Annotated in this window: 51 protein-coding genes (2 of these 51 cut by a window edge); 17 read left to right on the top strand and 34 right to left on the bottom strand. The window is 73.6% G+C overall.

The genetic code is table 11. The features are described 5' to 3' along the window. Positions 1-748, bottom strand: the 5' portion of a protein-coding gene (locus CXY01_RS15855) for a purine-nucleoside phosphorylase (protein ID WP_146928975.1). Its footprint begins 92 nt before the window's first position; the window shows 748 of its 840 coding nt (coding positions 1-748); the start codon lies at positions 746-748; its stop codon lies off the left edge, out of view. Positions 749-802: 54 nt separating this feature from the next. Between CXY01_RS15855 and CXY01_RS15850 the strand changes: the two genes are divergently transcribed. Both CXY01_RS15850 and CXY01_RS15845 read left to right on the top strand, forming a co-directional pair. Further along, on the top strand, positions 803-2251 hold the full coding sequence (locus CXY01_RS15850) for an NAD(P)H-quinone dehydrogenase (RefSeq protein ID WP_146928972.1): 1449 nt from the start codon (positions 803-805) through the stop codon (positions 2249-2251). A gap of 12 nt (positions 2252-2263) precedes the next feature. Further along, the gene (locus CXY01_RS15845; RefSeq protein WP_146928969.1) at positions 2264-3283 is read left to right on the top strand and encodes a S66 family peptidase; all 1020 of its coding nucleotides are present in this window, start codon (positions 2264-2266) and stop codon (positions 3281-3283) included. 64 nt (positions 3284-3347) lie between these two features. Here CXY01_RS15845 and CXY01_RS15840 read toward each other — a convergent pair whose 3' ends face one another. From CXY01_RS15840 to CXY01_RS15800, 9 genes are all read right to left on the bottom strand, one after another. Continuing rightward, positions 3348-5684 (bottom strand): glycoside hydrolase family 31 protein, encoded by a 2337-nt coding sequence (locus CXY01_RS15840; RefSeq protein ID WP_146928964.1) that lies wholly within the window; start codon positions 5682-5684, stop codon positions 3348-3350. Positions 5685-5725: 41 nt separating this feature from the next. Beyond that, positions 5726-7684 (bottom strand): endonuclease/exonuclease/phosphatase family protein, encoded by a 1959-nt coding sequence (locus CXY01_RS15835; RefSeq protein WP_246125424.1) that lies wholly within the window; start codon positions 7682-7684, stop codon positions 5726-5728. A 22-nt stretch (positions 7685-7706) separates the two neighbouring features. Next, complete coding sequence (gene efeB, locus CXY01_RS15830; protein ID WP_186813432.1) at positions 7707-9050, bottom strand: iron uptake transporter deferrochelatase/peroxidase subunit; 1344 nt, start codon at positions 9048-9050, stop codon at positions 7707-7709. Between the two features lie 14 nt (positions 9051-9064). Next, positions 9065-10267 (bottom strand): iron uptake system protein EfeO, encoded by a 1203-nt coding sequence (gene efeO, locus CXY01_RS15825; protein ID WP_146928957.1) that lies wholly within the window; start codon positions 10265-10267, stop codon positions 9065-9067. Between the two features lie 29 nt (positions 10268-10296). Beyond that, positions 10297-11157, bottom strand: coding sequence for an iron uptake transporter permease EfeU (gene efeU / locus CXY01_RS15820; protein WP_146928954.1), 861 nt, complete (start codon positions 11155-11157; stop codon positions 10297-10299). A gap of 113 nt (positions 11158-11270) precedes the next feature. Next, the gene (locus tag CXY01_RS15815; protein ID WP_146928951.1) at positions 11271-11777 is read right to left on the bottom strand and encodes an NUDIX domain-containing protein; all 507 of its coding nucleotides are present in this window, start codon (positions 11775-11777) and stop codon (positions 11271-11273) included. Between the two features lie 7 nt (positions 11778-11784). Then, positions 11785-13584 (bottom strand): acetyl/propionyl/methylcrotonyl-CoA carboxylase subunit alpha, encoded by a 1800-nt coding sequence (locus CXY01_RS15810; RefSeq protein WP_146928948.1) that lies wholly within the window; start codon positions 13582-13584, stop codon positions 11785-11787. Between the two features lie 209 nt (positions 13585-13793). Next, a complete protein-coding gene (locus CXY01_RS15805) occupies positions 13794-14273 on the bottom strand; it encodes an aromatic ring-opening dioxygenase LigA (protein WP_146928945.1) in 480 nt (159 codons plus the stop codon). A 116-nt stretch (positions 14274-14389) separates the two neighbouring features. Beyond that, positions 14390-15031: a Maf family protein gene (locus CXY01_RS15800; RefSeq protein ID WP_146928942.1), complete on the bottom strand. Its 642-nt coding sequence runs from the start codon at positions 15029-15031 to the stop codon at positions 14390-14392. Between the two features lie 146 nt (positions 15032-15177). On the opposite strand from CXY01_RS15800, the gene CXY01_RS15795 reads away from it, so the two are divergent. Next, positions 15178-15873 (top strand): vitamin K epoxide reductase family protein, encoded by a 696-nt coding sequence (locus CXY01_RS15795; RefSeq protein WP_246125422.1) that lies wholly within the window; start codon positions 15178-15180, stop codon positions 15871-15873. Positions 15874-15929: 56 nt separating this feature from the next. Here CXY01_RS15795 and CXY01_RS15790 read toward each other — a convergent pair whose 3' ends face one another. The 4 genes from CXY01_RS15790 to CXY01_RS15775 all read right to left on the bottom strand — a co-directional run bounded on the left by CXY01_RS15790 (position 15930) and on the right by CXY01_RS15775 (position 20147). After that, the gene (locus tag CXY01_RS15790; protein WP_146929191.1) at positions 15930-17582 is read right to left on the bottom strand and encodes a DUF885 domain-containing protein; all 1653 of its coding nucleotides are present in this window, start codon (positions 17580-17582) and stop codon (positions 15930-15932) included. 128 nt (positions 17583-17710) lie between these two features. Next, on the bottom strand, positions 17711-17941 hold the full coding sequence (locus tag CXY01_RS15785) for an acyl-CoA carboxylase subunit epsilon (protein ID WP_146928936.1): 231 nt from the start codon (positions 17939-17941) through the stop codon (positions 17711-17713). Then, positions 17938-18528 carry a hypothetical protein gene (locus CXY01_RS15780; protein WP_146928933.1) on the bottom strand — a complete coding sequence of 197 codons (591 nt, stop codon included), beginning with the start codon at positions 18526-18528 and terminating at the stop codon, positions 17938-17940. Before CXY01_RS15780 ends, CXY01_RS15785 begins: the two co-directional genes overlap by 4 nt. Then, the gene (locus CXY01_RS15775; RefSeq protein ID WP_146928930.1) at positions 18525-20147 is read right to left on the bottom strand and encodes an acyl-CoA carboxylase subunit beta; all 1623 of its coding nucleotides are present in this window, start codon (positions 20145-20147) and stop codon (positions 18525-18527) included. Before CXY01_RS15775 ends, CXY01_RS15780 begins: the two co-directional genes overlap by 4 nt. Before the next feature lie 96 nt (positions 20148-20243). Here CXY01_RS15775 and CXY01_RS15770 point away from each other — a divergent pair, with 96 nt between their 5' ends. Next, the gene (locus tag CXY01_RS15770; RefSeq protein WP_146928928.1) at positions 20244-21104 is read left to right on the top strand and encodes a biotin--[acetyl-CoA-carboxylase] ligase; all 861 of its coding nucleotides are present in this window, start codon (positions 20244-20246) and stop codon (positions 21102-21104) included. 14 nt (positions 21105-21118) lie between these two features. Further along, entirely contained in the window at positions 21119-22195 is a 1077-nt protein-coding gene (locus CXY01_RS15765) for an adenylate/guanylate cyclase domain-containing protein (protein WP_246125420.1), read from the top strand. Here the strand turns inward: CXY01_RS15765 and CXY01_RS15760 are convergent. After that, entirely contained in the window at positions 22192-22926 is a 735-nt protein-coding gene (locus tag CXY01_RS15760) for an SOS response-associated peptidase (RefSeq protein ID WP_146928922.1), read from the bottom strand. The two genes, CXY01_RS15765 and CXY01_RS15760, sit on opposite strands and share 4 nt — an antisense overlap. An 80-nt stretch (positions 22927-23006) precedes the next feature. On the opposite strand from CXY01_RS15760, the gene CXY01_RS15755 reads away from it, so the two are divergent. After that, positions 23007-24308, top strand: a complete 1302-nt coding sequence (locus CXY01_RS15755) for a multidrug effflux MFS transporter (RefSeq protein WP_146928919.1) — start codon at positions 23007-23009, stop codon at positions 24306-24308. 6 nt (positions 24309-24314) lie between these two features. Here CXY01_RS15755 and CXY01_RS15750 read toward each other — a convergent pair whose 3' ends face one another. The 10 genes from CXY01_RS15750 to CXY01_RS15705 form a co-directional block, all read right to left on the bottom strand. Further along, positions 24315-25541, bottom strand: coding sequence for a pyridoxal phosphate-dependent aminotransferase (locus tag CXY01_RS15750; protein ID WP_146928916.1), 1227 nt, complete (start codon positions 25539-25541; stop codon positions 24315-24317). A 62-nt stretch (positions 25542-25603) separates the two neighbouring features. Then, a complete protein-coding gene (locus CXY01_RS15745; protein WP_146928913.1) occupies positions 25604-25732 on the bottom strand; it encodes a molybdopterin oxidoreductase in 129 nt (42 codons plus the stop codon). A gap of 132 nt (positions 25733-25864) precedes the next feature. Beyond that, on the bottom strand, positions 25865-26392 hold the full coding sequence (locus CXY01_RS15740) for a hypothetical protein (RefSeq protein ID WP_146928910.1): 528 nt from the start codon (positions 26390-26392) through the stop codon (positions 25865-25867). 131 nt (positions 26393-26523) lie between these two features. Further along, positions 26524-29205, bottom strand: a complete 2682-nt coding sequence (gene adhE / locus CXY01_RS15735; protein ID WP_186813431.1) for a bifunctional acetaldehyde-CoA/alcohol dehydrogenase — start codon at positions 29203-29205, stop codon at positions 26524-26526. Between the two features lie 96 nt (positions 29206-29301). Continuing rightward, positions 29302-31020, bottom strand: coding sequence for a cation:proton antiporter (locus CXY01_RS15730; protein WP_146928907.1), 1719 nt, complete (start codon positions 31018-31020; stop codon positions 29302-29304). A 60-nt stretch (positions 31021-31080) separates the two neighbouring features. Beyond that, entirely contained in the window at positions 31081-34086 is a 3006-nt protein-coding gene (locus tag CXY01_RS15725; RefSeq protein ID WP_222594567.1) for a hypothetical protein, read from the bottom strand. 116 nt (positions 34087-34202) lie between these two features. Then, positions 34203-34778 carry a GNAT family N-acetyltransferase gene (locus CXY01_RS15720; protein WP_146928901.1) on the bottom strand — a complete coding sequence of 192 codons (576 nt, stop codon included), beginning with the start codon at positions 34776-34778 and terminating at the stop codon, positions 34203-34205. Positions 34779-34831: 53 nt separating this feature from the next. Next, positions 34832-35701, bottom strand: coding sequence for an NAD(P)H-binding protein (locus CXY01_RS15715; RefSeq protein ID WP_146928898.1), 870 nt, complete (start codon positions 35699-35701; stop codon positions 34832-34834). 45 nt (positions 35702-35746) lie between these two features. Further along, positions 35747-37009, bottom strand: a complete 1263-nt coding sequence (locus CXY01_RS15710; protein WP_146928895.1) for a serpin family protein — start codon at positions 37007-37009, stop codon at positions 35747-35749. Between the two features lie 97 nt (positions 37010-37106). Next, positions 37107-38033, bottom strand: coding sequence for a Ppx/GppA phosphatase family protein (locus CXY01_RS15705; RefSeq protein ID WP_146928891.1), 927 nt, complete (start codon positions 38031-38033; stop codon positions 37107-37109). Between the two features lie 98 nt (positions 38034-38131). Between CXY01_RS15705 and CXY01_RS15700 the strand changes: the two genes are divergently transcribed. Further along, positions 38132-40348 (top strand): esterase-like activity of phytase family protein, encoded by a 2217-nt coding sequence (locus tag CXY01_RS15700; RefSeq protein WP_146928888.1) that lies wholly within the window; start codon positions 38132-38134, stop codon positions 40346-40348. A gap of 53 nt (positions 40349-40401) precedes the next feature. Here the strand turns inward: CXY01_RS15700 and CXY01_RS15695 are convergent, their stop codons facing one another. The 3 genes from CXY01_RS15695 to CXY01_RS15685 form a co-directional block, all read right to left on the bottom strand. Beyond that, a complete protein-coding gene (locus CXY01_RS15695; protein WP_146928885.1) occupies positions 40402-40785 on the bottom strand; it encodes a hypothetical protein in 384 nt (127 codons plus the stop codon). Positions 40786-40845: 60 nt separating this feature from the next. Then, positions 40846-41544: a hypothetical protein gene (locus tag CXY01_RS15690; protein WP_146928881.1), complete on the bottom strand. Its 699-nt coding sequence runs from the start codon at positions 41542-41544 to the stop codon at positions 40846-40848. A gap of 129 nt (positions 41545-41673) precedes the next feature. Beyond that, positions 41674-43755 (bottom strand): PhoX family protein, encoded by a 2082-nt coding sequence (locus tag CXY01_RS15685; RefSeq protein ID WP_146928878.1) that lies wholly within the window; start codon positions 43753-43755, stop codon positions 41674-41676. A gap of 161 nt (positions 43756-43916) precedes the next feature. Between CXY01_RS15685 and CXY01_RS15680 the strand changes: the two genes are divergently transcribed. Continuing rightward, the gene (locus CXY01_RS15680; protein WP_146928875.1) at positions 43917-44186 is read left to right on the top strand and encodes a hypothetical protein; all 270 of its coding nucleotides are present in this window, start codon (positions 43917-43919) and stop codon (positions 44184-44186) included. A gap of 97 nt (positions 44187-44283) precedes the next feature. Continuing rightward, on the top strand, positions 44284-44802 hold the full coding sequence (locus CXY01_RS15675) for a hypothetical protein (protein ID WP_146928872.1): 519 nt from the start codon (positions 44284-44286) through the stop codon (positions 44800-44802). Between the two features lie 4 nt (positions 44803-44806). On the opposite strand, the gene CXY01_RS20910 is transcribed toward CXY01_RS15675, so the two are convergent. Further along, on the bottom strand, positions 44807-44950 hold the full coding sequence (locus tag CXY01_RS20910) for a hypothetical protein (RefSeq protein WP_186813430.1): 144 nt from the start codon (positions 44948-44950) through the stop codon (positions 44807-44809). Between the two features lie 158 nt (positions 44951-45108). Here CXY01_RS20910 and CXY01_RS15670 point away from each other — a divergent pair, with 158 nt between their 5' ends. Beyond that, positions 45109-45291 (top strand): Rv0909 family putative TA system antitoxin, encoded by a 183-nt coding sequence (locus CXY01_RS15670; protein WP_146928869.1) that lies wholly within the window; start codon positions 45109-45111, stop codon positions 45289-45291. A gap of 30 nt (positions 45292-45321) precedes the next feature. On the opposite strand, the gene surE is transcribed toward CXY01_RS15670, so the two are convergent. Then, positions 45322-46143: a 5'/3'-nucleotidase SurE gene (gene surE / locus CXY01_RS15665; RefSeq protein WP_146928866.1), complete on the bottom strand. Its 822-nt coding sequence runs from the start codon at positions 46141-46143 to the stop codon at positions 45322-45324. A 22-nt stretch (positions 46144-46165) separates the two neighbouring features. After that, the gene (locus tag CXY01_RS15660) at positions 46166-47134 is read right to left on the bottom strand and encodes a 1-phosphofructokinase family hexose kinase (RefSeq protein ID WP_146928863.1); all 969 of its coding nucleotides are present in this window, start codon (positions 47132-47134) and stop codon (positions 46166-46168) included. A gap of 134 nt (positions 47135-47268) precedes the next feature. Here CXY01_RS15660 and CXY01_RS15655 point away from each other — a divergent pair, with 134 nt between their 5' ends. Next, positions 47269-48858 carry an MFS transporter gene (locus CXY01_RS15655; RefSeq protein ID WP_146928860.1) on the top strand — a complete coding sequence of 530 codons (1590 nt, stop codon included), beginning with the start codon at positions 47269-47271 and terminating at the stop codon, positions 48856-48858. Here the strand turns inward: CXY01_RS15655 and pdxR are convergent. Then, positions 48855-50273, bottom strand: a complete 1419-nt coding sequence (pdxR, locus tag CXY01_RS15650; protein WP_146928857.1) for a MocR-like pyridoxine biosynthesis transcription factor PdxR — start codon at positions 50271-50273, stop codon at positions 48855-48857. The genes CXY01_RS15655 and pdxR overlap by 4 nt on opposite strands. 69 nt (positions 50274-50342) lie before the next feature. Here pdxR and CXY01_RS15645 point away from each other — a divergent pair, with 69 nt between their 5' ends. After that, positions 50343-51329: an aldo/keto reductase gene (locus tag CXY01_RS15645; RefSeq protein ID WP_146928854.1), complete on the top strand. Its 987-nt coding sequence runs from the start codon at positions 50343-50345 to the stop codon at positions 51327-51329. Positions 51330-51338: 9 nt separating this feature from the next. On the opposite strand, the gene CXY01_RS15640 is transcribed toward CXY01_RS15645, so the two are convergent. Beyond that, positions 51339-51848: a GNAT family N-acetyltransferase gene (locus CXY01_RS15640; RefSeq protein WP_146928851.1), complete on the bottom strand. Its 510-nt coding sequence runs from the start codon at positions 51846-51848 to the stop codon at positions 51339-51341. Continuing rightward, a complete protein-coding gene (locus CXY01_RS15635) occupies positions 51845-52210 on the bottom strand; it encodes an ArsR/SmtB family transcription factor (protein WP_146928848.1) in 366 nt (121 codons plus the stop codon). Before CXY01_RS15635 ends, CXY01_RS15640 begins: the two co-directional genes overlap by 4 nt. Positions 52211-52320: 110 nt before the next feature. Here CXY01_RS15635 and arsM point away from each other — a divergent pair, with 110 nt between their 5' ends. The 5 genes from arsM to CXY01_RS15610 all read left to right on the top strand — a co-directional run. Continuing rightward, positions 52321-53061 (top strand): arsenite methyltransferase, encoded by a 741-nt coding sequence (gene arsM / locus CXY01_RS15630; protein WP_146928845.1) that lies wholly within the window; start codon positions 52321-52323, stop codon positions 53059-53061. Positions 53062-53528: 467 nt separating this feature from the next. After that, positions 53529-54308: a helix-turn-helix transcriptional regulator gene (locus CXY01_RS21230; protein ID WP_246125419.1), complete on the top strand. Its 780-nt coding sequence runs from the start codon at positions 53529-53531 to the stop codon at positions 54306-54308. 65 nt (positions 54309-54373) lie between these two features. Then, entirely contained in the window at positions 54374-55426 is a 1053-nt protein-coding gene (locus CXY01_RS15620; RefSeq protein ID WP_146928839.1) for an alpha/beta fold hydrolase, read from the top strand. Positions 55427-55637: 211 nt separating this feature from the next. Continuing rightward, the gene (locus tag CXY01_RS15615; protein WP_146928836.1) at positions 55638-56261 is read left to right on the top strand and encodes a hypothetical protein; all 624 of its coding nucleotides are present in this window, start codon (positions 55638-55640) and stop codon (positions 56259-56261) included. Then, positions 56258-56585 carry the start of an ice-binding family protein gene (locus tag CXY01_RS15610; protein WP_146928833.1) on the top strand. It continues 1079 nt past the right edge of the window, so only the first 328 of its 1407 coding nucleotides appear in the window; it begins with the start codon at positions 56258-56260; its stop codon lies off the right edge, out of view. The genes CXY01_RS15615 and CXY01_RS15610 overlap by 4 nt, the downstream gene beginning before the upstream one ends.

The raw sequence follows: 56585 nt of genomic DNA, 5'->3' as shown, positions 1-56585 counted from the left end.
CGGGGCTGATGCCTGCGGCGAGGTTGGTGACGAGCGAGATCCCGAGCACCTCGATGCCGGCCTGGCGAGCGGCGATGGCCTCGAGCGTCGTCGACATGCCGACGAGGTCGCCGCCGAGCGTGCCGGCCATCCGGACCTCGGCGGGCGTCTCGTAGTGCGGGCCGCGGAACTGCACGTAGACGCCCTCGTCGAGCGTCGGGTCCACCTCGCGCGCGACCGCGCGCAGGCGGCTCGAGTACAGGTCCGTGAGGTCGACGAAAGTGGCGCCCTCGAGCGGGGAGGTGGCCGTGAGGTTGAGGTGGTCGTTGATGAGCACCGGCGTGCCCGGACCCCACAGCGGGTTGAGACCGCCGCAGCCGTTGGTCAGCACGACGGTCGACGCGCCCGTCGCGGCCGCCGTCCGCACACCGTGGACCACCCGGCGCACGCCCCGGCCCTCGTAGAGGTGGGTGCGCGAGCCCAGCACGAGCGCGTGCCGGTCGGTGCCCTCGATCCGGATGGACCGGATGGTGCCGACGTGCCCGACGACGGCCGGCGCGGCGAACCCCGGGACGTCGTGGCTGGGCAGTTCCGCGACCGTCTCGCCCAGCAGCTCCGCGGCCCCGCCCCAGCCGGACCCGAGCACCAGGGCGACGTGATGACGCGCCACGCCGGTCGCCTGCGCGATGTATGCGGCGGCCTCCCGGGCGATGTCGAACGGGTCGGTCGTGGGGTCGTCGAGGTCGGGGGCAGGTGTGACGTCGCTCATGGACCGAGGCTAACGCGCTGGCCGCACGGCGTCGGACGGGCAGAATGGGTGCTCGTGAGCACCGCTGAGCCGAGATCGCCCGAGTCGCCCGCCGTCCGCGTCGTCATCGTCGGCGGTGGACCCGGTGGCTACGAGGCGGCCCTCGTCGGCAGGCGGCTCGGGGCGGACGTCACCGTCGTCGAGGCGGCAGGCATGGGCGGGGCGGCCGTGCTGACCGACGTGGTGCCCTCCAAGACGCTCATCGCGACCGCCGAGTGGATGACCATCGCCGACCGTGCACCCGAGCTGGGCATCCGGCTCGACGGCACGCCCTTGTCGGGCGCCCTGGAGGAGCTGCGGCACCGCATCGACCTCGCCGCCGTGAACACGCGCGTCAAGGCGCTCGCGGCCGCGCAGTCGGCGGACATCCGGGCGCGGCTCGAGCGCGAGGGCGTGACGATCCTGCTCGGGCACGCGCGGCTCGACGGCCCGTCGCGCGTCGTCGTGACCCGGCAGGAGGGCGTCGAGGACCTCACGCTCGAGGCCGACGTCGTGCTCATCGCCACCGGCGCCACCCCGCGCACGCTCGACTCGGCACGGCCCGACGGCGAGCGCATCCTCACCTGGACCCAGCTCTACGACCTGGACGCCCTGCCGAAGCGGCTGATCGTGGTCGGCTCCGGCGTGACCGGTGCCGAGTTCGCCGGTGCCTACACCTCGCTCGGCGCCGACGTCGTCCTGGTCTCCAGCCGCGAGCGGGTGCTGCCGGGCGAGGACGCCGACGCCGCCCAGCTGCTCGAGGACGTGTTCAAGACCCGCGGCATGACGGTCATGTCGCAGTCGCGCGCCGCGGGTGCCCGCCGGACCGCCGACGGGGTCGAGGTCACCCTCGCCGACGGCCGTGTGATCGAGGGGTCCCACGTCCTGTTCGCGGTCGGCTCGATCCCGACCACCGCCGGGCTGGGCCTCGAGGAGGCCGGGGTGCGGCTCACGCCGTCCGGGCACATCGAGGTGGACAAGGTGTCCCGCACCAACGTCCGGGGCGTGTACGCCGCCGGTGACGTGACCGGGGTGCTGCCCCTGGCGTCCGTCGCGGCCGTGCAGGGCCGGCTGGCGATGGCCCACGCGCTGGGCGACGCCGTGAAGCCGCTGTCCCTGCGCGGGGTGTCCGCGAACATCTTCACGTCGCCCGAGATCGCCACCGTCGGGTCGTCCGAGGCGCAGCTGCACGAGCAGGGCGTGAAGTACTCGGTGAGCATGCTGCCGCTGGCGCGCAACCCGCGCGCCAAGATGCTCGGCGTGCGCGACGGGTTCATCAAGATCTTCGCCCACGCCGGTACGGGCACGGTGCTCGGCGCGGTGGTGGTCGGGCCCCGTGCCAGCGAGTCGATCTACCCGCTGACCCTCGCCGTGACGCACCGCCTCACCACCGACCAGCTGGCCGAGACCGCGACGGTGTACCCGTCGATGTCCGGCACGATGGCCGAGGTCGCCCGCATCCTGCACCACCGCATCGACGACTGATCAAGGAGCGACATGCGCTACCCCGCCCCGCTGCGACCCGGTGACGTCATCGGCGTCACGTCGCCGTCGACGGGTGTCTCGGACGCCCTCCGGCCGCGGCTCGACTTCTGCGTCGCGGACCTGCGCAGCCGCGGGTTCGAGGTGGAGGTCGGGCGCTGCATGGACGGGACCGGCGCGACGAGCGCACCGGCAGCCGAGCGTGCCGCGGAGCTGACCCGGATGCTCACCGACCCGCGGGTCCGGGCGGTCGTGCCGCCGTGGGGCGGTGAGCTGGCGATCGACCTGCTGCCGCTGCTGGACATCGACGCGATCGCGCAGGCGGAGCCGACCTGGCTCGTCGGCTACTCCGACATCAGCACGCTCCTGCTCCCGCTGACGCTGCTCACCGGGATCGCGACCCTGCACGGGCCCCCGCTGATGGACACCCCGTTCCGTGTCCCGGCACCTCTCCTGCACTGGCTCGACGTGGCGACCGCGCCTGCCGGCGCGACCGTGACACAGGGCCCCGCGAGCCACCACCAGAAGGCGTGGGCCGACTTCGAGGCACAGCCCGAGGTGAGCGAGATGGTGCTCACGGAGCCGTCGCGCTGGCGCTCCCTCGGGGGCCGGGAGGTGGGCACGCTGCGGGGACGGCTCCTGGGCGGCTGCCTGGAGACCGTGTCGATGCTGCCGGGCACGCCGTTCGGAAGGATCGACGGGTTCCACGGGTCGCACGACGACGGTCTGCTCGTCTACCTCGAGGTGGCGGAGGTGGACGCGTTCGCGGCCGCGCGCATGCTGCACCATCTCCGCCTCGCCGGCTGGTTCGACCGCGCGACCGGCGTCCTGCTGGGGCGGACGAGCGCTCCGGGCTCACGCGTCTTCTCGCAGCTGGACGCGGTGCAGGACGCGCTCGGCATGCTCGAGGTCCCGGTCCTCTACGACCTGGACATCGGGCACGTGCCGCCTCAGCTCGCACTGGTCAACGGGGCGATCGCCGAGGTGTCGCTCGCCGCGTCGGGCGCCGGCACGATCGTGCAGCACCTGCGCTAGCCCGCTCGTCGAACCCGACACCAGTGACGGCACAGGCACCTGACCGGCACCCAGGTCGGCTTCGTCAGGTGCGGGCCAGGAGCAGCTCGCCGACCGCGGTGGCCACAGGGGCGTCCAGGTCCAGGGACTGCAGGTGCGACGCGCGGACCGACAGCGGGGCGTCCGACGTGGCGATGCCGTGGATGCGGGTCTTCAGGTCGTAGCTGATCCGCGCGCGGTCCAGGAGCGTGAACAGGCGGCCGGCGACGTCGTTCGGGGCGAGCCGCGGGTCCGGGCCCAGGTCGATGGTGAGCGTGGCGTCGACCGGGACGTCCTCGACGGTCACCGAGACGCGGTCGCTCTGCCGCTCCACGTGGCCGGCCAGCCCGCGGACGACCGGGGTGCCGTCGAACGCCAGGAACGTGACCGTCCAGGTGCGCGTGGTGGGCAGGCAGCCGACGAGCCCCTCGGCGGGGTGCACCGTGAACGTGCCGGCGGCGGACGTGAGCCGGGTGCGGGCGATCCCGTCGGCGGTGCCGTCGTCCTCGACCAGCGTGAACGACCCGTCGGCACCGACGACGACCAGCACCTCGAGCGACGCCGGGTTCGCGGGGTCGTTGCCGGGGACCGCGGCGCCGTCGAGCGGGACGATCGCGCCGGCCGGGGCGAGCACGGGGATGCTCGTCAGGTCGCGGTGGAGCAGCAGCTCGCGGCCGCCGTCGTAGACCAGCCCGGTGAACACGTCGACCCACGTGCCCTCCGGCAGCCACGCGCGCACGGAGGCGAGCCGGGTGTGCGGGTCCGCGGGGCTGGTCAGGGGCGCGACCACCAGCTCGGTGCCGAACAGGAACTGGTTCGGCTGGTCGTAGGCCTCGTCCGACGACGGCCACCGGTGGTACAGCGGCTCCACCAGCGGGCGGCCGTGCGCGGCGCGGTGGTTCATCGTGTGCAGGTACGGCAGCAGGCGGTGCCGCAGCCGCAGGTGCTCGGTCATGACCGCGTGCGCGGCCGGCTCGAACGTCCACGGCTCCTTGGCGGTGAACGGGTTGGCGCCCGAGTGCAGGCGCAGGATCGGGGAGAACACCCCCAGCTGCAGCCAGCGCGTGGCCAGCTCGTCGTCCTTGCCGCCGAACATGTGGCCGCCGATGTCGTGGCTCCACCAGCCGTAGCCGATGTTCGACGCGGTCGCCGTGAAGTACGGCTGGAACGCCAGCGACGCCCACGAGATGACGGTGTCGCCGCTGAACCCGACCGGGTACCGGTGGCTGCCGGGCCCGGCGTAGCGGGAGAACGTCAGCGGCGTGCGGCCGTCGCGCGCGCTGTCGAGGAAGTGGAAGTGGTTGAGCATCCAGAGCGGGTCGATGCCGGCGACGCGCGAGTGCGGGCCGGACTGCCAGTCGAGCCACCAGAAGTCGACCCCGTCGTCCTCCAGCCCTCGGTGCAGCACGTCGAAGTAGGCGTCGAGGAACGCGCGGTCGGTCACGTCGAACGGGATGGCGTCGTCGGTGTCCCGGCCCAGCGCGGCCTTCATCGCGGGGAACGCGTCCTCGTGCGGCCGGACGCCGTCGGCGGGGTGCACGTTGAGGGTGACCCGCAGGCCGCGCTCGTGCAGGGACGCCAGGAACGCCGCCGGGTCGGGGAACAGGGACCGGTTCCACGTGTAGCCGGTCCAGCCGCTGCCGAGGGCCGGGTCGACGTCGGTGACGTGCCAGTCCATGTCGAGCACGGCCACGCTGAACGGCAGGCCCTCGTCGGCGAACCGGTCGAGGAGGGCCGCGTAGCTGTCGGCGGAGTACCGGTGGAACCGGCTCCACCAGTTGCCGAGCGCGAACCGGGGCAGCAGCGGCGTCGGACCGGAGACCGCGTAGAACGCCTCGACGGCCGCGCGATGGTCGAGGCCGTACGCGAAGACGTACAGGTCGGTGCGCGTCCCGTCACGAGGGGCCACCCAGCCCTCGTCGTCGAACACCATCGACCGCGAGTCGTCGAGGACCGCGAAGCCCTGTCGCGACACGACACCGGGCTCGAGCGGGATGGCGCCGTCGGCCAGGTCGAGCGTGCGGGCGGTGCCGCCGAGCCCCGTCGGCTCCTCGCCGTAGCGCCACACCGAGTGGTAGGAGCTGATGCCGCCGAGCACCGCCACGCTCAGGCCGCTCGTGCTGAACGGCCTGCGGTCGTAGACGAGGTGGAAGCGGGCGGTGAGGACCTCGACGTGGGTCGGCGACTCGATCACCCGGAAGTCCGGCACGGGGAGCCCGCGGTTCAGGGCGAACGTGGACGCGCGGTCCTCGAAGACGCCGTCGGGGGAGTGCTCGAGCCGGACCAGCCCGTCCGTCAGGACCGTCAGCCGGTACGTCGGTCCGAGGACGACCGCGCGGGGGTCGGCGACCGGACGGGAGGGCAGGGGCGTGCGGGACGTCATGGGTCGAGTCTGCCCTGGGGTGCGGCAGGCGTCGTCCGGGCTCAGTCGTCGACGGTGAACGTCGCCACCAGCGGCCGGTGGTCGGACAGGTCGGTGGACGCGGCCGTGGCCTGGTCGAACGTCACCCCCTGGCCGAGCACCCAGTCGATCTTGTACGCCGGGTCGAGTGCCGGTGACGTGAGCGAGTCGTCGTCCGGCGCGACCCACCCGGCGGCCTCCAGCAGGTCGATCTCCGGCCAGCCGGGCTCGGCGTTGAGGTCGCCGGCGAGGATCGCGGGCGGTGTGACCGGCTCCGCGTCGGCCAGGGCCTCGAGCTGCTCCAGCCGGGTCGGGGTGTTCGACTCCCGGTGCTGCGTGTGGATCGACGTCACACGCAGCGGCGTGCCGTCGGCGGTGGTCAGCGTGGTCGACAGCGCCGAGCGGCTCTGCGGCCCGGCGCCGTAGGGCAGCGCGTGCACGACGGAGTCGGTCAGCTCCGAGCGGGCCAGCACCGCGTTGCCGAACTGGTGGTCCGCCGCGGGCGCGAAGTGGATGGTCATGCCCAGCCGGTGCGCGAGCCACGTGGCCATGTCGGAGCCGCCGCCGAACACCCAGCCGCGCTGGACCTCCTGGAGCGTGACGACGTCGGGGTCCTGGGCCTCGATGGTCGCCGCGATGCCCTCCAGGTCCACGGCGGTCAGCGGAGAGACCCCGTAGTGCAGGTTCCAGTCGACCAGCGTGAGGGGCTCGTCGGCCGCCCGCGCGGGCACCGCGGCGCCGGTGGTGCTCGTCGTGGACGGCACCAGCCCGACGACGGCGAGGACCACCGCCGGCAGGACCAGCAGCCGCACGGAGCTGGTGCGGGCGGGCAGCCGGTCGGGGCTCGTGATCGCCGGGACGGCGCCGGGGGTGCGCCGGCGCAGCCCGGACAACGCGAGGCCGACCGCCGCCAGGACGATCACCCAGACGTTGTCGACCGGCAGGGGGACGTCGTAGTCGAGCATGTACAGCAGCAGCGGTCCGATGGTGCCGAGGCCCACGACCAGGGTGGCCGCACCGGTCCGAGGGATCCCGCGCGGGGCCGGCCGGTGGGCGCTCAGGGCGGTGGCGAGCACGATGCCGAGCGTGAGCTGCAGGACGACCACCGCGACCAGTGCCCCGATGCCGGTGAGCCACAGCGCGCACGCCACCCCGGCGACGAGCAGCACCGCGGCGGTGACGCGCACGGCGGCCGGCCACGGGTCGGGTCGTAGGAGGGTCCAGACGCCGAGGGTGTTGGCGACGACGACCACCAGTCCCGCCCAGCCGAGCGCGACCCCGGACTGCGAGGCCACGAACGCCGGGTTGGCAACGATCATCGCGGCGAGCGCCAGGAACAGCCCGAGCACCCACAGGCGGCGGGGCCGGCCGGTCGCCTCCGCCGACGACGCGGCCGTGAACGCGACGAGCCCGCGGGCGGTCACCACGACGCCGACCGCGAGGACGACGGCGACCACCCAGCCGGTCCACCCGTCGCGCCAGACCGCGTCCCACGTCCCCAGCACGAGCTGCAGCCCGACGGACAGGCCGCACCCGAGCATCAGGCCGATGGCCGCCTGACGACCCCCGGCGGGCCGGCCGGCGACGAACGCGACCGCCAGGGTGAGCACCCCGACGGCCACCGCGACCGTGACCAGGCCGACCACGAACAGCGCACCGCCGCCGAGCGCCTGGACCACCAGGCGCAGCACACCGAGCACCCCGGCACCGACCAGCAGGGTGCGGGCGTCCGGCGTCCCCGACGTCCGCCCGACGGCCAGTAGCAGGAGCGCGGCGACCAGGCCCGCGCCGGCGTAGGTGCCCAGCGCCGTCAGTGCGGCCTCGACCACGCCGGCCGCGAACGCCCGGTCCAGCAGCGGGCCGCTCGCGCGGATCATCTCGACGGCCAGCACGGTCAGCAGCGCCACCAGCCAGGCCCGCGTCGGGGTGCCGGCGTCGGGGGGCGTCCGGACGGCAGGGTCGGCGGGCGGGGTGGACGTCACGCGCGCGACAGTACCCCGCTGGTCAGGCGAACAGCTGCTGCCCCACGAACGGGCTGTCGGCCGTGGTGACCGGGGTGCCGTCCGCCCCGGTGACCAGCGACCCGTCCGGGACGCCTGGTGGGACGGCGAACAGCCCGGAGCCGGTGTGCGTCAGGTACTCCATGAGCACGTCGTCGCGGGACAGCGCCGCCTGCACGGGGATGTAGTGGGTGCGCGGGTCGCGGACGAACGCGACGAAGAACAGTCCGGCGTCGAGCCGGCCGAGCGCGTCGTTGCCGTCGGTGAAGTTGTAGCCGCGGCGCAGCATCCGGGCGCCGTCGTGGCTCGACGGGTGCGCCAGCCGGACGTGCGAGTCGACCGCGATGAGCGGGGCCCCACCGCGCCCCTGCGCCGTGAAGTCCGGCTCGGTGAACTCGGTCCCGCCCGACAGCGGCGCGCCCTCGCCCTTGGTGCGGCCGACGAGGTTCTCCTGCTCGCGCAGGGAGGTCCGGTCCCACGTCTCGATGCGCATCCGGATGCGGCGGGCGACGAGGTACGAGCCGCCCGCGAGCCAGCCCGCCGAGGCCGGCACCCAGACGTGCTCGTCGAGCGCGTCGGTCTCCTCGGCCTTGACGTTCGCCGTGCCGTCCTTGAACCCGAACAGGTTGCGCGGTGTCCGCTGGGCGGTGCTCGTCGACGACGTGCGCCCGTACCCGAGCTGCGTCCACCGGATGGTCGCGGACCCGAACGCGGCCCGGGACAGGTTCCGGATGGCGTGCACCGCGACCTGCGGGTCGTCCGCGCACGCCTGGACGACCAGGTCGCCGTCGCTGCGGGCGGGGTCGAGGTCGTCCGCGGCGAAGTGCGGGAGCGCGACGAGCCCGTCGGGCAGGCGGTCCGCGAGCCCGAACCGGTCCTCGCCGGGCGTCCCGTCGGGTCCAGGGGTGCCCACGAACATCGACCGGCCGAGACCGAACGTGATGGTCAGCCCTGCCGGGGGCAGGTCCGCGGCCTCGCCGGTGTCGTCCGGAGGAGCGTCGTACGGTCCCGACGCGGGTCCGAACGGCCCGGCCGACAGCCCCTGGGTGAGCCGCGCGGCGATCGTGGTCCAGCGGCGGAGCAGCTCGACCAGCTCGTCGCGGGACGTCGTGGTGAGGTCGAACGCAGCGAGGTAGAGCCGGTCCTGCGCGGGCGTGACGATGCCCGCCTGGTGCACCCCCGTGAACGGGTACGTGCCGGTGCCCGTGCTTGCGACGGCCGGCCCGGGCGCTGTCGCAGTCGCGCGGCCGACGCCGAGACCGGCGACGACCCCGGCGGCCGCGAGGCCGCCGCCGAGGCCGAGGACGGCGCGCCGGGAGAGCCGCGGGCCGTCGGTCTCGTCGTGCACGTGTGCTCCTTCGGTCAGGCGCCCGTCACCGTGGCGGTGAGGCGGGACAGGGGCTCGGACAGGGCGTCGACCGCGGCGGCGAGGTCCTTGACCTGCTCCTCCGTGAGCTGGTCGTAGTACGTGAAGCCGGCCTCCAGGGAACCCTGCTCCGCGAGCAGCGCGTCGATCTCCTCGAACCGGGTGGCCAGCGTGTCAGCCAGCTCGGGGTCCTCGGCCTCGACCACGTCCGCGAGGACCTCGTAGCCCACGCGCGCGCCGTCGACGTTGGCCTGGAAGTCCCACAGGTCGGTGTGCGACCAGATCTCCTCCTCGCCGGTGACCTTGCCGGTGGCGACCTCGTCGAGCAGCTCCTTGGCGCCGTTGGCGATCTGGAACGCCTCGAACGTGAAGTCGGGGGAGTTCACCTCGTCGACCAGCTGCTGGGTGTACGTCACCAGGTCGGCCGCGGCGGCGTCCCGCTGCTCGGGTGTCAGCGGCACGTACGTGACCCCGCCGTTGGCGTCCGGCGCCGGCTGCCAGAGGTCCTTCTCGATGAGGTGCCAGCCGCTCCACGTGGCGCCCTCCTCGACGTCCGCCTCCCGCAGGTCGAGCAGCGGGTCCAGGTCGCCGAACGACTCGGCGACGGGCTCGACGCGCTCCCAGTGCGCGCGGGTGTCGGCATAGAGGGACTTCGCGGTCTCGTCGTCCCTCGCGGTGTACGCGGCGGCGAACGCCTCCGTGCCGGCGATGAGCGAGCCCACCTGGTCCTTCACGTACGCGACGTAGGACGCCTCGGCGGCGGCGAGCTGGTCGGCGGTGTCGCCCGTGGGTCCCACCTCGACGCCGGTGTCGTTCACCGTGAACTCCGCACGGATGCCGTCGCCGACCATGCCCGGCTTGCACGCCGTGTAGTACGTGCCGGGCTTCACCTGGACGACGAGGTCACGGGTCAGTCCGGGGCCGACGTTCTCGACCTCGGAGATCACGCGCAGGCCGTCGTCGCCGAGCAGGTAGAACTCGGTGACGTCGTCGCCCTCGTTGGTGACCGCGAACCGCACGGTGCCCGAGTCCGCCTCGGCGGCCGACACGTCGCACGCGTCGGCGGTGGAGGTCACCGTCAGCACGCCGGCACCGGCGGACGCCCCGGGCTGCGCGGGGTCGTTGGGCACGCACGCCGCGACGAGCGGCAGGACGAGCGCGGCTGTGACGGCAGCGACGAGCGTGGGACGGCGGGACATGGGTCTCCTCGGAGAGCGCGTCGGGTGGGTCAGGCGGCGGAGGTGCGCACGGCGGGAGCGACGGCGGGAGCCGACGGACGGGCGGGTGCGGAGCCCCACGTGGTGCGGACGAAGAAGTACAGCGTCGGGAGGATGTAGGCGGTCCAGGCGATCGCCTGGAGCCACGTCGTGGCCGGCGAGAAGTTGACGGTGCCCTTGAGCACGGAGCCGTACCAGCTGCTGGGCGGCACAGCGGCCGAGACGTCGAAGACGAGGTTGTTCAGGCCCGGCAGGATGCCGGCCTCCTGCAGGTCGTGGACGCCGTAGGCCAGCACGCCGGCCGCGACGACCACGAGGAAGAGCCCCGTCCAGGCGAAGAAGAGGCGCAGGTCGAGACGGATCGCTCCGCGGTACACGAGCCAGCCGAGCAGCACCGCGGTGGCCAGCCCGAGGGCGGCCCCGACCAGCGGTGCCGCGTTCCCGCCCGTCGCCTGCGCACCGGCCCAGAGGAACAGCGCGGTCTCCAGCCCTTCGCGTCCGACCGCGAGCAGTGCCACCACCAGGACGGCGCGCTTCCCGTGGCCGACGGTGTCGTCGAGCCGGTGGTGCAGGTCGCCCTTGAGGTGGCGGGCCGTGCGGGCCATCCAGAAGATCATCCAGGTGATGAGCCCGACCGCGACGATCGAGAGCGTGCCGCCGATGGCCTCCTGGGCCTCGAACGACAGGCCCGAGGGACCGAACGTCAGGACCGCGCCGAACCCGAGCGAGACGAGAGCAGCGATCCCGACACCGGCCCACAGGGCGGGCAACTGGTCGCGGCGACCGGTCTTGACCAGGTAGGCGACGAGGATGCTGACGACCAGCGCGGCCTCGAGGCCTTCGCGCAGGCCGATCAGGTAGTTGGCGACCATGGGAGGCTTTCGGCTGGGAAGCGATGAGGCGAGCCTTACCTCACGTCGCGGACACTACTCCCGCCGACGAGCCCCGCGCGACACCGTCCGTCCGCGGCTTCCTGTGAGGCCGGTCACCCGTGGCCGAGGCCGACCAGGCGCTCGCGGAGGTGGGGCCAGGCGGCGGCGAACGCGGGGAGCAGCGGCAGGGCGGCCACCTCGTCGACCGGCACCCAGCGCAGCTCGACGCTCTCGGCGTCGGTGACGGTCGGCTGCACCGGACCCACCTCGTCGGCGATCACCGTGGTGTAGGACCAGTCGTCGTGCTGCAGCACGCGCGACTCGCGCAGCCGGACGCTCACGCGGTCGATGCCCGCCTCCTCCTCGGCCTCGCGCAGCGCGGCGTGCTCCGGGGACTCGCCCGGCATCCGCGCGCCGCCCGGGACGCCCCAGGTACCGCCCTGGTCGCTCCACAGGGCGCGGTGCTGGAGCACGACGGCGAGCGGGGTGCCGTCGGCGTCACGACGGACCAGCAGCAGCCCGGCGGCGCCGTGCAGCCCCCAGTGCCGGCGACCGCACGCGCACTCGACCCAGCCGTCGCCGGGCTGGCGCGGGTGGTGGGCCGGTGGCGCGTCGCTCACGCCCGCGTCAGCCGACGATCTCGCAGATGGCCGTGCCGGCGCTCACGCTGGAACCGACGCCCGCCGACAGCGCGGTCACGGTGCCGGCGCGGTGCGCCACGAGCGGCTGCTCCATCTTCATGGCCTCGAGCACGACGACCAGGTCGCCCTCGGCGACCGTGGCGCCCTCGGCGACGGCGACCTTGACGATCGTGCCCTGCATGGGCGAGCTCAGCGTCGTGCCGTTCCCGCTGCTCGTCGCGCGCGCCACCCGGCGGACGGGCCGGCGCGCCGACGGGCCCGACGACCCGCGTCCGGCGTTGCCCGGTCCGCGGCCCAGGGCCAGCGCCGCGGGCAGCACGACCTCGAGCCGCTTGCCGCCGACCTCGACGACCACGCGCTCGAGGGCGGCGGGCTCCTCGTCCTCGTCCTGCGCCTGCTCGGGCGCGGCGCTGAGGGCGGCGACGGTCTCGGCGAACTCGGTCTCGATCCAGCGGGTGTGCACCGAGAACGGCTCGGCGGGGTCGGTCGGGGCGAAGGCCTCGGCGTCCAGCACCGCGCGGTGGAACGGGACGACCGTCGGGATGCCGACCACCTCGAGCTCCGCCAGCGCGCGGCGCGCCCGGGCGAGCGCCTGGGGCCGGTCGGCGCCCGTCACGATCACCTTGGCGATCATCGAGTCGAACAGCCCGGAGACGCTGTCGCCCTCGACGACGCCCGAGTCCACCCGGACCCCGGGGCCCGACGGGAAGCGGAGCTTCGTGATGCGTCCGGGGGCCGGCAGGAAGCCCTTGCCCGGGTCCTCGCCGTTGATGCGGAACTCGATCGAGTGACCGCGGGACTCCACGTGGTCGTAGCCGAGCGGCTCGCCCGACGCGATGCGCAGCTGCTCGCGGACCAGGTCCACGCCGCTGATCTCCTCGGTGACCGGGTGCTCGACCTGCAGACGCGTGTTGACCTCGAGGAACGAGATGATGCCGTCGGCGGAGACCAGGAACTCGCACGTGCCTGCCCCGACGTAGCCCGCCTCGCGCAGGATCGCCTTCGACGACTCGACTAGCTGGGCGTTCTGCGCGTCGGTGAGGAACGGCGCGGGCGCCTCCTCGACCAGCTTCTGGTGCCGGCGCTGGAGCGAGCAGTCGCGGGTGGACACCACGACGACCGTGCCGTGCTGGTCCGCCAGGCACTGCGTCTCGACGTGCCGCGGGCGGTCGAGGTACCGCTCGACGAAGCACTCGCCGCGCCCGAACGCCGCCACGGCCTCGCGCGTGGCCGACTCGAACATCTCGTCGATCTCGCTCGACTCGCGAGCGACCTTCAGCCCGCGACCGCCGCCGCCGAACGCGGCCTTGATGGCGACGGGGAGGCCGTGCTCCGCGACGAACGCGTGGATCTCCTCCACCCCCGCCACGGGGTCGGGAGTCCCGGCGACGAGCGGGGCGCCGGCGCGCTGGGCGATGTGCCGCGCGCTGACCTTGTCCCCGAGGGCGTCGATGGCGGCCGGCGGGGGACCGATCCAGACGAGGCCGGCGTCGAGGACGGCCTGCGCGAAGCCGGCGTTCTCGGCCAGGAACCCGTAGCCGGGGTGCACGGCGTCGGCCCCCGAGCGCCGCGCGACGTCGAGCAGCTTGGGGATGTCGAGGTACGTCTCGGCCGCGCGGGCGCCGTTCAGGGCGAACGCCTCGTCGGCGACGCGCACGTGCAGCGCCTCACGGTCGGTGTCGGCGTAGACGGCGACGGAGCCGATCCCGGCGTCGCGACAGGCGCGGGCGATGCGGACGGCGATCTCACCGCGGTTGGCGACGAGGACCTTGGAGATGGCGGGCACGGCTCACCGTAACGCCCTCGACGATCCGCGCCGACGCGGGCGCGGCGTGCCCGGACAAGATTGTCGATCCGGCCAAGCCCGTCGGGGCCTCCTTGTAGGGATCCTCAGGCGACCTGCCCGTGATGCCCGCTCTGCGCCGACGCGATTGTCCGGACACCACAAGAGCGACGAGCCCGGCCCCGTGCGGGACCGGGCTCGCGCGGTCGGCGTCAGACGCTGGCGAGACGGTTCTCGTCGGTCCGCGCGGGGGCGACCGGTGCCGCGGGCGCGAGGCGCCGCAGGGCGAGGCCGACGAGCCCGAAGAGGACGCCGACGCCCACGACGAGGGCAGCGACACCGAAGGCGACGACCGACGTGAACAGCGAGGCCCGCAGGAAGGAGCCGTTCATCGCGACGGCACGCAGCGGGTCCTCCTTGTCGAGCTCGGCGTACGTCTTGCCGCCTGTCGCCTCCAGGGCGTGGTCGTTGATGATCTCGGCCTGCGCGAACGCCTCCCACGGGGTGTCGACCGTCTGCCCGCCGAAGGCGGCGGCGTCGTCGGAGACCGTGATGTTCTCGGCGGCGAGGTGGGACGCGACGGCGCTCCAGGTGACGCCTCCCGCGATGACGAGCGCGACCCCGGCGATGATCACCAGGAGGCCGGAGATGCGGACGAAGCGGTGGCTCGGTGCTACCGGCTGAACAGACATGTGGTGTCCTCGGGCGCCCTGCGCGGGCCCGGCCTGCCCGGGCTCCGATGGGCCTCTCGGGCTGGCCCACGCGTCGATCGTTCCGCGCCGACCGGTGCTGCCGTCAGGGACCTAGGTCACCTTGTTCGCCACAGGTCCGAGATGCGTACACCTACCTCGCCGAGGAGCTCGCGCAGCAGCGGCAGGCTCAGGCCGACGACCCCGTGGTGATCGCCCTCGATGCGCTCGACGAACGGGCCGCCCAGGCCGTCGATCGTGAACGCGCCGGCCACCGCGAGCGGCTCGCCCGTCGCGACGTACGCGTCGATCTCCGCGTCGGACAGGTCCGCGAACCGGACGGTCGTGGACGAGGTCGCCCCGAGCATCGCCGGCACGTCGCGCTCGTCCATCAGCCAGTGCCCGGTGTGCAGCACGCCCGACCGGCCGCGCATCAGCCGCCACCGCTCGGTCGCCTGCGCCGCGTCCGCGGGCTTGCCGTAGATCTCGCCGTCCAGCTCCAGCATCGAGTCGCAGCCCAGCAGGAGCAGGTCGTCGGCGTCGTCCAGGTCCTCGGGCAGGTTCCGGGACACGTCCTCGACCTTCGCCTGGGCGAGCAGCAGCACCGCGTCCGCGGGGTCGAGCACCCCGAACCGCTCGCGCGCGGCCGCCAGGACCGCCTCCTCGTCGACGGCCGACACGGCGACGAGGGGCTCGATCCCCGCGGCGAGCAGGGTGGCGCGGCGGGCGGGCGAGGCGGAGGCGAGCAGCAGACGGGTCACGGGTGGGGAGCCTAGTTCGTCGGCGTTGATCGGGACTCTCGACCCGTGCACCCGGCACAGGGCGTCAGGGCACAATGGGCGCGCTGTGGTCGGGTGCGGCGGGCGGTACCGCCGGTCCGAGGTCACGAGGGACGCGAGGAGACGCCGTGGGTGACGCGACGAGGTCGTCGGCGAACGAGCTGGACGGGGACGACCTGGACGACTTCGACGAGCTCGACGTCGACCCGGATCCGGACCTGCTGGAGCCTCCGTCGCAGGCGTGGCGGGCGCGGACCGCGATCGAGATGGTCGTCTCGGGCGCGCTCGGCCTGCTGGCGTCCTTCGTGCTCTCGATCGACGCGCTCAAGCTCGCGGCGGACCCGAACGCCGACCTGGGGTGCAACGTCAACGCGGTCATCAGCTGCGGCACGGTCGCGCTGAGCCCGGAGGCGACGCTGTTCGGCTTCCCCAACGCGTTCCTCGGCATCGCCGCCGAGGCCGTGGTCATCACGGTGGCCGTGGCGGTCCTCGGGCGCGTGGTCTTCCCGCGCTGGTTCATGCTCGGCGCCCAGGCGATCTACACGCTGGGCTTCCTGTTCGCGTGGTGGCTGTTCTTCGTGTCGTACTTCGGCATCGGTGCCCTGTGCCCCTGGTGCCTGCTCATCACCGTGACGACCACCCTCGTCTGGGCCGGCCTGACCCGGCTGAACGTGCGCGAGGGCGTCATCTCGTTCCCCGGCCGCTGGGGCCCGGCCGCCCGGCGCTTCGTCGAGCACGGCAACGACTGGTTCGTGACCGTCGCGCTCATCGTGCTGATGGCCGTCGCGATCCTGGTCAAGTACGGCTCGATCATCCTCGCCTGACCGCAGACGCACGACGGGCCGGCGGCAGCAGCCGCCGGCCCGTCGTCGTCCTGTGCTCAGCCGGCGAACGCCGTGCGGAGCACGTCGAGCGGCAGGGCGCCCATGCCCAGGGCGCGGGCGTGGAAGGCCTTGAGGTCGAACTCCTCGCCCGCGGCGCGCGCCTCGGCCGCCGCGGCGTCCCGCGTCTGCTCCCAGAGGCGCTGGCCGATCTTGTACGACGGGGCCTGGCCCGGCCAGCCCAGGTACCGGTTCCACTCGAACCGGATGAACGCCTCGGGCATGTTGATGTTGGCCACGAGGAACGCCCAGCCCTTGTCGGCGTCCCACGTCCCGCCGCCCCACTCCGGCGGCGCCTCCAGCCCGAGGTGCACGCCGATGTCGAACACGACGCGGGCGGCGCGCATGCGCTGGCCGTCGAGCATGCCCAGCCGGTCGCCCGGGTCGTCGAGGAAGCCGAGGTCGGCCATGAGCCGCTCGGCGTACAGGGCCCAGCCCTCGCCGTAGCCGGACGTCCAGCACGCCAGCCGGCGCCACGTGTTCAGCGTCGCGCGCTGGAACACCGCCTGGCCGATCTGCAGGTGGTGGCCCGGGACGCCCTCGTGGTAGACGGTCGTCTTCTCGCGCCACGTGTTGAAGGTGGTGACCTCCGGGGGCACCGACCACCACATGCGCCCGGGGCGGCTGAAGTCGTCGCTGGGCCCCGTGTAGTAGATGCCGCCGTTCTGCGTCGGTGCGATGCGGCACTCGAGGGTGAGCACCGGGACGGGGATGTCGAAGTGCGTGCCGTCCAGGGCCTCGATCGCCGCGTCCGACGTCTCCTGCATCCACGCCTGCAGCGCCGCGGTGCCGTGCAGGGTCCCCGCGGGGTTCTCGTCGAGCTTGGCGACCGCCTGCTCGACCGTGGCGCCCGGACCGGCGATCTGCGCGGCGACCGCCTCCTGCTCGGCGACGACGCGGGCGAGCTCCTCGAGCCCCCACCGGTACGTCTCCTCCAGGTCGACCGTGGCACCGAGGAACGCGCGCGACCACAGGGCGTAGCGCTCGCGGCCGGCCGCGTCCTCCTGCGGGGCCTGCGGCGCCAGCTCGTCCCGCAGGAAGGCCGCCAGGGTCGCGTACGCGTCCCGGGCCGCGGTGGCGCCGTGCTCCAGCTCGGCGCGGACCAGCGAGCACGCGGCCGACTCGTCCAGGACCGCGTCGACGTCGGCCCCGGTGATGAAGGTGGTGAAGAAGGACGTGGCAGGGTCGGCCAGCTCCTGCGCCTGGCGGGCGGCCTCTTCGACCTGGCGGATCGCGGCGACCGCGCCGCTGCCCGCGGCCAGCCGCAGGGACTCGACGTAGCCGTCGACCGCGAACGGCAGCGCGTTGAGACGGGCGGCGATGTTCGACCACGCCTCGACGCTGTCGGTCGGCATGATGTCGAAGACGTCGCGCAGGTTCTGGACCGGGGACGCGATGTTGTTGAGGTCCCGCAGGAACTCACCGGCCTCGTGGAGCTCGAGCTCCAGGCCGAGGCGCTCGCGCATCGCGGCGAGCGTGATCTGGTCGATCTCGTCCGTCGGGGAGGCGCCGTCGAGCTGCTGCAGCGTCGCGCGCGTGAGGTCCGCACGGGCCTGGAGCCCGGCCGGGGAGTGGTCGGTCATCTCGTGGTCGTGACCCGCGATGCCCATGCTGGTCGCCGCCAGCGGGTCGAGGGTCGCGTACTGGGTCATGTACGCCTCGGCGATCGTGTCGATCGGGGAGGGCGGGCGCTCGGTGAGCGCGTCCGGGTGGGTGGGCGTCGTCGTCACCCGCCCGACCCTACTCGCGGGTACGCGCCGACCGGAGCACCTGCAGGTCGTCAGGCGCGCAGGCTCCAGCGCCACGCGTCCGGGCCGGGACGCAGGCCCACGCGGCTGCCGCGCATCGTGCGGCGGCGGTCGGCCCAGGGCGCCGCGACCGCGTGGTCCCGCTGCTCGGCGAGGCGTGCGCGCTCGGACGCAGCCGCCATCAGGCCGGCCACCAGGGCGGCCAGCTCCAGGTCGTCCGGGGTGCCCCGGACGACCTGCACGTCCGCGTCGCGCGCGCTCATGATCTCCCCGTCACGTCGTCGCCGTCCTCGTCGTCCAGGTCGTCCTCGTCCTCCTCGAACGCGACCGCCGCCCCGCGGGACGCGCCCCACTCGCCGACCTCGAAGCCCGCGTCCACCAGCCGCTGGGCCAGGTCCGCACCGCCCTGCTCGACGACGTCGAGCACGGACTCCAGCGAGAGGTCCGACGTCCCCGGCGGCGGTCCGACGACGAAGCCGAGGTGGAACGTGTCGATCTCGGCGTCGCTGCGCGGTCCGTCGGCGTCGCCGTGCTCCTCCTCGCCCCACGACATCCCGGTCAGGTCGGCGTGCAGGCCCAGGCGCTCGTGCAGCAGGTCGTACAGCCGGGCGTTGAGGCCGCCGATCTCCGACTCCAGCACCAGGATGCGCGGGTCCTCGTCGGCCTCCCTCGACCCGAACTCGGCGCGGACGCCCACGGCCGCGTCCACGTAGCCGTGCAGCGCCGCGGAGAGGGCGGCGACCGCCGCGTGCAGGTCCGTCGCGTCGACCCCGACGAGCGGGTCCGGGCCGTGGGCCGGGTCGTCGTGACCGCCGTGCTCGTCGTGGCCGCCGTGCTCGTGCTCGCTCACAGCGGGATGTTCCCGTGCTTCTTGGGGGGAAGGCTCGCGCGCTTGGTGCGCAGCAGGCGCAGGGCCTTGGTGATCTCGGTGCGGGTCTGCGACGGCGGGATCACCGCGTCCACGTACCCCCGGTCGGCCGCGTCCCACGGGTTCACGATCGCCTCCTCGTACTCGGCCGTCAGGCGCCGGCGCTCCGCCTCGACGTCGCCACCCTCGTCGGCGACGGACTTCAGGGCGCCACGCTGCAGGATGTTCACCGCGCCGCCGGCGCCCATGACGGCGATCTGCGCGGTGGGCCAGGCCAGGTTGACGTCGGCACCGAGCTGCTTGGAGCCCATGACGATGTACGCGCCACCGTACGCCTTGCGGGTGATGACGGTGACGAGCGGGACGGTGGCCTCCGCGTACGCGTAGATGAGCTTGGCGCCCCGCCGGATGATGCCGTTCCACTCCTGGTCGGTGCCCGGCAGGAAGCCCGGCACGTCGACGAACGTCAGCACCGGGATGTTGAACGCGTCGCACGTGCGCACGAAGCGGGCGGCCTTCTCGGCGGCGTTGATGTCGAGCGTGCCCGCCATCGCCAGCGGCTGGTTGGCCACGATCCCGACCGGGTGCCCCTCGACGTGCCCGAAGCCGATGAGCACGTTCTTCGCGTACAGGGGCTGGACCTCCAGCAGGACGCCGTCGTCCAGCACGTGCTCCAGGACCGTGCGCATGTCGTACGGCTGGTTGTCCGAGTCGGGCAGGAGGGTGTCGAGCTCCTCGTCGGTCTCGCTGACCTCGAGGTCCGTCTCGTGGTCGAAGGTCACCGGGTCGGTGAGGTTGTTCTGCGGCAGGTAGACGAGCAGCGAGCGCACGTAGTCGAGCGCGTCGTCCTCGTCGGACGCCATGTAGTGCGCCACGCCGGAGCGGGTGTTGTGCGTCGTCGCACCGCCCAGCTCCTCGAAGCCGACGTCCTCCCCGGTCACCGCGCGGATGACGTCGGGACCCGTGATGAACATGTTGGACGTGCCGTCAGCCATGACGATGAAGTCCGTCAGGGCGGGGGAGTAGACCGCGCCCCCCGCCGACGGGCCCAGGATGAGGCTGATCTGCGGGATGACCCCGGACGCGGCGACGTTGCGCCGGAAGATCTCCGCGAACTGCGTCAGCCCCGCGACGCCCTCCTGGATCCGGGCGCCACCCCCGTCGCTGATCCCGATCAGCGGGACGCCCGTGCGCAGCGCCAGGTCCATCACCTTGGTGATCTTCTGGCCGTGCACCTCACCCAGGCTGCCGCCGAAGACCGTGAAGTCCTGCGAGTAGATGCACACCGGACGGCCGTCGACCGTCCCGTGCCCGACGACCACGCCGTCGCCGGGGATGCGCTTCTTGTCCAGGCCGAAGTTCTGGGACCGGTGCCGGACGAACGCGTCCAGCTCGGTGAACGAGCCCGGGTCCAGGAGCTGCTCGATGCGCTCGCGGGCGGACCGCTTGCCGCGCGCGTGCTGCTTGTCGACCGCCGCCTGCTCGGCGGCCTCGGCGGCCTCGTAGCGGTCGGCGAGGTCGGCCAGCTTGGCGGCCGTGGTCCGCGGGGCCGTCTCGACGGGCTGCTGGGGGCGAAAGCCGTGATGGTCCGTGTCAGTCACCCGACCGAGGCTAGTTGTCGGAGCCCTCCATGCACGTGCAGGCGGATCACGGTTCTGGTCGCGTCGGGGTGTCGGGTTCCCACAAGGCGCGCCATCATGGGCGCTGTGCCCTCCCTGCGCGTCGCTGAGCTCCGCGACCTCCTCCTCGCCCCCGCCGGACCGCTGACCCGGGTCGAGGTGGTCGAGGCCACCGGGTCCACCAGCACCGACCTCGCCGACGCCCTGCGCGCCGATCCGACGTCGTGGCCCGACGCGAGCGTGCTCGTCGCCGAGCACCAGACCGGAGGGCGCGGCCGGGCCGGACGCACCTGGGAGACGCCGCGCGGGACCTCGTTGACCTGCAGCTTCGTCGTCCACCCGCCCGTGCCGGCCACGTCGTTCGGCTGGATCGGGCTGCTCACGGGCCTCGGCGCCGTCAACGCGCTGCGGGCCACCGCGGGCGTGGCGGCGACCCTGAAGTGGCCGAACGACCTGCTGGTCCCCGCCGAGACCGAGGTCGAGGGGTGGGGCGCGGCGCGCAAGGTCGGCGGGATCCTGGCGGAGGTCGTGGCGCTCCCCGCGGGGCAGCCACCCGCGGTCGTCATCGGGATCGGCATCAACGTCCTGCAACGTGCCGACGAGCTCCCCGTGGACAGCGCCACGTCGCTCGCGCTCGCGGGCGCCCAGCACGTCGATCGCGAGGGGATGCTCGTCGCCCTCGTCGCCGCGCAGGTGGAGGTGGCGCAGCGGTGGCGCGACTCCGGCGGGGACGCGGTCGCCTCCGGGCTCGCCGACGAGGTCGCGGCCGTGTGCAGCACCCTCGGCTCGCGGGTGCGCGTGGAGCTCCCGGGCGACCGGGTGGTCAGCGGTCTGGCGGCGCGGCTCGACGACGACGGTGCCCTCGTGGTCGTCGACGACGACGGAGCGTCCCACCGCGTGCTCGCGGGTGACGTACGCCACGTCCGCTCGGCGCGGTGAACTACCCTCGACCCGTGCCGGACGATCGATCGCAGGACCTCGACTTCCTCGAGTCGACGGTGGGGGAGCTCGACGCCGAGCTGCTCGGCGGGCCTCGCACCCTCAGCGCGCACGACCTGGCCGAGCGCGCCGGCATCGACATCGACGTCGTCCGCGGGTTCTGGACCACCATGGGCCTGCCGCACGCCGACCCCGACGAGCCGATCTACACCGAGCGTGACGCCGAGGCCATCGACCGCGCCGCCGCCCTGGTGCGCGAGCACGGGCTGGACCTGCGCACCGTCATCACCGTCACCCGCGCCCTCGGCCACACCTCCGACCGGCTCGCCCTGTGGCAGGTCGAGGCGCTCGTGGAGGACATGGCCGGCCGGTACGAGCTCGACGACACCTCGGCGCGCCTGCTCGTCCTGGACCGGCTGGCATCGCTCGCCCCGGTGCTCGAGGCGCAGCTCGTGCACTCCTACCGCCGCCAGCTCGCCGCGATCGCCGGCCGCTACGCCGCGGAGTTCGGCCAGCTGCGCGACCCGGGACCCGACCGGTCCGTGCTGCCGCTCGCGCGGGCGGTCGGGTTCGCGGACATGGTGTCGTTCACGCGCCGCACCGCCGGCCTGGGCTCCACCGACCTCTCGCAGTTCGTCCAGCGCTTCGAGGCAGCCGCCCGCGACGTCGTCTCCGCCAACGGCGGGCGCGTGGTCAAGACCATCGGCGACGCGATCCTCTTCGTCGCCGACAGTGCCGCGACCGGCGCCGTGATCGCGCTCGGGCTGGCCGACGCCCTGGGCAAGGAGCTCGACGTCGACCGTGAGACCACGACCGGCGGCCTCTTCGAGGGGGCCCGTGGCGTCACGCCCGTGCGCGTCGGGCTGGTCTGGGGGCGGGTGCTGTCGCGGTTCGGCGACGTCTTCGGGCCCGACGTGAACCTCGCGGCGCGGCTGACCGACATCGCGGACCCCAGCACCGTCCTCGTCGACGAGGGGACCGCCGCGGTGCTGTCGGCCGACCCGCGGTTCGTGCTCGAGCCGCGGCCGGCGCGGCGGCTGGCGGGGATCGGCTCCGTGGCGCCCGTGCGGCTGCGGTCCGCGAGGGCCTAGGCCTCCTGCGGGTCGACCTCGGCCACCAGCGACGGGCCGTTGTTCGCGACGGTGTTGACGGCGGTCGAGACCGGGGTGGCGACGATGTCCGGACCGGGCGTCTCCAGCAGCTCGCGGGCGCCGTCGGCACCGACGGCCGGGTCCAGCCACGCCGCCCACGCGTCGGCGCGGAGCATCAGGGGCTGGCGGTCGTGGATGTGGGCGAGCTCCTCGGAGGCCGGTCGCGTGATGACGGTGGCGCTGACCACCCAGCGCGCCGGGTCGTCGTCGGCCTTGGTGGGGTCCTTCCAGAACTCGTACAGGCCCGCGAGCGCGACGACGTCCCCGTCGGCGGGGTGCAGGTAGAAGGGCTGCTTGCGCTTGCTGCCCGACGCCGGGTCAGCCTTCTTCCACTCGTAGTAGCCGTCGGCGGGCAGCAGCGCGCGGCGCACGGCGAACGGGCGCGCGAACGCCGACTTCTCCTCGAGGGACTCCACGCGCGCGTTGATCATCCGGCTGCCCACGGAGATGTCCTTGGCCCAGGACGGCACCAGGCCCCAGCGGGCGACGCGCAGCTGGCGGGTGATCTCCCCGGTCTCCTTGTCCGCGCGTTCCACCACCATGCGGACGCCGTCGGTGGGGGCGACGTTCCAGGACGGGCCGAGCAGCCGGACGTCGTCGGCGACGGTCGCGATGGCGAACTCGTCGGCCAGGGCCTGGTCCTCGCGGAAGGAGGCGTATCGACCACACATGGGTCCAGCCTGCCAGGTGCTGCCGACATCACACCGCTCTCGGGTCGAATCGATTCGTTCTTCGTGGGAGAATCGTGGGGATGAGCTTGCGCACCACCACCTCCGCCCAGACCGCCCCCGCGCCGGTCGCGGCCGCCGTACCCCCTGTGACGTCACCGGGGACGGGCGCCGCGGCCGCCCCACAGTTCCGGCCGAACGCCAAGTACGTGCTGATGCTGGGGCTGATGTGCGCCCTGCCGGCCATCTCGACGGACATGTACCTGCCGTCGCTGCCCGACGTGGCACGCGACCTGAACACGTCGGCCACCGCGGCGCAGCTGACCATGACGGCGATGCTCATCGGCGGTGCCGTGGGCCAGCTGGTCATCGGGCCGCTGTCGGACCGGTTCGGGCGACGCAAGCCCGTGCTCATCGGTGTGGTGCTGCACGTCATCACGTCGCTGCTGTGCGCGATCGCGCCGGCCATCGTGCCGCTCATCGCGCTGCGCAGCGTGCAGGGGTTCTTCAACGCGTCGGCCACCGTCGTGGCCATGGCGATCATCCGTGACCGGTTCGTCGGTGCCGACGCCTCCCGGCTGATGTCCCGCCTCATGCTCGTGATCGGTGTCGCGCCGTTGTTCGCCCCGTCGCTCGGTGGGGTCATCGCCGGCCAGTGGGGCTGGCGGTCGGTGTTCCTCGCCCTCGCCGTGTTCGGCGTCGTGCTGTGGGTCGTCGTCTGGCGCCGGCTCCCGGAGACGCTGCCCCCGGAGCGACGCCGTCAGGGTGGGCTGCGCACCGCCCTGTCCGGCTACCGCTCGCTGGTCACGGACCGCCACTTCGTCGCGCTGGCGATCCTGCCCGGCCTCGGGATGGCCGTGCTCATGAGCTACGTCGTCGCGTCGCCGTTCGTCCTGCGCGAGGGCTACGGGCTGTCGTCGACCGCGTTCTCGCTGCTCTTCGCCGTCAACGGCCTCGGCCTCGTGCTGGGCGCCCAGGTCAACGCGGCCCTCGTGCGGCGCGTCGCCCCGATCCGGATCGTGCGCGTGGTCCTGCCCGTCTCGCTCGGGCTCACCGGCGTCCTGCTGGCCCTCGCCATCACGGGCTGGGGCGGCCTCATCGCCCTCCTCGTGGTGCTGTGGCTGATCCTCGCGCTGGTGAACTTCGTCCCCCCGAACGCCTCCGCGCTCGCGCTCAGCCGGCACGGGGAGATCGCCGGCACGGCCGCCGCGGTCATCGGGTCGATGCAGGCGGGCGTCGCCGGGCTCGTGAGCCCCCTGTCGGGGCTGCTCGGCGGGGATGCCGTCGCGATGGCGGCCGTCATGGTCGGCGCCTCGGTCGCAGCCCTGCTCGTGCTCGCGCTGGCCACGCCGGCGTACCGCCGCGACGGCGCCTGGGCGGTCTGACCGCAGTCAGCCGCGGTGGAGCCGGTGGAGACCGGCCACGGCCTGCTCCAGCACCTCGTCGCGCTTGACGAACGTGAACCGCACCCAGGACCGCAGCGCGCGGTCGACGTCGGACCCCGCGTGCGTGAACGCGGTGACGGGCACGCCGACGACCCCGGCCAGCCCGGGCAGGTCCCGGCACAGGGCGACGCCGTCGGTGTACCCCAGCGGCGCCGCGTCGGCCAGGACGAAGTAGGTGCCCTGCGGCCGGACGACCGCGAAGCCGGCGTCCTCGAGCCCGGCGCACAGCAGGTCGCGACGCCGCGACAGGGAGTGCGCGAGCTCGACCACCCACGCCGCGACGTCAGGGTCGCGCAGCGCGAAGGCCACCGCGGGCTGGAACGGCGCACCGTTGACGTAGGTGAGGAACTGCTTGACGGTGCGGACCGCGGCGACCAGCGGCTCCGGCCCGGTGACCCAGCCGATCTTCCATCCGGTGAACGAGAACGTCTTGCCCGCCGAGGAGATGGTCAGCGTGCGCTCGGCCATCCCCGGCAGCGTCGCGACGGGCACGTGCCGGGCCGTCCCCGGGCCGTCGAGCACCAGGTGCTCGTACACCTCGTCGGTGACCACGAGGGCGTCGTGCTCGACCGCGAGGCGGGCGATCGCGGCGAGCTCCTCGCGGTCCAGCACGGTCCCCGTGGGGTTGTGCGGGGTGTTCACCAGCACCAGCCGGGTCCGTGGGGTGAACGCGGCCGCGAGGGCGTCGAGGTCGAGGCGGAAGCCGTCCGGGCCCGCGACCAGGGGCGCCGTCGTGTGGGTGGCACCTGCGAGCGCGATCACGGCCGCGTAGGAGTCGTAGAAGGGTTCGAGCGTCAGCACCTCGTCGCCCGGTCCGGCCAGCGCGAGCACCGTGGCGGCGAGGGCCTCGGTCGCGCCGGCCGTGACCAGGACCTCCCGGTCGGGGTCCCAGTGCAGCCCGTAGTGCGCCGCCTGGTGCTCGGCGACGGCCTCGCGCAGCGCGGGGATCCCCGGCCCCGGCGGGTACTGGTTGGCGCCTGCCGCGATCGCGTCCGCGGCGGCCCGGGCGACGGAGGCCGGGCCGTCGACGTCGGGGAAGCCCTGGCCCAGGTTCACCGCCCCGGTGCGGGCGGCCAGCGCCGACATCTCGGCGAACACGGTGGCCCGGGGGACGCCGTCGTCGCCCAGCAGCCCGGTCGCGCGGGCGACGTCCTGCCAGCGGGGTGGGGTCATCCGACGAGGCTACGGGGTGCCGCCGGGGACCCGTCGGCGACGGGTCGGGAGCGCAGGTGCGCTCAGACCACCAGTCCGGCCGCGGCGCTCAGACCCGCGACCACGACCAGTGCGAGGGACGACCAGGCTCCGACGATCCACCACTCCACGTGGTGTCGCCGCAGAACCCGCTGCGCCTGTCGTTCGGCCATGTCTTGAAGATCGGCACGGGACGCCTCAGGTACAACATCCCGCGCCGACGTGTGCGGAATTCACCCGATCACCACGCAACGGATCGTCGTCCGGGCACAACCGGACGACGATCCGTGCCGTCCGCGGGCGGATCAGCCGGCGGCTGCGCTCTCGAGCTTGTCGCCGAGCGTGGTCAGCTGCTGGGCGAGCTGGTCGAGGGAGGCCGCCGCCTCACCCGCGGCGTTCGCCTTGGCCGCGTCGAGCTCGGCCTTCGCGTCAGCCACCTGGGCCTCGGCGTCGGCCAGCGCCTGCTGCGACGCGGCGGCACCCTCGGCCTCGGCCTGCTCGAGCGCCGTCTGCGCGCTGGAGACGGCGGTCTGCGCGTCGGTGACGGCCTGGTCGGCCTGCGCCTTGGCGGACTCGTCGAGCGAGCCGAGCTGCGCCTTGACGTCCTCGATCTTCTGCTGGGCGGCGTCGGCCTCGGCCTTGGCGTCGTCGACCTGCGCCTTGAGGTCGTCGATCGCGCTGCGTGCCTCGCCGGCCGCGTCCTTGGCCTGCTGCGCGGCGTTGTCGATGTCCGCGTCCGAGCAGGCGGCGAGGCCGAGGGCCAGCAGGGCGGCGACGACGGGGGCGCCGGCTCGGGCGAGGCGCGGGCGGTTCGGGCTCGTCGGGGCGGGCATGGAGTCCTCCGGGGGTCGTCGGGGGTGCGGGGTGGCCCCACAGTCTGCCCGGGGACGCCGCGACGCGCCCACCGAGGACGCGCCGACGCCCCGTCGGCGGGAGGGCACCGGCGGGGCGTCGGGTCGGACCGCTACTCAGCGAGAGCGGCAACCTTGCGCGTGCGGACCTCGCCCACGGACGTGCCGTAGTAGGCCGCGGTCAGCAGGTCCTTCATGTCCTCGATCATCGGCATCCGCGGGTTGGCGGGGGCGCACTGGTCCTCGTAGGCGCCCATCGCGACCTCGTCGAGGCGGGCGAGGAACTCGTGCTCGTCGACGCCCTGCGCGTGGAACGACGCGGGGATCCCGACCCGGGCCCGCAGCGACTCCACGGCCAGCGCGTACGACTCGACGCCCTCGGCCGGGGTGGACGCGGGGAGCCCGAGCATCGCGGCGAGCTGCTGGAACCGCTCGGGCGCCACGTAGTGCTCGTACTTGGGCCAGCTGGTCAGCTTGGTGGGGACCGTGCCGTTGTAGCGGATGACGTGCGGCAGCAGCGTCGCGTTCGTGCGGCCGTGCACCAGGTGGTACGTGGAACCGACGACGTGGGCCATGGCGTGCACGATGCCGAGGAACGCGTTGCCGAACGCCATCCCGGCGATCGTCCCGGCGTTGTGCATGGTCTCGCGGGCGTCCTGCGTGGCCGGGTCATCGGGGTCGCCGTTCACCGACGTGGCGAGGTTCTCGAAGATGAGGCGCACGGCCTGCATCGCCATGCCGTCGGTGAAGTCGTTGGCGTAGACGCTGACGTACGCCTCGGTGGCGTGCGTGAGGGCGTCGAAGCCGGAGTCGGCGGCCAGCGAGGGCGGCATCTTCGCGGTGAGCACCGGGTCGATGATGGCGACCGACGGCGTCAGCGCGTAGTCGGCGAGCGGGTACTTCTTGCCGGCCTCCGGGTCGCTGATCACCGCGAACGGCGTCACCTCGGCACCGGTCCCCGAGGTCGTGGGGATGCACACGAGCTGCGCCAGCTCGCCCAGCACCGGGAACTTGAACGCGCGCTTGCGCACGTCGAAGAACTTCTGCTTGAGGTCGGAGAAGTGGATCTCGGGGTGCTCGTAGAGGAGCCACATGACCTTGGCGGCGTCCATCGGGGACCCGCCGCCGAGCGCGATGATCGTGTCGGGCCGGAAGTGACGCATCTGCGCGGCGCCCGCCTGCACGGTCCGCACGGACGGCTCCGGCTCGACCTGGTCGATGATCTGCAGCGCGACCTTGCTCGACCGGCGGTTCAGGACGTCGATGATCCGGTCGACGAAGCCGAGGGTCGTCATGGTCGCGTCGGTCACGATGGTCACGCGCTCGACGTCGGGCATGTCCGCCAGGTAGCGGATGGCGTTCGGCTCGAAGTAGGTCTTGGCCGGCACCTTGAACCACTGCAGGTTGTTGTTCCGGCGGCCGATCCGCTTGATGTTCACCAGGTTCACCGCCGAGACGTTGTTGGACACGGAGTTGTGGCCGTACGACCCGCAGCCGAGCGTGAGCGACGGGATGAACGCGTTGTAGATGTCGCCGATGCCGCCCAGCGACGACGGCGCGTTCGCGATGATCCGGACCGCCTTGACGCGGCTGCCGAACTCCTCGGTCAGCGCGTCGTCCTGCGTGTGGATCGCGGCGGAGTGGCCGAGGCCGTCGAACTCGACCATCTGCTCGGCCAGCCGGATGCCGTGCTCCGTGGACTCCGCGCGCAGGACGGCCAGCACGGGCGCGAGCTTCTCGCGGGTCAGGGGCTCCTGCGGGCCGACCCCGCTGACCTCCACCAGGATGATCGAGGTGTCGTCGGGGACCGAGAAGCCCGCCTGCTGCGCGATCCACTGGGGGGTCTGACCGACCACCGCCGCGTTCAGCCGGGCCTCGCCGCAGCTCGTGCCGTCGGCCTGGACCCCGAAGATGAGCGACTCGAGCTGCGCCTTCTCCGTGGCGTCCGCCCGGTAGGCGTGCAGCACGGCGAACTCCGCGAGCGCCGCGTCGTACACGGCGTCGTCGAGGATCACGGCCTGCTCGGACGCGCACACCATGCCGTTGTCGAACGCCTTGGACAGGACGACGTCGTTGACGGCCCGCTGCAGCTTCGCGGTCTTCTCGATGTAGGCGGGGACGTTGCCCGCACCCACGCCGAGGGCCGGCTTGCCGCACGAGTACGCGGCGCGGACCATCGCGTTGCCGCCGGTGGCCAGGATGAGCGCGACGCCGGGGTGGTTCATGAGCGCCGTGGTCGCGCCGATCGACGGCGTCTCGACCCACTGGATGCAGTGCTCGGGAGCCCCGGCCGCCACGGCCGCGTCCCGCACCACGCGGGCGGCGGCGACGGAGGACTCCTGCGCGCTCGGGTGGAAGGCGAACACGATCGGGTTGCGGGTCTTGAGCGCGATGAGCGACTTGAAGATCGTCGTGGAGGTCGGGTTGGTCACGGGGGTGACGCCGCAGACGACGCCGACGGGCTCGGCGATCTCGGTGATGCCGGTGAGGTCGTCGCGGGAGACGACCCCGACGGTCTTGAGCGCAGCCATGGAGTTGGTCACGTGCTCGCACGCGAAGATGTTCTTCACGGCCTTGTCCTCGAACACGCCCCGGCCGGTCTCGCGCACCGCCAGCAGCGCCAGCTCGCCGTGCTTGTCCAGCGCGGCGACGGAGGCCTTCTTCACCAGGTGGTCCACGTCGTCCTGGGTGAACCGCGCGTACTCGTCCAGCGCCTTCGTGGCCTGCGCCACGAGCTGGTCGATCGCGCCGTCGATCGTGGTGTCCGTCGGGCTGTCGGTCGTGCTGGAGGTCATCGTCCATCTCCCGGTCGAGGCTGTCGGGCCCGCCGTCGACCCGCTGATCCCGACGCTACGGACGCGAGGGGGTGCGGCGGATGGGCCGAACGTCCCTCACCTGCGCTGCACGCGCGTGACCCACGACGACGAGAGGCTCTCGTCCTCCAGGTCCAGCTCCCGCAGCATCCGGCGCATGACGGCCTCGTCGAGCTCGCCGGTGTCCCGGCGTTCCATGAGCACCTCGCGCTGGGCGGCGACGATCTGTCGCCGGAGCCGCTGGGTGCGCAGCCCCTCCTCGGCGGAGGGGACGCCCGAGTGGGTGACCTGGCGCATGACACCGGGCAGACCGGTGGCTTCCTCCGGCACGTCGGGCATCGCGGGCACGAGCTCGTCCGCCGAGCCCGGGTCCAGCATGACCGCGGCGGCGGTCGCGCGGGCCCGCCACACGGTCGACAGCCGGTCGATGAGCTCGTCGGCGCGCTCCCGACCGAGCTCTCTGCTCCAGTCGTCACGCTGGCGCTCGAGCACCTCCTGCACGGCGTCGGCCGTCGCCACCCGGACGGCCGCCTCCTGCTGCGCGTCGCGCGTGGTGTCGTCGGCCGAGCCGACGCCCAGGCGTCGGATGACCCAGGGCAGCGTCAGCCCCTGCAGGAGCAGCGTGCCGATCGCGACCGTGTAGGCGGCGAGCTGGATGGTCGCGCGCTCCGGGAACGGCTCACCCGCGCTGGTCAGGGGGATCGACGCCGCCGCGGCGAGCGTCACCACCCCGCGCATGCCCGCCCACGAGACCACGGCGGACTCGCGCAGCGTCAACGAGTCGCCGGGCGGGCGATGGCTCCCGCGCAGGCGCAGGTGGTCGAACCGCGCGGTCACCAGGATGTACGCGGGCCGCACGAGGATCGCGGCCAGGAGGACGACGAGCGACACCGCGATCCCGTGCCCGAGACCCTGGTCGGACGCGATGACGTCCCGCACCACCCAGGGAAGCTGCATGCCGATGAGCGCGAACGTGAACGCCTCGAGCAGCAGGTCGACCGTGGACCAGATGGGCTCCTCGTAGAGCCGCGTCGCGTAGCCCGCCCGCGGGGAGGTGTGGCCCAGGTACAGGCCCGCGGCGACGACGGCCAGCACCCCCGATCCGGCCAGCGCCTCGGCGGACCAGTACGCCGCGAACGGGGTGAGCAGACCGATTGCGGAGGCGACCACGGGGTCGTCGAGCCGGAGCCGGACCAGGTGCACGACGACGGCGATGCCGAGCCCGACCGCCACGCCGGCACCCACGGCCAGCGCGAACGTCGTCAGCCCGTCGGCGAGGGCCCACGCGCCCGTGGCGACACCGGCGAGGGCCACCTTGTAGAGCGTGAGGGAGGTGGCGTCGTTGATGAGGCTCTCGCCGGACAGCAGCGTCATGACGCGGCGGGGCAGACCCAGCCGCTTGCCGACGGCCGCCGCGGCGACGGCGTCCGGCGGCGCGACGACGGCGCCCAGCACGAGCGCCGCCAGGAACGGCACCGTGGGCTCCATCCACCAGAACACCAGCGCGACGGCGAGCGCGCTGACCAGCACCAGTCCCACCCCGAGGCGGGTGATGGAGCTCAGCGAGGTCCGGAAGTCGCGGTAGGAGCTCGACAGCGCTGCGGAGTACAGCAGCGGGGGGAGCACGAAGTCGAGCAGGACCTCGGGCTCCAGCTCGAAGCGCGGGATGGCGGGCACGAACGAGACGACGATCGCCGCGGCCACGAGCACCAGCGGTGCGGGCCAGCCGCGTCGCCGGCACACCGCGGTGACCGCGACCGCGCCCGCGACCAGCAGGAAGACCTCGACGCCGTGCACCCAGGCCCTCCGTCCGCCCGTGCCGCTCCTCGCCGACCCTACAAGCGGTCGCCCGGACGGTCAGGTCGGGAGCCGGCGCCGCCCGAGCAGCGCGAGCGCCACGCCCACGGCCGCGCCGACGAGCCCGACGACCGCCAGGACGCCTGCCGACGACGGCGGGATGCCGAGGTGCACGGTGATCCCCAGGATCCGCGAGAGCCCCCACGGCAGCAGAGCCATCTGGTCGTTCCAGACCGTCAGCGCCCGCTCGAGCCCGATGGCCGCGACCCCGCCGGCCACGACCGCGAGCGCGACCCCGCCGGCTGCGAGGGTCGCGCCCAGCGAGCGGGTCGTCCCGAGGCCGTAGGCGCGCCGGAGCACCAGCGCGACGACGACGAACAGCCAGCAGAACGCCGCGAACGCCACCGTCACGTAGACGGTGCGAGCGCCCGGGTCGGTCCAGAAGCCGAACCAGTAGCGCCCCGGGCCACGGACGACGAGAGCGACCAGCAGGATGACCGTCCGCAGCAGCACGACCCCGCCCAGCGCCGCCCACAGGTGGAACGGATCCCGCCCACGGACCACCCAGCGCAGCACCGCGGCGAGCACGAGCCAGGCGCCGAGCGTGGCGACGAGGTGCGCGGGTGCCGCGAACCATGTCAGCACGCAGCGGCTCACCACCAGGACGACCGCCGGCACCGCCCACACGAGCACCCGGTCGGTGCGGTTGGTCGGCGCCGGGACCTCGCCGAGCCGCCACGGCCGGGTGGCTGCGAGCGCCAGCGCCCTCAGGGCCGCCGCACCGGGGACGCGGGCGGACGTCAGCCCGAGCACCAGGACGACCGCGACCGCGACGAGCAGGAGCCGCGCGAGCCACGCCATCGCGGGGTCGCGGTCGGCGCGGTCGCTGCCCAGGTCGGCGGCGGTGAAGCTGTACGCCGGCAGGTCGAGGTCGCCCGCGTACCGGGCCACGTGCTGCGTGCGTGCCGCGTGGTACTCCTCCTCGGCCGCCCGCCACCGGTCGTGCGCGGTCAGGCTGCCGGTGTCGAGCCACTGCGCGTGCCGCAGGACCGTCGCGCGGTAGGCCGCGAGCGTGCCCAGCAGGTCCGTCTCGTAGGCCAGCGCGTCGACGAACGAGGCGTGCAGCGCGGGGGAGTGCCAGTCGTCGGCGGACGTGGCGGCGACCTGCCCGTGCATCGCCGCCGCGACCTCGGCGGCCCCGGTGCCGTCCGCGATGGCGGCGTCCAGGTCGTCGCGGCTGACCGCGTAGATGCTGTCGAGCGCGGCGGAGTCGCCCGTGACGATGTCCCACTCGAAGATCCACATCATCGGCGGCGGCTCGAGGCCGAGCGCCTTCACGGACTGCTCGGCGAACGGCTGGATGTACAGCCCGCGGGTGATCGCCTCGCGGGACCGGGCGAGCGCCTCCGTGATCGCGGTGGCCGTCGCCGGGTCCGGCGACAGCGTCTGCCGCACCCAGTCGCCGGTCACCTGCGACGGCTCCAGGTCCGGGTCCCACGCGAGCCGCGCGGTCCCGTAGGTGTTCACGTCGTACAGCTGCCAGAACCCCGTGCGCAGGTACAGCGACATCGGGCCTGCCCGTAGCGGACCCCCGTCCTGCGTCCAGCTCCACACGCCCTCGACGTGCGGGTTCGCCGCGAGGAACTGCCGCAGCGCCTGCGCCTCGTCGGCCACCAGGTCGTTGGGCAGCGCGCCGAAGCCCTCGAACTCCCGGCGGGCCTGGAACTCGACGATGCGCCGGTGCGAGCCGACCTCCAGCGTCGGGTTCAGCGGCAGGTGGCTGTAGAAGTCGCCCATCGTGTACTTGGTCGACACGATCAGGTGCGGGTCGTCGATCCCGCCCAGCACGGCCTCGTAGGACTGCGGGTTGGTGTGCAGGTCTCCGACGGCCCCGACGCCCACGGTCCACGTGCGGAAGATGATCTCGCGGTCGTGCGCGCCCGCGGTCTCCAGCAGCGCGCGCAGCATCGCCTGCACCGAGCTCTGCGACGTGACCGCGAGCTTCGAGGAGTAGTCCCAGCCGGCCTGGTAGACCGCGCCGCCCTCGCCGACGCGGACCGTGAGCCCGTCGACGAACGGCATGCTCTCGAACAGCTCGGCCAGCCCCGCCTGGTACACCGACCACAGCGCGGGGTCGTCGACGTCCAGCCCGCCGACCGTCCGCTCCAGGTACGCCTCCAGCGGCGGCGAGACGGCGAGCATGTCGGTCAGCAGGTAGACCTGCATCCCCAGCTCCTGCGCGTACCCGAAGACCGGGCCGAACGCGTCGACCATCGCCTCCGCCCGGGCCACGTGCGGGTCGCCCTCGGGGTAGACCTCGTGCCCGTCGCCGACGCCGCGGAACGTCACGTACTCCAGGAACCCGGGCACGACCACGCCGTTGTACCCCTGCCGCAGGGCGTGCTGGACCAGCTGGCGGAACTGCGCGTCGATCTCCTCGACGACCGCCTGGTCCACCCACGGCGCCGACGGCAGCACCGCGCCGGCGACGACGTCGGTGTTGAGCGAGTAGTCGGTGCCGGCGGCGAACGCGGCGGGGTCGGCCTCGCGGCCCACCGAGCCCGAGTCGACCAGCCGCAGGCCGAGGCGCGGTTCGACGATCACGCCGTCCGCCGGCAGGGCGGCGCCGGAGCGGATGCGGTCGGCCAGCGCGTAGAGACCCGCGGCCGCCCCGGCCGGCCCTGACGCCTCCAGGACGAGCCGGTCCTGCGTGCGCAGGCGGTACGCCTCGTCGGACCCGGCGAACGCGGGGACCAGGCTGACCGTGAGGTCGGCCGGACCGGTGCCGGTGCCGACCGACGGCGCGGGCAGACCGCGGGAGGTCACGGCGTCGGCGACGGCCGCGGCCGCGAGCGCCGGCTGCTCGCCCGCGGGGACGTCGATCGTGGCGATCGCGGGCGCAGGCACCATCGGGTCGAGGTCGACCGCCGACACCGCGGCCGGCGGCGTGTCGGCGGGCTCGTGGCTGAGCCCGAGCGCCTGGCCGACGCCCACGGCGACGAGGGCACCGAGCGCGAGGACGACGACGGCGGCCACGAGGGACGGCCAGGCACGGGAGCGGGACACCGGCGCAGTGTAGGAACGGTTCCTGAGCAGATGTGGCCGCCGTCACAGCGGTGAAGGGCGGAAGGAACCGTGCGGCGGCGATCGTCACCCGATCGGCCCAGCGACGGTGCCCTCGTCTAGGCGGGACGCTGCCGCGCGCGCCACTCGTCGGCGAGCAGGGCGTACGTGTAGCCGTCGAGCCAGCCCCGCGACCGGTGCAGCGCGTCGCCGACGCTGTGCTCCTCGCGCCGCATGCCCAGCCGCTCCATCAGGCGCCAGGACGGCTCGTTCTCGGTGAAGCAGACCGCCCGCACGCGGCGCAGGCCGAGGTCGTCGAAGCAGATCCGGACCAGCTCCGCGACGGCCTCCGTGGCGTAGCCGTGACCGCCGTGCTCGGGGTTCAGCACCCAGCCCAAGGTGGCCTGGCGGGGTCGCTCGAGCTCGTCCTGGGCCCAGGAGTCCTCGACCTGGAGCATCAGGTCGCCGATGACCTCGCCGTCCTTCTCGATCACCAGTGTGACGGCGAGGCGGGCCGGGTCGCGGAACCGGACGACGTAGGGGTCCCGCTCGCCGACCGTGTGGCTCAGCCACTCGTCGACGCCCGGCCGACGGCGGACCCGCCAGACGGCGTCGGCGTCGTCGGGGGTCGCGGGGCGCAGCGACAGGCGGGCGGTGCGGACGGGCCAGGCGACGGCGCCGAGATCCTGAGACATAGCGGCATTCTCACCGACAGGGCCGACAGTGCTGACGGTGGACGGGCGGTCCGTCACAGCGCCGGTCGGAGGTTCTCGAAGGCCCACGCGCCCAGGGTCGTGGGGGTCGTCGTCGCGATGCTGCGCGGGTCCTCGGGCTCGAACCCGTCGTCGAACCCGCGGGTCATGCCGAGGATCGCGTCGACCTGCGCCGGCGTCATGCCGAACCCGGCGAGCGCCTGCGCCTGGTCCTGCTCGCTGACCTGCTGTGCGGCGACCTTCCTCCCGAGGGCGTCGGTCAGGATGTCGGCGACCTGCGCGAACGACAGGTCCTGCGGGCCGTGCACGCCGAGGGTCTGCACGCCGTGCCAGTCGGTCGCGAGCAGCCGCGTGGCGGCGACCGTCGCGATGTCGAGCGGGGCGACCCACGCCAGCGGGCGGTCGACGGGGTGCGTGGTGGTCAGCACCCCGGCGCGGATGCCGTCCAGGTCCATCAGCAGGTTGCTGAAGAAGTACCCGTTGCGCAGGTGCGTGACGTCGGCGCCGGTGCCGTTCAGCAGCTCCTCGGTCAGGCCCAGCCCGTCGATCTCCCCGAACCCGTGCCGGCCCTCGGCGCCCACGCTGCTCTGGAAGACCACCCGCGGGATGCGGTGGGTGCGCACGGCGTGGGCCACCGACTCGCCCGTGCGCCGGTAGCCGTCCAGGGGGTCGTCGTCCTGGGTGGGAGGGGCCACCCAGTACAGCGCGTCGGCGTCGCGGGTGGCCGCGGCGACGGCCTCGGGGTCCCGCTGGTCGGCCTCCACGACGTCGCAGACCTCGCGCAGCGCCGGCGCGACGCGGGTGGTGTCCCGGGCCAGGAGCGTCGGGCGGACGCCCGCCCGGACGAGGATCGGGGCGAGCAGCGAGCCGACGTTCCCGGTGGGGGTGCTGACGACGATCTTCATGCCGACGACCCTACGAAGCGCCTCCGACACCGGCTCGGGCGGACGTCACGGCGCCGGGTCGTGGATCACCGCGGTGAACAGCGGCGAGCCGGTCGCCGAGTCGGTCAGGAGCAGCAGGAACGGCCGGTCGAGGACGACCTGCACGGGCGGCGGCCATGGGGCGGACACCATCTCTGACACGACCGCCGTGGCGGCGGCCGCCTCCGTGCCCTGCTCGTCGACCCGCAACGAGGTCTTCTGCACGACCTTGGTGATCTCGAGGTTCCCGGTGCCCAGGCCTCGGAAGTCTCCGGTCACCGGCAGGCCGAGAGTCATCAGGGTCTCCAGCAGGTCGTGGCTCTGCTCGAGGTGCAGGCGGGGCAGCGCCACCTCGGCCGCCTCGCCCTCGGCGCCGGCGAGGGTGTCGAGCGTCCCGCCCGTCAGACCGCACGGGTCCTCGCCCTGCGGCGGCAGCACCGCGACGGCCTGCATCGTCCCGTCCCGGTACGGCAGCTCGGCGGCCACCCAGCCGTCCGCGGACCGTGCGGTGCCGTCCGCGCCGTGCATCAGGTCGACGTCGCGGTCGCCGTCCGGGGTCGCGAAGGGCGCCCGCTCCGTGAAGACGAACGGGCTGCTCCACGTGGCGTCGAGGTGCAGCGCGTTCGTCAGCACCGCGTACGTGTCGCCGGGCAGCGGCTCGTCGAGCAGCGTCGGGATCAGCCCCGCCGTGTCCTCGCTGATCTGCGCGTTGATGCGGTCGGTCGAGCCGACCGGGTCGTCGGCGAAGTCCAGGGTCTCGACGCTCGCGTCGTACCCGGTCGCGATGGCGTCCAGGTACTGCGGCGTCGGGTCGGCGTGGGTGTACGCCCAGAGCCGGTTGCTCACGCGCAGCGAGTCGGGCGCGTCCTCGGCGGTCAGGTCGGTCCCGTCCGGCGCAGCCAGGCCGGCGAGCGCCCGCGTGTGCTGCTGGACGGCGGCGGTCAGGTCGGGAGACCACGCCGGCAGGTGCAGCAGCTCCGCGATCCGGGCGGCCGTCCCGCCGCCGGCGGACGGGTAGAGCATCCCCAGCGCCTCGGCGGCCGAGGTCGGGGAGAGCACGAGGTTCTCCTGCGGTCTCTGCGCGCAGACGGCGTGCAGGAGGTCGAGCCCGAACGCGGTCTGCGCCGCGGCGACGTCCCGCGCGGTGAGCTGCCCGAGCTCGACCGAGCGCACCTCGCCCCGATGAACCGCAGGGGGACCGGCGGGCCCGGTCGGGCCGGTCGCGCAGGCGCTCAGCGCCAGGAGCGCGCCGGAAGCCAGCAGGGCGGTGGCAGAGCGACGTCGGGTCATGGCGGGCTCCCTCGCAGCGGCGGGCCGCGGGTGCGACCGGCCTCGACGGGTATGTGTCCTCGGGTCCGCCGCCCTTGCGCCGGGCGACGGACCGGTCTCAGGTCAGGGCGTCGAGGTACCGCACGATCAGGCCCTCCCGCAGCGCCCACGGGGACACCTCGAGCTCCGCGATCCCGAAGGCGCGCATCGTCTCGGCCAGGACGATGCCACCCGCCACGATCTGGAACGTCCGGTCGGCCGTGATGCCGGGCAGGGCGGGGCGCGCGTCGGCGGGGATGCGCGCGAGCCGCGGCACCCAGTCCTCCAGCTCGGTGCGCCGCAGCAGCCGGCGGTCCTGCGGGCCGACGCCGTCCGCACGCGACCCCGCCAGCCGCGCGAGCGAGCGGATCGTCTTGGACGACCCCACCACGTGGGCAGGGTCGGGACGGTCGGTGAACCGCGTCCGGGCCTCCCGCAGCTGCTCGCGCGCATGCTGCCGGAGCGCGGCGACCTGCTCGGCGGTCGGCGGGTCGTCGGGCAGGAAGGTCACCGTCGAGCGCCCGGCACCCAGCGGGAGGGAGACGGCCACGTCGGGGTACTCGCTGCCGCCCGCGGCGAGCTCCAGCGAGCCCCCACCGATGTCCACGAGCAGGATCTCCCCGGCGGACCACCCGAACCAGCGGCGGACGGCGAGGAAGGTCAGGCGTGCCTCGTCGTCCCCGGTGAGGACCTGCAGGCGCACGCCGGTGGCCGACTCGACGAGGGCCAGGACCTCCGGACCGTTCGCCGCCTCGCGCACCGCGGACGTCGCGAACGGGAGCAGCTCGTCGATCCCGGCGGCGTCCGCGGCGGTCCGGGCGTCCGCGACCGCGGTGACGATGGCGTCGACGCCCTCGTCGCTGATGGCGCCCGTGGGCGTGAGATAGCGCATGAGGCGCAGGACGGAGCGGTGCGAGGACTGCGCGACCGGCGGTCCGCCGCGGTGGGCGTCGACGACGAGCAGGTGGACGGTGTTCGATCCGACGTCCAGCACCCCGAGTCGCATGGTTCGCACGGTACGGCCTCCCGAGGTTCACAGGCTGGTCACCCGGACGTGTCCCGGACGTCTGGCGTGCGTCGCCGCGCAGGAGTTCCCTGGAGTGCATGAGACGCACCGCAGCACTCTCTGTCCTCGCGGCGACCGTGACCGTCGCGCTGCTCGCTCCCACCCCCGCGACGGCGGGTGACCGGGGTGGCGGCGGGCCCGACCGGCAGCACATCCTGCAGCCCACGCTCGCGGGCCGCGCGACGCTCTCCGCCGACTTCCTCGCGCCCGGGCCGCCGTCGGGGGCGCTGGCCACCCCGGCGAACGGGCGGCAGGGTCCGTTCCCCGGGCAGGTGATCCCGGGCTTCTCCGGCATGGTCGACGCCGGGGACGGCACGTTCTGGGCCCTGCCCGACAACGGCTTCGGCACCAAGGCGAACTCCGCCGACTTCCTCCTGCGGCTGTACAGGGTGACGCCCGACTGGCAGGGCGGCGCGATCGAGGTGGGGGAGTTCCTCTCCCTGCGTGACCCCGACCGCAGGGCCGGCTTCCCGATCGTCAACGAGTCCACCCCGGACCGCCTGCTGACCGGCGCCGACTTCGACGTCGAGTCGGTGGTGCGCGCGCCGGACGGCAGCTTCTGGATCGGTGAGGAGTTCGGTCCCTTCCTGCTGCACGTCGACGCGACCGGGACGCTGCTGGCGCCCCCCGTACCGTTCGTCGGCGGGAAGTCTCCGCAGAACCCGTTCCTGCAGCCGGGCGAGACCGCCAACGTGCGGGCGAGCCGCGGGTTCGAGGCCATGGCGGGGTCCCGCGACGGGCGGTTCCTCTACCCGATCACCGAGGGCGCGTTCGTCGACGACCCCGACCAGCGCCGCCGGACGATCTACGAGTTCGACACGGCCACCGGCGCCTACACCGGGCGGACGTGGGCCTACCAGACGCACCAGGACGCCAACGTGATCGGCGACGCGTTCCTCACCGGCAAGCGCGAGCTGCTGGTCATCGAGCGGGACGACTTCCAGGGCGCCGCGTCGGTGATGAAGCGCGTGTACCGGATCGACCTCTCCTCGGTCGACGCGGACGGCTACGTGCGCAAGACCCTGGTGGTCGACGCCCTGAAGATCGCCAACCCGGACCGCCTGGGTGCGGGCGACGGCTACGGCACCGACGACCCGTTCGCCCTGCCGGTGCAGTCGTTCGAGACGGTCGTGCAGCTGCGCGACGGCCGGCTGCTCCTGGCCAACGACAACAACTACCCCGGCAACGCGGCGCGCGTCGCGGGCACCCCGGACGACACGGAGATGGTCCTCGTCGACCTGCGCCGTCAGCGGGCTCCCCGTGCGGGTGACGTGACGGTCGTCGGGCACCGCGGCGCCAGCGGCTACCGGCCGGAGCACACCCTGGCCGCCTACGAGACGGCGATCCTGCAGTGCGCCGACTACATCGAGCCCGACCTCGTCCCGACCAAGGACGGTGTGCTGGTCGCCCGGCACGAGAACGAGATCGGGGGGACGACGAACGTCGCGGACCGCGCCGAGTTCGCCGACCGCCGCGCCACCAAGGTCATCGACGGGCGCACGGTCACCGGCTGGTTCACGGAGGACTTCACGCTGGCCGAGCTCAAGACGCTGCGCGCCAAGGAGCGGCTGCCCGCCGTGCGGCCGGCGAACACCGCCTTCGACGGGCTCTACGAGGTGCCGACCCTCGACGAGGTGCTCGACCTGGCCCGCCACTCGGTGACCTGCGACGGGAAGCCCGTCGGGGTGTACCCGGAGACCAAGCACCCGACGTACTTCGACTCGATCGGCCTGTCGCTGGAGGAGCCCCTGCTCGCCCAGCTCGCCGCGAACGGGCTGGACGACCGGCGCTCGCCGGTGATCATCCAGAGCTTCGAGACGAGCAACCTGCGCGAGCTCGACCGGCACACGAAGGTCGACCTGGCGCAGCTGGTCGACTGCTCCGGGGCGCCGTACGACCTCGTCGCGGCTGGTGACCCGCGGACGTACAAGGACCTGGTGACGCGTCAGGGTCTGCGCGAGATCTCGCGGTACGCCGACGGCGTGGGCCTGTGCAAGGACGTGATGATCCCGCGGGACGCCGACGGGACGCTCGGCACGCCCTCGTCGGTGATCCGGGACGCCCACCGGGCCGGCCTCGAGGTGCACGGGTGGACGTTCCGGCGCGAGAACCAGTTCCTGCCCGCGGAGTTCCGCAGCAGCGCCGACCCGAACGCCGTCGGTGACCTGGCCGGGGAGATCCGGGTGTTCGTCGACGCCGGCATGGACGGGCTGTTCAGCGACAACCCGGACATCGCGGCGGCCACCGTCGGCTGACGCACGGACAGACGGCCGGCCGCCCAGGACTCGTTCCTGGGCGGCCGGCCCCGTCATGCGGTGGGGTTGGTGACCCGCCTGCCGACGGCCTCGGCCATGGCCTCCAGATCGTGCCGCGCCTTGCGGTGCGCCGCCGACGCGTGGGCGGTCGAGCGCACGCCGTGCGGCTCCTCGCTTGCCTCGGCGGTGAACAGGACGAGACTGCCGCCGTCACCCCGCGGGACCAGGTGCACCGCGACGCGGAAGTCGACCTCGCCCCACCGCGCCGACCCCCCGGCGGCCTCGCCGGGGGTGATGACGGGGTCGAGCACGACGTCGGCGTGCTCGAAGTGCCAGGCCCCCGTGCCGTCCTCGCGGGCTGCTGCCGCCAGCGCCTGCCAGGCCTCACCCACCGGGACGGGCAGCTCGATGCTGGCGGACGTCTCTCGGGGGATCATGGACTGCCTCCGCGGCTCGGCACCTGTCCCGCCATCATCGGCCGCGCGCCCGGCGCTTCTCTACCGCGGGCGGTTCAACGGATGGTCAAGTCCGCGTCCGCGGGCCGCACGGTAGGACGGCAGCCGGAGGACGGCCGCCCATCGGTACGTGCCCAGACCGTCGGGGGCATGCAGGACGGGGTCGAACCGGGGGTCCGTCGGCTCCTCGACGGCCGCCGTCAGGCGGCCCCAGCGGTGCCACGGCCCGTCGGACCGGGCGGACAGCAGCTCGACGTCGACCACGTGCTCGGGCCGGGGACCGCTCGCGGGCGCCGGCCGGGCCGCCAGCACGACGGGTCCGTCGTCCGTGCGGAACGGCATGACCGAGCCTAACGAGCCCGACCAGGGGGAGCGGCGGGCGGCCAGCACGAAGCGACCGATCCGTCCCGTGCCGGTCGAGGACAGCAGGACGTCGTTCGTCCGGCCGGCGGTCTGCCAGCGGAACGCGAGCCCGTGGACGTCGGGCAGGGGAGGAGGCAGCCCCGCGGACCGCGACACCCGCACGACGACCGGTCCGTCGTACGCCGGCACCGCGCCGGGAGCGTCCGGGTCCACGCCCGTGCGCAGGGTCCCGCGCAGGACCACGCCCCGCGGGTGGAGGGGCCGGTCGTCGCGCCGCACGGCCCGGACGCCGCGCGTGAGCAGCGCGAGCACGGCACCGGCGGCCGTGAGCGCCGCGTCCGGGGCTGCGCCCCACCACCTCGGCCCGCCTGCCTGCATCGATCCTCCCGACGCGCGCCCACGTCAGTCGGGCGCGCAGAGCCGTGAGGTCGCCCCGGCTCGACGGACCACGCCCAGCATGGCGAGGCGGCCGCCCGGGTGCACCCCGGACGGCCGCCTCGCCCGACGTCAGCGCTTCCAGACCTGGATGACGCTCGGCCGCGGGCCGCCCCACCGTCCACCGGCCAGCGTGCCCGGCGCCACGTAGTCCGGGAAGTAGGAGTGCTGCTGCGCCCACGTGCCGTTCTCGCCGGGGTGCTGCACCGCGACGTAGACCATCCCGTCGGTGTCCCGGACCACCGGCCCGCACGTCTCGGACTCGGCGGGGACGGAGAGGAACTGCTGGACGCGACCCCGCTCGGGGCCCTCCAGCGGCACCTTGAACAGGCCGTCGCAGTAACCGATGGCGCCCGGGGCCCCGTCGGTCGCGAGCCACATGTTCCCGGCCGAGTCGAACGTGACGTTGTCCGGGCAGGAGATCGGCGAGACCTGGTCGGCGGGGAACCCGGCGAAGTAGGTCGAGGTGTTCGTCGCCGGGTCGCCGCAGAGCAGCAGGATGCTCCAGCCGAAGGTGGTCGCCGTGGCGTCGTCGCCCGCCTCGGTGATCTCGATGACGTGGCCGTCCCGGTTGCCGGTGCGCGGGTTCTGCTCGGTCGCGCCCTCCTTGCCGGCCTTGCCGCGGTCGGTGTTGTTGGTGCACACGACGTACACGCGCCCGGTCGTCGGGTGCGGCTCGACGTCCTCGCACCGGTCCATCTTCGTGGCGCCCACCGCGTCCGCGGCGAGCCGCACGTTGACCACGACCTCGTCGGCCGCGAACCCCGGCACCTGGCTGATCCCGTCGATCATCAGCGGGATCCACTCCCCGGTGCCGTCGAAGGCGCCGTCGGAGGGCAGCGCGCCCGTGCCGGTGATCTCCTCGACGGGGGAGTCCCCGGAGAACCGCGCCACGTAGAGGCTGCCGGCGGCCAGCAGCGTCTTGTTGTGCCGGCGTGCCCGCAGGCTCGCGCCCGGGCGGAAGGTGTCGGCCGAGACGAACTTGTACAGGTAGTCGAACCGCTCGTCGTCGCCCATGTACGCCACCGCGTGGCCCGTGCGGCCGATGACCACGTTGGCGCCCTCGTGCTTGAACCGGCCGAGCGCCGTGTGCTTGACCGGCGGGGTGTGCGGGTCCAGCGGGTCCACCTCGACGATCCACCCGAACCGGTTGGGCTCGTTCTCGTAGCCGGGCGTCCGCGCGTCGAACCGCGGGTCGACCGACTCCCACCCGCGGACCGTCGGCTTGTCCGCGAGGCCGTAGCGCAGGTCGGGGGTGCTGGTGCCGGCGGTGCGGAAGTAGCCGTTGAAGTTCTCCTCGCCCGACAGGACGGTCCCCCACGGCGTCGTGCCGCCGGCGCAGTTGCCCAGGGTGCCCCGCGCGGTCGTGCCCGTGGGGTCCTCGACGGTCGCCAGCAGGGCGGAGCCGGCCGCCGGACCGCTGAACGTGAACGGGGTGTTCCCGGTGATCCGCCGGTTGAGCGGGGCGCCCACGGCGTACGTCCAGGGCTTGCCCTTGCGCGTGCGGTACAGCTGCACGACCGCCATGCCGTGCGCCGCGATCGCGATCCGGCGCTGCTCGTCGAGCTCCTCCGGGGTGGCGGCCGGCGGGAACATGATGTTCTCGTTCGTGTACTCCTGGTTGGCGACGAGCACGGCGCCGAGCCCGGCCGGTCCCTCGATGATGTCGAGGTAGTCGTTGTTGTAGCCGAACTGGCGCTCCTGCAGCTGCGCGGTCTGCCTGCTCGGGTCGAACGCGTCGCGCTTCGAGAACAGCGGGTCGCCCCAGCGGATGATCGGCGACCACGTGTAGCCCTCCGGCACGACGAACGCGTCGACGGACGCGGCCACGGGTGCGATCGGCGTGAAGGGCAGCCGTCCCTTGGGGCGACCCCACGCCGCGGCCGGCTGCGCGTCGCCGACAGCCGCGCCGATGACGATCGCACCGCCGGCGGCGACCGCACCCCACAGCACCGACCGTCGCGTCAGGCTCGCGCTCGCGATGTCCCGGAAGTACCCGTTGTCGCTCGTGTTCGGCACCGGGTGGAAGCACGCGTCGGCGCACTTGAGGTGGCAGGTGACCGGGGACCGCTTGCCTGCGGTGTGGCCGGCCATGGGCAGCAGGAGCCGCCGGGACGCGCCGCGCACGGCGTCCCGGTCGTCGGTGGTCGTCATGGCTACCACCGTGCCTGTCGCCCGGGTCCGACAGAACGGACACCGGGTGACGACCGGGTGAACGCTGCCGTCGAGGCGCCGCCGCACTGCCACGCGGAGGTCACGGGCCGTTCACCCGCGCCGAGCACGATGGGCGGACACCCGTCGTGAAGGAGCCTGCCGTGCGAGTCGAACGTGGTCTGACGCACTGGTCGTCGACCGTGGTCACCGAGCCCGTGTACGTCGTCGAGTTCTGGACGAGCGGGGGCGAGAGCGAGCAGTGGCGGGTCCTCGACGCCGAGGACGTCGACGACGTCATGGACTGGGCACGCCGCCGGCAGATCGGCCGCGTGCTGTCCGTGAGCATCGAGCACCACGACGAGTACGGCACGTCGGTGCTGCGGCTGCTGGGCGAGACCCGCGTCCCGCGCCGGGCCGTGCGCTCGGCGTGATCGTGGCGCGCCCGCGCCGAGTTGGTGACTCCCGGGCCTGGTCACGGCACTATGGGGCCCGTGGGCGACAGCGCCCACAGCGGGCGAGGGGATCAGCATGAAGAACAGGGTTCGGCACGGCGGCGCACTTCTGGCGGTCCTCGGGGCGCTCGCGCTGACCGGGTGCGCCTCCCCGGTCGAGATCGAGAACTTCGCCGGCGTACCGCTGGTGCCCGCCTCCGCGCCCGCCGACGGGGAGTCCGCCGACGAGGAGCCTGCCGACGGGCAGGACGCGGAGGGCGAGGAGGTCGAGGCGGAGGCCGAGGCCGAGCTGGTGGAGCTCGAGGTCAGCGAGGGCGAGCCCGCCGCCGTCTACCTCGACTACGGCGACCGGCTGGCCATCGTGATGTGGGGCAGCTCGACGTGCCCGCCCGTCGGCGAGAGCATCGAGGTCCTGGAGGACCAGCACAGCGGGAACTCCGTGCGGATCCACATGGCGGAGCTCCCGGCCGACGCCGTCTGCACGGCCGACCTCTTGCCGCACACCACCGTCTTCGGCACCCCGGAGAACACGACGACGACGCAGCCGCTGCTCATCGACATCGACGGCCAGGAGATCGTCCTGCCGATCAAGTAGCCCGTCAGGGCTCCTCGACCGCGTCCGGGTCCTCCTCGGGCTCGAACGTGGACGGCTCGCCCGTGCCGATGCCGACGCCGCCGGTCTGCGCGAGCTCCTCGGGATCCGTCGTCTTCCCGCCGTCGGGGGTCGGGTCGGTGTCGGTCATGGGAACCTCCCTCGTCGAGAGTCCCAGCGTGCGCCGGGAGCTTCCGTCCGGCAATCGGGGCACCGGATGCGTATGCCTCCCCGCTGCCCGACAGTGGGAGGGCGTGACTGCGGCCGAAGCAGGCGGTCGCGAGCGGTCCGACAGATGAGTGGTGTGCCATGGGAATCGACGACCTGAAGGGCAAGGCCTCCGACGCTCTCGACAGCGACAAGGGCGAGAAGGCGAGCGACGCCGGGCTGGACAAGGCCTCGGACGCGGCCTCCTCGGCCACGGGGGGCAAGCACGACGAGCAGATCTCGTCGGTCGAGAAGTCGGCCGACGAGAAGATCGGCAACGCCTGATCCCGGTGATCGGCGCGCCGCCGGTCGCGGCTACGCGACCGGCGGCGGTCCGTCCCACCCGGCGAAGTCCGGCAGGGGGTCGTCGGCCGGTGCCCGCAGCTGCGTGAGCGTCGCCCAGCCGTGCGCCAGCAGCACGCTGTCGGTCACCGGGCCGTCGGGACCGGGCGCATCGGGGTCGAGCTCCTCGTCGGGCGTGGCGTCCGCACCGGCGAACGTCTCCACGTCGGCGTAGGTCAGGCGCACGGCCCCGTCGCTGGCCTCGACCTTGGCCTGGACGGCGCCCAGACGCGCCAGCGGTGCCTGCCGCAGCCCGCGCACCCCCTGCACCGGAAGGTCCGGGACGTTGAGGTTGAGCACCCGGTCGGTGCGACCGTGCTCGACCGCCCAGGCCAGCACCGGCTGCAGCACGGCTCCCGCGGTGTCCCAGTGCTGCGGCGCGGCGCTCGCGAGCGAGACGGCGACGCCCCGGATGCCGTGCAGCGCACCGGCCAGGGCCGCACCCGCCGTCCCCGAGTGCAGCACGAGGTGGCCGGTGTTCTGTCCCCGGTTGACGCCCGACAGGATCAGGTCCGGACGCGGCCCGAACGCGCCGAACGCCGCGTAGTACGCGATCAGCGCCGGGGCGGCGGCAACCGCGACGCAGGGGACGTCGGCGCCGACACCCGGGGGACGCCGGTGCTCGACCACGAGCCGTCCGTCGGGCGACGACCCGTGCAGGGACGCGCTCGCGCCCGAGTACTCCCGCGCCGGCGCCGCGACCGACACGCTGTGGCCGGCACGGACGGCAGCCGCGACCAGCACGCTCAGGCCGGGCGACTCGATGCCGTCGTCGTTGGTGACCAGGACCTGCACGGACCGCTCCTCTCGTCGGGTGTCACTCGTCGTCGTCGGTGAAGGGTTCGACGACCACCTCGTGCGCCAGTCGCTCGACGTGGTCGCGGTGGCCGGTGCCCAGGCCGTGCCGGGTGACGTTCAGCGTCCCGGCCGCGACCCCGAGCCGGACCGCGCGCTCGATGGGGTACCCGCGGGCCAGGCCGACGGCGATGCCGGCGGTCATCGAGTCGCCGGCTCCGTGGTGGTCGACGACCGACAGGTCGGGCCCGGTGGCGTGCAGGACCTCCTCGGCGGTGACGACGAGCGTCGAGTCCTGCGCGCGGGAGACCACGACGGCGGCCGCGCCGGCGTCGAGCAGCTGGCGGGCCGCCCGGACGAGCTCCGCCGGGGTGTCGTCCTGCGCGAGGTCGGCGTCGACGAGCTCCTCATGGCTGATCTTGAGCACGCCGCCGTCGGCCTCGGCGAACGCCCGGGCGGCGTCGCCGGACAGGTCGGCCACGACGACCCTGCCCGCCGCACGCAGGTCGACGGCGAGCCGGCCGACGAGGTCCGCCGGGACGACGTCGTCCGGGTCCGGACCGGTCAGCACCACCGCGTCCGCCTCGAGGCCCTCGACGAGGACCGAGCCGTAGAGGTCGTCGACCTCGTGCCGGTCGAGCGGCGTCGCGGGCGACGTGGCGACGTCGCCTCGGTGACCCTCGCGGCGGTCCTGCACGTACGAGCCGCTCTCGCCCCGGGAGTCCGTGCGGCGCACGCGCAGCCGCTCCGACTCGCCCAGGTGCGCGGCCACGGAGCCGGTCTCACCCCCGAACGGGCCGCACAGGACGACGTCGGCGCCCAGGGACGCGGCCATCCGCGCCACCCACACGCCCTGACCACCGGCGTGGACGTGGAGCTCCGGGTGGTCGTCGCGGTAGCGCCCCGGCTCGATGGTGACCGTCAGCAGCGGCGTGGACGCGAGCACGCAGACCCGCGGGGTGTCCTGGGCATCGGTGGAGCCGTCGACCATCTCTCGAGCATCACCCGAGGTCGCCGGATCCGCCGCTCGAGAGCGCGCCGGCGGCGGGTGTGCAGCAAGAAGACCGGTCAATCCGCCCACGCGGGCGTCGTCTGCTCCTACGCTGCGGAGATGACGGGACGACGATGACCGCGGGACCGGCGTCCGCGGCGCCGCTCGACCGGCGCCTGGCCATCCTGCTGGCCATGGCGATGTTCGTGCTGGTCGTCGACACCTCGTTCATGAACGTGTCGATCTCGGCGGTCGTCGCGGACCTCGACACCACCGTCAGCGGCGTCCAGTCGGCGATCGCGCTCGAGGCCCTGGTGTCGGCGGCGTTCATCCTCATCGGCAGCAAGGTGGGGGACCTCGTCGGACGCAAGCGCGCGTACGTCCTGGGGCTGCTCGCCTACGCCACCGGCGCCGTCGCCATGATGCTCGCCCAGAGCCTGACCGCCGTGATCATCTTCTGGGCGATCGTCGGCGGCCTGGGCGCGTCGCTCCTCCTGCCGTCCATGCAGTCGCTGATCCACGGCAACTTCAGCGGCGGCGCCCAGGTGAAGGTCTACGCGCTGGTCGGTGCGTCCGCGTCGATCGCCGCAGCGGTCGGTCCGCTGCTCGGCGGGTTCATCACGACGTACCTGTCGTGGCGGGTGGCCTTCGGGCTCGAGGCGCTGATCATCCTCGTGGTGCTCAGCGGCATCCGGCTGGTCAAGGACGTCCGGTTCACGGGGGACCGCTCGATCGACGTGGTCGGGGCCGGGCTGTCCGCGCTGGCCATGGGCGGGATCGTGCTCGCGATCCTCGTGTGGCAGGAGGGCGGCGAGGCGGTCGGCGCGCTGATCGCCGTCGGTGGCGTCGCGCTCGCGGCCCTCGTGTGGTGGCTCCTGCGCCGCAAGCGTCAGGGCAGGCCCGTGCTGCTCGACCCCGACCTGTTCCGGCTCCCGCTGTTCCGTGTCGGGGTGTCCCAGCAGACGCTCCAGCAGATCACCCTCGGCGCCGCGATGATCACGCTGCCGATCTTCCTGCAGATGGTGCTCGAGTACGACGCGATGGCCGCCGGGCTGTCCCTGGCGCCGCTGTCGCTCAGCATGTTCGCGATGGCCCTGCTCGCCGGCAAGCGCTCCGGTCGGCGCCGGCCGGCCACGATCGTGCTGGTGGGCTTCGCGCTGGTCGTCCTCGGTGTCCTGGTGCTCCTCCCCGTCGTCCCGCGCGCGACGTCCGGGTGGTACCTCGTGCTCCCGCTGCTCGTCGTCGGCTCCGGTCTCGGCCTGCTGGTCTCGCAGCTGAACAACTACACGCTGTCGCCGATCACCGAGGAACGCGTCAGCGAGGCCGCCGGGGTCAACTCCGCCGCCGGCTCGTTCGGCCTGTCGTTCGGGCTCGCCTTCGCCGGCGGCATCATGCTCGCGGCGCTGTCTCTCGGGTTCACCTCCCAGGCCGACGCCAGCACGGTGCTCTCGGCGCAGGAGCAGGCGCAGGTAGCCACCGCGCTCGAGGACGACGCCGAGCTGATGAGCAACACGGCCCTGGAGGAGACGTTGGCGGGTCAGCCGCCCGAGGTGCAGGCCGAGATCCTGCGCATCAACACCGAGGTCCGGCCGCGCGCGCTGCAGATCGCGCTCCTGGTCCCGTTGCTCGCGGGCGTCGTCGGGCTGGTCAACGGCTTCCGGATGCGTCGGCTGCCCGATCCGCAGCCGAACGCCGCGGTCGAGGGCGCGTCGCTCGGCGGCTAGGCCGCCTCGGTGACGGCGCCGGCGAGCCGGGCCACCGCCTCGTCCAGCCGGGCGTCGACCAGGTTGCCGTACCCGACGACGAGCGCGGAGGCAGCCGTCGCTGCGCCGATCCGGTAGCGGCTCGCGGGCACCACGCGCACGTCGCGCCGGGCGGCCAGCCGGGCCACCCGGTGCTCGTCGACACCCGGCGGCAGCGCCAGCACGACGTGCAGCCCGGCGGCCAGTCCCGTCACGGGGAGTCCCGGGAGGTGCCGCTCGAGCGCCACGAGCAGCGCCGCCCGTCGCCGTCGGTATCGCGTGCGCGCCGACCTGAGGTGCCGGTCGTAGGCGCCACCGGACAGCAGCGCGGCGCAGGCGAGCTGGTGCAGCGACGGCGGAGCTCCCGCGTGGACGTCCAGACCGGCACGGGCGGCAGGGACGTCGTCGGGCGGGACCAGCCACCCCACGCCGAACCCGGGCGCGAGCGTCTTGCTCAGCGAGCCCAGCAGCGCGACGCGGTCGGGAGCGAGCGCGCGCAGGGCAGCGACCGGCCGGCGGTCGTAGCGGAACTCGGCGTCGTAGTCGTCCTCGACCACCACCCCGTCCACGGACCGCGCCCACCGCACGAGCGCCTCACGCCGCGCGGGTGCCAGCGCGGCGCCGACCGGGAACTGGTGCGACGGAGTGACGAGCGCGGCGCGCGCCCCGGTGCGGTCCGCCGCGGCCACGAGCGCACCGACGTCCACGCCGTCCGCGTCGACCGGCACGGGGACGGGTTGCAAGCCGGCGGCGGCGGCGACGTCGCGCAGCCGCGGCCAGCTGGGGTCCTCGACGAGCACGTGGTCGTGGCCCGCGGCGTGCAGTGACCTCGCGAGCCGCGTCATGCCGTCCGCAGCACCGTGCGTCACGACGACCGCGTCCGCGTCGACGAGCACCGCACGCGTGACGGCCAGCCGGTCGGCGAGCGCGTGCCGCAGGGCGGGCACCCCGCGCGGGTCCGGTGTGACCAGGTCACCGGGCGACGCGGAGGACACGGCCGTGCGCACCGCCCCGACCCAGGCGGTCCTCGGCAGGTGGCGCAGGTCCGGGACGCCCGGCCCGAGGTCGAACCGGGGCCGGGGCTGGGCGGGGTGGTCGGGTTCGCGCGGAGCGGTGAGCGTGGGCCACGACGTGGCGGCGACGCGCGTGCCGGCGCCCGTGCGGGCGTCCAGCGCACCCTCGGCCACGAGAGCTCCGTACGCCTGCGTCACCACCCAGCGCGAGACGCCCAGGTCGCGCGCCAGCGCCCTGCTCGGAGGCAGCGGGTCGCCCGGGCGGAGGCGTCCCTCGCGGACGGCCGCACGCAGGGAGCGCTCGAGCGCGACGTGGGCCGGCTGCCCGCCCTCGATCGTGACGAGCGCGTCTCCCACCCACCGATTGGTCTGGTCGTCTGCCACAGGAATGGACCGTACTCCCGGACCGCTGCCCGCCTAGCGTCGATCCCGTCACCGAACGAGGAGAGCACCATGCAGCAGCGCACCATCGGGTCCGGGCCCACCTCCACGGACGTCAGCGTCCTGTGCCTGGGCACCATGCACTTCGGCACGCACACCCCGCGTGAGACGGCCTTCGAGGTCCTCGACCGCTTCGTCGACGCCGGGGGCACGTTCCTGGACACCGCGAACAACTACAACGCCTGGGACGCGGGTGGCCACGGCCACGAGAGCGAGGACGTCATCGGCGCCTGGCTGGCGTCGCGCGGGCTGCGCGACCAGGTCCGCATCGCGACCAAGTGCGGTGCCGCCAAGAAGGACCCGGCGCTGCCGCTGTCGGGCACCCCGCCGACCAACTACCAGGGCCTGGCCGCCGAGACCATCCACCGCGAGGCGGCGACGAGCCTCCGCCACCTGGGCGTGGACCGGCTCGACGTCCTCTACGGGCACGTCGACGACCGCGACACCGCGCTCGAGGAGACCGTCGGCGCCTTCGGCAAGCTCGTGGTGGACGGGGTCGTCGGGGTGCCGGGGATCTCGAACGTCACCACCTGGCGGGTCGTCGAGGCGCGCGAGACGGCGGCTCGCCTGGGCGTCGAGCCGTACGGCGTCGTCCAGCAGCAGGGTGGCTACGTCTACCCGAGCCCGACGCCGTTCCGGTCCAACTGGGTCACGGGCGGGATGCTCGACTACGCGGCGTCCACGGGGGTGGACGGCCGGCCGCCGCTCGCCGTGACCGTGTACTCGCCGCTGCACCAGGGTGCGTACACGCGCGCGGACAAGCCGCTGTTCGGCGGCGCCGACCACCCGAGCAGCCGCCGCCGGGTCGAGGTGCTGCACGAGGTCGCGCGCGACCTCGGGGCCACCCCCAACCAGGTCGCGCTCGCGTGGCTGCTCGGCGGGCCCACCCCGGTCATCCCGATCGTCGGCGCGCACTCGGTCGCGCAGCTCGACGAGTCCCTCGGCGCGCTGGACCTCGTGCTCGACGACTCGCTGCGGGTGCGGCTCGACGAGGCCTGAGGGCCGGTCTCAGCCGTCGGTGTCGAGGCGTCGTTCCATGAGGACGACGTCTCGCCACCGACCGGCGAGGGGCCCGTAGGTCATCCGGCCGAGCCGCTCGCGCGTGCCGACGACCCGGAACCCGGCGGCGCTGTGCAGCGCGATGCTCGCCGAGTTCTCCGGGAAGATGCCGGCCTGCACGGTCCAGACCCCGCCGGCGGCCGCCGACCCGAGCAGCGCGTCGAGGAGGGTCCTGGCGACGCCACGCCCGTGCGCCGCCGGGTCGACGTACACGGAGTGCTCGATCACCCCGGCGTACGCGCAGCGGTCGGACACGGGGGAGGCCGCTGCCCAGCCGAGGACCCGGCCGTCGTCGTCGAGGGCGACGAACCGGTGCTCGCGCACCTTGCCGGCGTCGAACGCGTCCCAGGTCGGCGGCGCCGCCTCGAAGGTGGCGTGCCCGGTCGCGATCCCGGCGGCGTAGATGCGCTCGACCTCGGGCCAGTGCTCGGCCGTGAGCGGGCTGACGCGGACCGTCATGCGGGCCTGCCCGTGAGGTGGGCGCCCAGGTGGGACGTCACCTGCTCGAGCGCGCCGGGCACGAGCGCGAACCAGGCCCAGACGCCCCGCTTCTCCCGGGTGACCAGGCCGGCGTCGGTGAGCACCTTCAGGTGGTGGGACACCGTCGGCTGGCTCAGCCCGACCGGCTCGATGAGGTCGCAGACGCACGCCTCCGCGCCGTCCTGGGCGGCGATGAGGGACAGCAGCCGCAGCCGTGCGGGGTCGGCCAGCGCCTTGAGCGTGCGGGCGAGCTGCACGGCGTCCTGCTCGCTGATCGCCGGGCTGGCGGCGGGCGTGCAGCACGTGGCCGGGGCGGAGACGGGCAGGAGGTCGAGAGGCATGTGGCGAGTATGCCGCGGAGATTGACGGATGTCGATATTGACAGGCGTGAATGTCCTGATGCAGAGTCGGCCTGTACGCATCGACAAGCATCAATATCGGAGGAGACATCATGGATGACGTCCGCGAGCAGGTCCGCCAGCGCTACGCCCTCGCAGCGGTACAACCGGCAGGTGAGGGGTGCTGCGGCGGGTCGTGCGGCCCGGCCGACGAGAGCTTCGGTCAGGCGCTCTACGACGCGACCGACGTCGCCGACCTGCCCGTCGAGGCGGTCACCGCGTCGCTCGGCTGCGGCAACCCCCTGACCGTCGCGGAGCTCGCGCCGGGCGAGCGCGTGCTCGACCTCGGCTCGGGCGGCGGGATCGACGTGCTCCTGTCCGCCCGGCGCGTCGGACCCACCGGCTTCGCCTACGGCGTGGACATGACCGACGAGATGCTCGAGCTCGCCCGCGCCAACGCGACGAGGGCCGGCGCCACCAACGTCGAGTTCCGCAAGGGCACCATCGAGGAGCTGCCGTTCGACGACGGCTCGGTCGACGTGGTCATCTCCAACTGCGTCGTGAACCTCTCCCCGGACAAGCCGGCCGTCCTGGCCGAGGTGTTCCGGGTGCTCGCCGCGGGCGGCCGCGTCGGCATCTCCGACGTCGTGGCGGAAGACCACCTGACCGCCGACCAGCGTGCGGAGCGCGGCTCCTACGTCGGCTGCATCGCGGGTGCCCTGTCCCGCTCCGAGTACCTCGCGGGCCTCGCCGACGCCGGGTTCGCCGACGCGGACGTCACCTTCACGCACCAGGTGGCGGACGGCATGCACGGCGCCGTCGTCCGCGCCCGCAAGCCGGTCCCGTCGGTCTGAGGGATCCGGACCTCGTCGCCCACGGCCGGGCGACGAGGTCGCAGGGCGACGAGGTTCCGGCAAGACGCTCGCAACGTCACACGGCCCGCATCGTCCCTGGCACGTGCCGTCCTGGCCCGGCCTTCCCCGGGACGGCTGTGCCGGTCCCGGGCTCGCCGCACGTGGAGGGGGACGCGGCCGACACGACCGCGCTCGTGGGCCGGCTCGGCTGAGCGGCACCCCAGGAACCCTCTCCGCCGAACGTCATGCACGCCAGGACCACCACCGCTCCCGCCCCCGCCGTCGCTCGCCCCGATGCCTTCATCGTCGTCATCTCCTCGCGTCCTCGGGATCGGTCCTCCGGTCCCTCGACGCCACACGCTGCCCGCCCGGGCACGGCGCGAACATTCGCATCCGGGCGTATGTCTCGGGCACGGGTGCGGGTCTACCGTCGAAGGAGGGCGGGGCCCGAGCGGGGGGAGGAGCTGGTGGATCCCATCGGCCAGCTGCACGCGGGGGACGGCGACGCGCTCGTCCGCCTCATCGCGGACGCGTACCACGACGAGCCGGGCCCCGACCTGCCGTGGGCGCTGCTCGACGGGCTCGCTGACCTGCTGGGCCGCGACACGCTCGTCACCTACACGAGCTATGCGCCCGGCCAGCTGCGCTGGGACCACGAGCAGGTGGTCCTCGACGCGGGCGAGCACTGGTCCACGACCGAGACGGAGTACGACGAGCCCGACGGCTGGTTCAGCGAGTGGTGGACCCACCCGCTGTGCAGCTACCCGCAGCGCACCGGGGACCTCACCAGCATCGTGACCACCACCGACTTCGTCGCCACCGCGGACGAGGACGACGCGCGGCGACGGTGGTTCGGCGACATCCGGACGCACATGATCCTGTCCCTGCCGGCTGCGCCCGGCGTGGTCCGCAGGGTCCTCCTCGCCCGGCGCGAGTGGCCCGGTTTCGACGAGCGGGACCGTCAGGTGGTCGCACTGCTGCGGCCGCACGTGCAGGAGATCTGGCTCGACGCCGAGCGTCGCCGCGCCGGTGTCCCCGAGCTGACGAGCCGCGAGTGGGAGGTGCTCGCCCTGGTGGGTTCGGGACTCAGTCACGCCGAGATCGCCGCGCGCCTCGTCGTGGCGGTCTCGACGGTCCGCAAGCACCTGGAGCACGTGCGCGAGCGGATGGGGGTGCACAGCGCTGCCGCCGCGGCGTCCATCGCGCTGCCGCACGCGCCGACGGTCCTGCGCCCACGCGCGCGGTGACGAGGCGGGGTGCCATCCCGTGGCGTCCGGTGCGGTGATGGCCTCCCACCTGCGAGTCTGCAGCCATGACCGAACCTGTCGTCGCTCCCGCGGTGCCACGACCGACGCGTCGACGGAGGTGGGCCCGCCGCCTGCTCCGCACGGTCGTCGGCGTGCTCGCGGCTGTGCTCGCGCTGCTGCTCGTCCTCACGGGCGTCAACCAGGCGGCCAACGCCGTGGGCCTCGCCCGGCTCGAGGTCCCGGGGGAGCTGGTGGAGGTGGACGACGACGGCGCCAGGATGCACGTCTACTCCCGCGCGGACCACCCCGGTGAGCCCACGCTGGTGTTCCTGGCCGGCATGGGCCTCGGCAGCGCGTACTACGAGCTGGAGAGCGTCTGGGAGCCCCTCGCGCAGGACGTCAACATCGCCACCGTCGACTACCTGGGCTACGGCTTCTCCGGCACGACGGCGAAGGACCGGACGAACGTGAACGTGGCCACCGAGATCCACGCCGCTCTGCACGGCGCGGGCGTCGAGGGCCCGTACGTGCTGGTGGCGCACTCCCTCGGGGGTCTCTACGCGCTCGAGTTCGCCGAGCTCTACCCCGACGAGGTCGCCGGGTTCGTGGGACTGGACAGCACCTCGCCGGGTCAGCAGGCCCCGGAGGACTACGAGGGCGACGTCTCGGCGGACGGAGGGCTCCACCCCGCGATGACGGTGGCGCGGTTCGTCGGGCTCGTGCGGGTGGACCGGTGGGTCAACGGCGACGACTCGAGCCTGCTGCCCGCCAACCCGCTGCTCGACGAGGCGGAGCAGGACCGCGACTGGCTGCTGGACAACACGCGGCTGGACCTGCGCCTGCTCGACGACGAGGGGAGCTGGGCGGTGCGCAACGACCTCGCGCTGACGGGTCACCGCTTCGATGCCGCGATCCCCACGCTGATGGTGCTGGCCGAGGACTCGGTCGCGCTCGCGGAGGAGTTCAGCATGCCCGACTGGGTGGAGGTCCACGAGGCCGTCTCCAGCGAGCACCCGGACAGCCGGGTCGTCCTGCTGGACGGCGCCCACCTGATCTATCTCGACGCCCCCGACGAGACCGTCACCGAGATCCGGGAGTTCCTCGCCGCGACGCAGTGAGCGAGCCGGTCCGCCCCTGCTGGCGCCGTCCTGCGTGTGACCTCGCTCACAAATCGGTCCGCCGACGGGGTCGCGACCTGCAGCGCGACCTCCCAGTTGCCTAGGTCACATGAAGGGTACTAGCGCGCTCGGAAAGCGCTCGCTTAGCGTTTCCCGCGACACGACCGGGGGGCGTGCATCGCGTCCCCATGACTCAGGGGGCATCACTCGCATGGCACCATCCCGTACGTTCCGTCGCGCCACCGCACTGGCCGCGGCACCCGTGGCGATCCTCGCCGCCGGGGCGCTCGTCTGGCAGAGCTCGACGGCTGCCTTCACCGCGACCACCCGCAACGCGGGCAACTCGTGGAGCACCGGTCAGGTGCTGCTGACCGACGACGACCAGGGCCGTGCCGGCTTCACGGTGACCGGCCTCGTCCCCGGCCAGACCGGCGAGAAGTGCCTCGTCGTGACCTCCGGCTCGACCGTCCCGGGCGAGGTCCGCTCCTACGCCCAGAACCTGCGCACCTCCGGCTCGGCGCTCGCCGACCGGATCCGCTTCCGCGTCGAGCAGGGCACGGGCGGCTCGTTCGACGACTGCACCGGCTTCACGCCGGCGGCCGGGGCGCTTCCCGCGCAGTCGCTGACGACGCTCTCGCAGGTCAACTTCGACTACGCCACCGGTGGCGGCGTCTGGAAGACCACCGGGACGCCCGGCGAGTCGCGCACCTACCGCGGCACGTGGACGTTCGACACCACGGGCCTGACCCAGGCGCAGATCGACGCCCTCCAGGGCGCCCAGGTCACCATGGACCTGGTCTGGGAGCTGCAGAGCACGGAGCCCACGGCCCCGTGACGACGACGGGGGACCGCACACCGGCGCTCCCTCCGTCCCCGGCACCCGGCACCGCACGCGCACAGCAGCGCACCCGCACGCGCCCAGCCGTCCTCGCGCAGGACGGCTGGGCCGCGTGGGCCCTCGGCACCGTCGCGCAGAGCTATCTCGCGCTGCTCGCCGCGCTGACCGCCATCGCGGTGGTACCGCTCGGGTTCGGCTGGGGCGGGTCCGTCGTCCAGACGGGGTCCATGCGCCCCGTCATCAGCCCGGGTGACGTCGTGCTCACGACAGCGCTCCCGGAGACCTCGCCGGTCCCGCTCGGTGCGGTCGTGCAGTTCCGTT

Origin of the sequence: Cellulomonas xylanilytica (assembly GCF_007989805.1) — a bacterium.
In the GTDB taxonomy this organism is placed as follows: domain Bacteria; phylum Actinomycetota; class Actinomycetes; order Actinomycetales; family Cellulomonadaceae; genus Cellulomonas; species Cellulomonas xylanilytica.
Note: the sequence above shows the minus strand (reverse complement) of the source record. Positions and strands in the feature narration are given on the sequence as shown.

Excerpts from the sequence above, each read along its gene's own strand:
- CXY01_RS15845 (WP_146928969.1), top strand. The coding sequence starts at position 2,264 with ATGCGCTACCCCGCCCCGCTGCGACCCGGTGACGTCATCGGCGTCACG.
- CXY01_RS15840 (WP_146928964.1), bottom strand. The coding sequence starts at position 5,684 with ATGACGTCCCGCACGCCCCTGCCCTCCCGTCCGGTCGCCGACCCCCGC.
- efeO (WP_146928957.1), bottom strand. The coding sequence starts at position 10,267 with ATGTCCCGCCGTCCCACGCTCGTCGCTGCCGTCACAGCCGCGCTCGTC.
- efeU (WP_146928954.1), bottom strand. The coding sequence starts at position 11,157 with ATGGTCGCCAACTACCTGATCGGCCTGCGCGAAGGCCTCGAGGCCGCG.
- CXY01_RS15805 (WP_146928945.1), bottom strand. The coding sequence starts at position 14,273 with ATGTCTGTTCAGCCGGTAGCACCGAGCCACCGCTTCGTCCGCATCTCC.
- CXY01_RS15790 (WP_146929191.1), bottom strand. The coding sequence starts at position 17,582 with ATGACCCAGTACGCGACCCTCGACCCGCTGGCGGCGACCAGCATGGGC.
- CXY01_RS15785 (WP_146928936.1), bottom strand. The coding sequence starts at position 17,941 with ATGAGCGCGCGCGACGCGGACGTGCAGGTCGTCCGGGGCACCCCGGAC.
- CXY01_RS15770 (WP_146928928.1), top strand. The coding sequence starts at position 20,244 with ATGGGCGCTGTGCCCTCCCTGCGCGTCGCTGAGCTCCGCGACCTCCTC.
- CXY01_RS15760 (WP_146928922.1), bottom strand. The coding sequence starts at position 22,926 with ATGTGTGGTCGATACGCCTCCTTCCGCGAGGACCAGGCCCTGGCCGAC.
- CXY01_RS15755 (WP_146928919.1), top strand. The coding sequence starts at position 23,007 with ATGAGCTTGCGCACCACCACCTCCGCCCAGACCGCCCCCGCGCCGGTC.
- CXY01_RS15750 (WP_146928916.1), bottom strand. The coding sequence starts at position 25,541 with ATGACCCCACCCCGCTGGCAGGACGTCGCCCGCGCGACCGGGCTGCTG.
- CXY01_RS15745 (WP_146928913.1), bottom strand. The coding sequence starts at position 25,732 with ATGGCCGAACGACAGGCGCAGCGGGTTCTGCGGCGACACCACGTGGAG.
- CXY01_RS15740 (WP_146928910.1), bottom strand. The coding sequence starts at position 26,392 with ATGCCCGCCCCGACGAGCCCGAACCGCCCGCGCCTCGCCCGAGCCGGC.
- adhE (WP_186813431.1), bottom strand. The coding sequence starts at position 29,205 with ATGACCTCCAGCACGACCGACAGCCCGACGGACACCACGATCGACGGC.
- CXY01_RS15720 (WP_146928901.1), bottom strand. The coding sequence starts at position 34,778 with ATGTCTCAGGATCTCGGCGCCGTCGCCTGGCCCGTCCGCACCGCCCGC.
- CXY01_RS15715 (WP_146928898.1), bottom strand. The coding sequence starts at position 35,701 with ATGAAGATCGTCGTCAGCACCCCCACCGGGAACGTCGGCTCGCTGCTC.
- CXY01_RS15710 (WP_146928895.1), bottom strand. The coding sequence starts at position 37,009 with ATGACCCGACGTCGCTCTGCCACCGCCCTGCTGGCTTCCGGCGCGCTC.
- CXY01_RS15705 (WP_146928891.1), bottom strand. The coding sequence starts at position 38,033 with ATGCGACTCGGGGTGCTGGACGTCGGATCGAACACCGTCCACCTGCTC.
- CXY01_RS15700 (WP_146928888.1), top strand. The coding sequence starts at position 38,132 with ATGAGACGCACCGCAGCACTCTCTGTCCTCGCGGCGACCGTGACCGTC.
- CXY01_RS15695 (WP_146928885.1), bottom strand. The coding sequence starts at position 40,785 with ATGATCCCCCGAGAGACGTCCGCCAGCATCGAGCTGCCCGTCCCGGTG.
- CXY01_RS15690 (WP_146928881.1), bottom strand. The coding sequence starts at position 41,544 with ATGCAGGCAGGCGGGCCGAGGTGGTGGGGCGCAGCCCCGGACGCGGCG.
- CXY01_RS15685 (WP_146928878.1), bottom strand. The coding sequence starts at position 43,755 with ATGACGACCACCGACGACCGGGACGCCGTGCGCGGCGCGTCCCGGCGG.
- CXY01_RS15675 (WP_146928872.1), top strand. The coding sequence starts at position 44,284 with ATGAAGAACAGGGTTCGGCACGGCGGCGCACTTCTGGCGGTCCTCGGG.
- CXY01_RS20910 (WP_186813430.1), bottom strand. The coding sequence starts at position 44,950 with ATGACCGACACCGACCCGACCCCCGACGGCGGGAAGACGACGGATCCC.
- CXY01_RS15670 (WP_146928869.1), top strand. The coding sequence starts at position 45,109 with ATGGGAATCGACGACCTGAAGGGCAAGGCCTCCGACGCTCTCGACAGC.
- CXY01_RS15660 (WP_146928863.1), bottom strand. The coding sequence starts at position 47,134 with ATGGTCGACGGCTCCACCGATGCCCAGGACACCCCGCGGGTCTGCGTG.
- CXY01_RS15655 (WP_146928860.1), top strand. The coding sequence starts at position 47,269 with ATGACCGCGGGACCGGCGTCCGCGGCGCCGCTCGACCGGCGCCTGGCC.
- CXY01_RS15645 (WP_146928854.1), top strand. The coding sequence starts at position 50,343 with ATGCAGCAGCGCACCATCGGGTCCGGGCCCACCTCCACGGACGTCAGC.
- CXY01_RS15640 (WP_146928851.1), bottom strand. The coding sequence starts at position 51,848 with ATGACGGTCCGCGTCAGCCCGCTCACGGCCGAGCACTGGCCCGAGGTC.
- CXY01_RS15635 (WP_146928848.1), bottom strand. The coding sequence starts at position 52,210 with ATGCCTCTCGACCTCCTGCCCGTCTCCGCCCCGGCCACGTGCTGCACG.
- arsM (WP_146928845.1), top strand. The coding sequence starts at position 52,321 with ATGGATGACGTCCGCGAGCAGGTCCGCCAGCGCTACGCCCTCGCAGCG.
- CXY01_RS15620 (WP_146928839.1), top strand. The coding sequence starts at position 54,374 with ATGACCGAACCTGTCGTCGCTCCCGCGGTGCCACGACCGACGCGTCGA.
- CXY01_RS15615 (WP_146928836.1), top strand. The coding sequence starts at position 55,638 with ATGGCACCATCCCGTACGTTCCGTCGCGCCACCGCACTGGCCGCGGCA.